At 66.2% G+C, this 56,626-nt stretch carries 55 protein-coding genes (1 of these 55 cut by a window edge); 18 read left to right on the top strand and 37 right to left on the bottom strand.

The features are described 5' to 3' along the window. On the top strand, positions 1–560 hold the 3' portion of the coding sequence (locus AC2D80_RS12615) for an MBL fold metallo-hydrolase (protein WP_484633378.1). It extends 91 nt beyond the left edge of the window; only the last 560 of its 651 coding nucleotides appear in the window; its start codon lies beyond the left edge, outside the window; the stop codon is at positions 558–560. 30 nt (positions 561–590) lie between these two features. Here the strand turns inward: AC2D80_RS12615 and AC2D80_RS12610 are convergent, their stop codons facing one another. Next, entirely contained in the window at positions 591–1,496 is a 906-nt protein-coding gene (locus AC2D80_RS12610) for a M48 family metallopeptidase (RefSeq protein ID WP_484633582.1), read from the bottom strand. A gap of 58 nt (positions 1,497–1,554) precedes the next feature. On the opposite strand from AC2D80_RS12610, the gene AC2D80_RS12605 reads away from it, so the two are divergent. The 3 genes from AC2D80_RS12605 to AC2D80_RS12595 all read left to right on the top strand — a co-directional run bounded on the left by AC2D80_RS12605 (position 1,555) and on the right by AC2D80_RS12595 (position 5,035). Continuing rightward, on the top strand, positions 1,555–2,913 hold the full coding sequence (locus AC2D80_RS12605; RefSeq protein WP_484633377.1) for an AmpG family muropeptide MFS transporter: 1,359 nt from the start codon (positions 1,555–1,557) through the stop codon (positions 2,911–2,913). Between the two features lie 100 nt (positions 2,914–3,013). Continuing rightward, positions 3,014–3,730, top strand: coding sequence for a response regulator transcription factor (locus tag AC2D80_RS12600; protein ID WP_484633376.1), 717 nt, complete (start codon positions 3,014–3,016; stop codon positions 3,728–3,730). 48 nt (positions 3,731–3,778) lie between these two features. Next, positions 3,779–5,035, top strand: a complete 1,257-nt coding sequence (locus AC2D80_RS12595; protein WP_484633375.1) for a HAMP domain-containing sensor histidine kinase — start codon at positions 3,779–3,781, stop codon at positions 5,033–5,035. Between the two features lie 223 nt (positions 5,036–5,258). Here the strand turns inward: AC2D80_RS12595 and AC2D80_RS12590 are convergent, their stop codons facing one another. The 31 genes from AC2D80_RS12590 to AC2D80_RS12440 form a co-directional block, all read right to left on the bottom strand. After that, positions 5,259–7,145, bottom strand: a complete 1,887-nt coding sequence (locus tag AC2D80_RS12590; RefSeq protein WP_484633374.1) for a polysaccharide biosynthesis protein — start codon at positions 7,143–7,145, stop codon at positions 5,259–5,261. Between the two features lie 59 nt (positions 7,146–7,204). Next, entirely contained in the window at positions 7,205–8,434 is a 1,230-nt protein-coding gene (locus AC2D80_RS12585) for a DegT/DnrJ/EryC1/StrS family aminotransferase (protein ID WP_484633373.1), read from the bottom strand. Positions 8,435–8,460: 26 nt separating this feature from the next. Next, positions 8,461–9,078 (bottom strand): acetyltransferase, encoded by a 618-nt coding sequence (locus tag AC2D80_RS12580; RefSeq protein ID WP_484633372.1) that lies wholly within the window; start codon positions 9,076–9,078, stop codon positions 8,461–8,463. Next, the gene (locus tag AC2D80_RS12575) at positions 9,075–9,668 is read right to left on the bottom strand and encodes a sugar transferase (protein WP_484633371.1); all 594 of its coding nucleotides are present in this window, start codon (positions 9,666–9,668) and stop codon (positions 9,075–9,077) included. Before AC2D80_RS12575 ends, AC2D80_RS12580 begins: the two co-directional genes overlap by 4 nt. Then, entirely contained in the window at positions 9,652–10,923 is a 1,272-nt protein-coding gene (locus AC2D80_RS12570) for a glycosyltransferase family 4 protein (protein WP_484633370.1), read from the bottom strand. Before AC2D80_RS12570 ends, AC2D80_RS12575 begins: the two co-directional genes overlap by 17 nt. A gap of 10 nt (positions 10,924–10,933) precedes the next feature. Beyond that, a complete protein-coding gene (locus AC2D80_RS12565) occupies positions 10,934–12,682 on the bottom strand; it encodes a glucosamine 6-phosphate synthetase (protein WP_484633369.1) in 1,749 nt (582 codons plus the stop codon). 186 nt (positions 12,683–12,868) lie between these two features. Continuing rightward, positions 12,869–13,984 (bottom strand): glycosyltransferase family 4 protein, encoded by a 1,116-nt coding sequence (locus AC2D80_RS12560; RefSeq protein ID WP_484633368.1) that lies wholly within the window; start codon positions 13,982–13,984, stop codon positions 12,869–12,871. Then, the gene (locus AC2D80_RS12555; protein ID WP_484633367.1) at positions 13,981–15,111 is read right to left on the bottom strand and encodes a glycosyltransferase; all 1,131 of its coding nucleotides are present in this window, start codon (positions 15,109–15,111) and stop codon (positions 13,981–13,983) included. Before AC2D80_RS12555 ends, AC2D80_RS12560 begins: the two co-directional genes overlap by 4 nt. Next, positions 15,111–16,994: an asparagine synthase (glutamine-hydrolyzing) gene (gene asnB / locus AC2D80_RS12550; protein ID WP_484633366.1), complete on the bottom strand. Its 1,884-nt coding sequence runs from the start codon at positions 16,992–16,994 to the stop codon at positions 15,111–15,113. The genes AC2D80_RS12555 and asnB (AC2D80_RS12550) overlap by 1 nt, the downstream gene beginning before the upstream one ends. Positions 16,995–17,039: 45 nt before the next feature. Beyond that, positions 17,040–18,137 (bottom strand): glycosyltransferase family 1 protein, encoded by a 1,098-nt coding sequence (locus tag AC2D80_RS12545; protein ID WP_484633365.1) that lies wholly within the window; start codon positions 18,135–18,137, stop codon positions 17,040–17,042. A gap of 101 nt (positions 18,138–18,238) precedes the next feature. Next, positions 18,239–19,114, bottom strand: coding sequence for an NAD-dependent epimerase/dehydratase family protein (locus AC2D80_RS12540; protein WP_484633364.1), 876 nt, complete (start codon positions 19,112–19,114; stop codon positions 18,239–18,241). Next, complete coding sequence (locus tag AC2D80_RS12535) at positions 19,101–20,537, bottom strand: flippase (RefSeq protein WP_484633363.1); 1,437 nt, start codon at positions 20,535–20,537, stop codon at positions 19,101–19,103. The genes AC2D80_RS12540 and AC2D80_RS12535 overlap by 14 nt, the downstream gene beginning before the upstream one ends. Then, on the bottom strand, positions 20,537–21,865 hold the full coding sequence (locus AC2D80_RS12530) for a glycosyltransferase family protein (RefSeq protein ID WP_484633362.1): 1,329 nt from the start codon (positions 21,863–21,865) through the stop codon (positions 20,537–20,539). The genes AC2D80_RS12535 and AC2D80_RS12530 overlap by 1 nt, the downstream gene beginning before the upstream one ends. Positions 21,866–21,960: 95 nt before the next feature. Next, positions 21,961–22,509 (bottom strand): acyltransferase, encoded by a 549-nt coding sequence (locus AC2D80_RS12525; protein ID WP_484633361.1) that lies wholly within the window; start codon positions 22,507–22,509, stop codon positions 21,961–21,963. A gap of 22 nt (positions 22,510–22,531) precedes the next feature. Beyond that, entirely contained in the window at positions 22,532–24,418 is a 1,887-nt protein-coding gene (asnB, locus tag AC2D80_RS12520) for an asparagine synthase (glutamine-hydrolyzing) (RefSeq protein ID WP_484633360.1), read from the bottom strand. Positions 24,419–24,421: 3 nt separating this feature from the next. Then, positions 24,422–25,426 (bottom strand): class I SAM-dependent methyltransferase, encoded by a 1,005-nt coding sequence (locus AC2D80_RS12515; protein ID WP_484633359.1) that lies wholly within the window; start codon positions 25,424–25,426, stop codon positions 24,422–24,424. Beyond that, the gene (locus AC2D80_RS12510) at positions 25,423–26,610 is read right to left on the bottom strand and encodes a DegT/DnrJ/EryC1/StrS family aminotransferase (protein ID WP_484633358.1); all 1,188 of its coding nucleotides are present in this window, start codon (positions 26,608–26,610) and stop codon (positions 25,423–25,425) included. Before AC2D80_RS12510 ends, AC2D80_RS12515 begins: the two co-directional genes overlap by 4 nt. Next, the gene (locus tag AC2D80_RS12505) at positions 26,607–27,608 is read right to left on the bottom strand and encodes an NAD-dependent epimerase/dehydratase family protein (protein WP_484633357.1); all 1,002 of its coding nucleotides are present in this window, start codon (positions 27,606–27,608) and stop codon (positions 26,607–26,609) included. The genes AC2D80_RS12510 and AC2D80_RS12505 overlap by 4 nt, the downstream gene beginning before the upstream one ends. A 28-nt stretch (positions 27,609–27,636) precedes the next feature. Further along, entirely contained in the window at positions 27,637–28,731 is a 1,095-nt protein-coding gene (locus AC2D80_RS12500; protein WP_484633356.1) for a DegT/DnrJ/EryC1/StrS family aminotransferase, read from the bottom strand. Positions 28,732–28,735: 4 nt separating this feature from the next. Beyond that, a complete protein-coding gene (locus AC2D80_RS12495; protein WP_484633355.1) occupies positions 28,736–29,323 on the bottom strand; it encodes an acyltransferase in 588 nt (195 codons plus the stop codon). Between the two features lie 9 nt (positions 29,324–29,332). Further along, positions 29,333–30,280: a Gfo/Idh/MocA family oxidoreductase gene (locus AC2D80_RS12490; protein WP_484633354.1), complete on the bottom strand. Its 948-nt coding sequence runs from the start codon at positions 30,278–30,280 to the stop codon at positions 29,333–29,335. 11 nt (positions 30,281–30,291) lie between these two features. Beyond that, positions 30,292–31,590, bottom strand: coding sequence for a nucleotide sugar dehydrogenase (locus AC2D80_RS12485; RefSeq protein ID WP_484633353.1), 1,299 nt, complete (start codon positions 31,588–31,590; stop codon positions 30,292–30,294). A gap of 7 nt (positions 31,591–31,597) precedes the next feature. Continuing rightward, the gene (gene rfbC / locus AC2D80_RS12480; protein ID WP_484633581.1) at positions 31,598–32,137 is read right to left on the bottom strand and encodes a dTDP-4-dehydrorhamnose 3,5-epimerase; all 540 of its coding nucleotides are present in this window, start codon (positions 32,135–32,137) and stop codon (positions 31,598–31,600) included. An 8-nt stretch (positions 32,138–32,145) separates the two neighbouring features. After that, positions 32,146–33,045, bottom strand: coding sequence for a glucose-1-phosphate thymidylyltransferase RfbA (gene rfbA / locus AC2D80_RS12475; RefSeq protein WP_484633352.1), 900 nt, complete (start codon positions 33,043–33,045; stop codon positions 32,146–32,148). A 6-nt stretch (positions 33,046–33,051) separates the two neighbouring features. Next, entirely contained in the window at positions 33,052–33,945 is an 894-nt protein-coding gene (rfbD, locus tag AC2D80_RS12470; RefSeq protein WP_484633351.1) for a dTDP-4-dehydrorhamnose reductase, read from the bottom strand. Then, positions 33,942–35,030 carry a dTDP-glucose 4,6-dehydratase gene (gene rfbB / locus AC2D80_RS12465; RefSeq protein ID WP_484633350.1) on the bottom strand — a complete coding sequence of 363 codons (1,089 nt, stop codon included), beginning with the start codon at positions 35,028–35,030 and terminating at the stop codon, positions 33,942–33,944. Before rfbB ends, rfbD begins: the two co-directional genes overlap by 4 nt. A gap of 73 nt (positions 35,031–35,103) precedes the next feature. Continuing rightward, positions 35,104–35,310, bottom strand: coding sequence for a zinc-finger domain-containing protein (locus AC2D80_RS12460; RefSeq protein ID WP_484633349.1), 207 nt, complete (start codon positions 35,308–35,310; stop codon positions 35,104–35,106). A 10-nt stretch (positions 35,311–35,320) separates the two neighbouring features. Continuing rightward, the gene (locus AC2D80_RS12455; protein ID WP_484633348.1) at positions 35,321–36,259 is read right to left on the bottom strand and encodes a branched-chain amino acid transaminase; all 939 of its coding nucleotides are present in this window, start codon (positions 36,257–36,259) and stop codon (positions 35,321–35,323) included. Between the two features lie 39 nt (positions 36,260–36,298). Further along, positions 36,299–36,718, bottom strand: coding sequence for a glycerate kinase (locus AC2D80_RS12450; RefSeq protein WP_484633347.1), 420 nt, complete (start codon positions 36,716–36,718; stop codon positions 36,299–36,301). A 74-nt stretch (positions 36,719–36,792) separates the two neighbouring features. Further along, on the bottom strand, positions 36,793–38,199 hold the full coding sequence (gene radA, locus AC2D80_RS12445) for a DNA repair protein RadA (protein ID WP_484633346.1): 1,407 nt from the start codon (positions 38,197–38,199) through the stop codon (positions 36,793–36,795). Positions 38,200–38,257: 58 nt separating this feature from the next. Then, positions 38,258–39,307, bottom strand: coding sequence for an NAD(P)H-dependent flavin oxidoreductase (locus AC2D80_RS12440; RefSeq protein WP_484633345.1), 1,050 nt, complete (start codon positions 39,305–39,307; stop codon positions 38,258–38,260). Positions 39,308–39,465: 158 nt separating this feature from the next. Here AC2D80_RS12440 and AC2D80_RS12435 point away from each other — a divergent pair, with 158 nt between their 5' ends. Beyond that, the gene (locus AC2D80_RS12435) at positions 39,466–40,278 is read left to right on the top strand and encodes an aldolase/citrate lyase family protein (protein ID WP_484633580.1); all 813 of its coding nucleotides are present in this window, start codon (positions 39,466–39,468) and stop codon (positions 40,276–40,278) included. Beyond that, positions 40,275–41,279, top strand: coding sequence for a 2-dehydropantoate 2-reductase (locus tag AC2D80_RS12430; RefSeq protein ID WP_484633344.1), 1,005 nt, complete (start codon positions 40,275–40,277; stop codon positions 41,277–41,279). The genes AC2D80_RS12435 and AC2D80_RS12430 overlap by 4 nt, the downstream gene beginning before the upstream one ends. A 21-nt stretch (positions 41,280–41,300) precedes the next feature. Here AC2D80_RS12430 and AC2D80_RS12425 read toward each other — a convergent pair whose 3' ends face one another. From AC2D80_RS12425 to AC2D80_RS12415, 3 genes are read right to left on the bottom strand one after another with little or no spacing between them, the layout of a single operon-like run. Continuing rightward, positions 41,301–41,921, bottom strand: a complete 621-nt coding sequence (locus AC2D80_RS12425) for a MarC family protein (RefSeq protein WP_484633343.1) — start codon at positions 41,919–41,921, stop codon at positions 41,301–41,303. Between the two features lie 40 nt (positions 41,922–41,961). Further along, entirely contained in the window at positions 41,962–42,438 is a 477-nt protein-coding gene (locus AC2D80_RS12420; RefSeq protein ID WP_484633342.1) for a MaoC family dehydratase, read from the bottom strand. Beyond that, positions 42,438–43,196 (bottom strand): SDR family oxidoreductase, encoded by a 759-nt coding sequence (locus tag AC2D80_RS12415; RefSeq protein WP_484633341.1) that lies wholly within the window; start codon positions 43,194–43,196, stop codon positions 42,438–42,440. Before AC2D80_RS12415 ends, AC2D80_RS12420 begins: the two co-directional genes overlap by 1 nt. A 132-nt stretch (positions 43,197–43,328) precedes the next feature. Here AC2D80_RS12415 and AC2D80_RS12410 point away from each other — a divergent pair, with 132 nt between their 5' ends. Genes AC2D80_RS12410 through AC2D80_RS12400 form a run of 3 tightly spaced genes read left to right on the top strand, consistent with a single transcriptional unit; the run spans position 43,329 to position 45,636 of the window. Then, on the top strand, positions 43,329–43,934 hold the full coding sequence (locus AC2D80_RS12410; RefSeq protein ID WP_484633340.1) for a DsbA family protein: 606 nt from the start codon (positions 43,329–43,331) through the stop codon (positions 43,932–43,934). A 45-nt stretch (positions 43,935–43,979) separates the two neighbouring features. Continuing rightward, positions 43,980–44,663: a dienelactone hydrolase family protein gene (locus AC2D80_RS12405; RefSeq protein ID WP_484633339.1), complete on the top strand. Its 684-nt coding sequence runs from the start codon at positions 43,980–43,982 to the stop codon at positions 44,661–44,663. A gap of 13 nt (positions 44,664–44,676) precedes the next feature. Further along, entirely contained in the window at positions 44,677–45,636 is a 960-nt protein-coding gene (locus tag AC2D80_RS12400) for an amidohydrolase family protein (protein ID WP_484633579.1), read from the top strand. Here the strand turns inward: AC2D80_RS12400 and AC2D80_RS12395 are convergent. Both AC2D80_RS12395 and hemB read right to left on the bottom strand, forming a co-directional pair. Next, entirely contained in the window at positions 45,609–46,721 is a 1,113-nt protein-coding gene (locus tag AC2D80_RS12395) for a magnesium transporter CorA family protein (RefSeq protein ID WP_484633338.1), read from the bottom strand. The genes AC2D80_RS12400 and AC2D80_RS12395 overlap by 28 nt on opposite strands. Before the next feature lie 48 nt (positions 46,722–46,769). Next, positions 46,770–47,771, bottom strand: coding sequence for a porphobilinogen synthase (gene hemB, locus AC2D80_RS12390; protein ID WP_484633337.1), 1,002 nt, complete (start codon positions 47,769–47,771; stop codon positions 46,770–46,772). Between the two features lie 163 nt (positions 47,772–47,934). On the opposite strand from hemB, the gene AC2D80_RS12385 reads away from it, so the two are divergent. From AC2D80_RS12385 to fusA, 9 genes are all read left to right on the top strand, one after another. After that, positions 47,935–49,053: a hypothetical protein gene (locus AC2D80_RS12385; RefSeq protein WP_484633336.1), complete on the top strand. Its 1,119-nt coding sequence runs from the start codon at positions 47,935–47,937 to the stop codon at positions 49,051–49,053. Positions 49,054–49,306: 253 nt separating this feature from the next. Further along, a complete protein-coding gene (locus AC2D80_RS12380; protein ID WP_484633335.1) occupies positions 49,307–49,735 on the top strand; it encodes a CopD family protein in 429 nt (142 codons plus the stop codon). A gap of 4 nt (positions 49,736–49,739) precedes the next feature. Then, positions 49,740–50,840, top strand: a complete 1,101-nt coding sequence (locus tag AC2D80_RS12375) for a VanZ family protein (RefSeq protein WP_484633334.1) — start codon at positions 49,740–49,742, stop codon at positions 50,838–50,840. Positions 50,841–50,859: 19 nt separating this feature from the next. Further along, a complete protein-coding gene (locus tag AC2D80_RS12370) occupies positions 50,860–51,213 on the top strand; it encodes a (2Fe-2S) ferredoxin domain-containing protein (RefSeq protein ID WP_484633333.1) in 354 nt (117 codons plus the stop codon). A 1-nt stretch (position 51,214) separates the two neighbouring features. Then, a complete protein-coding gene (locus tag AC2D80_RS12365; protein WP_484633332.1) occupies positions 51,215–51,838 on the top strand; it encodes an alpha/beta hydrolase in 624 nt (207 codons plus the stop codon). A gap of 46 nt (positions 51,839–51,884) precedes the next feature. Further along, the gene (locus AC2D80_RS12360) at positions 51,885–53,084 is read left to right on the top strand and encodes a D-alanyl-D-alanine carboxypeptidase family protein (protein WP_484633578.1); all 1,200 of its coding nucleotides are present in this window, start codon (positions 51,885–51,887) and stop codon (positions 53,082–53,084) included. Between the two features lie 132 nt (positions 53,085–53,216). Then, the gene (rpsL, locus tag AC2D80_RS12355) at positions 53,217–53,594 is read left to right on the top strand and encodes a 30S ribosomal protein S12 (protein WP_009516237.1); all 378 of its coding nucleotides are present in this window, start codon (positions 53,217–53,219) and stop codon (positions 53,592–53,594) included. Positions 53,595–53,749: 155 nt separating this feature from the next. After that, on the top strand, positions 53,750–54,220 hold the full coding sequence (gene rpsG, locus AC2D80_RS12350) for a 30S ribosomal protein S7 (RefSeq protein ID WP_291136530.1): 471 nt from the start codon (positions 53,750–53,752) through the stop codon (positions 54,218–54,220). A 111-nt stretch (positions 54,221–54,331) separates the two neighbouring features. Further along, the gene (gene fusA, locus AC2D80_RS12345) at positions 54,332–56,434 is read left to right on the top strand and encodes an elongation factor G (RefSeq protein ID WP_484633331.1); all 2,103 of its coding nucleotides are present in this window, start codon (positions 54,332–54,334) and stop codon (positions 56,432–56,434) included. The last annotated feature ends 192 nt before the right edge of the window (positions 56,435–56,626 follow it).

The following is a 56,626-nucleotide window of genomic DNA, read 5'->3' as shown; positions in this document are numbered from 1 at the left end:
ACCCGGGCGGCGACATTGACCGTCTGACCGACGAAGCCCGCCGGCTCGGCCTGAAGCTCACCGCCATCTGGCTCACCCACGCGCACATCGACCACGCCGGCGGCACGGCGGCGTTGGCCGAGCGGCTGTCGCTGCCCATCGTCGGGCCGCACCCCGGCGACCGCTTCTGGATCGAGGGCCTGCCGCAGCAAAGCGCGATGTTCGGCTTCCCGCCGGCCGACACCTTCGAGCCGACGCGCTGGCTGGCCGACGGCGACACGGTGCAGGTTGGCCGCTGCACGCTGGCCGTGCGCCACTGCCCGGGCCACACGCCGGGCCACGTGGTCTTTTATTCGCCCGAGGCGCGGCGCGCGTTCGTGGGGGATGTGCTGTTTGTCGGCAGCATCGGCCGCACCGACTTCCCCGGCGGCAACCACGCCGAACTGCTGGCCAGCATCCGCGAGCGCCTCTGGCCGATGGGCGACGACACGGTGTTCATCCCGGGCCACGGCCCGGAGGGCACGTTCGGCGAGGAGCGCCGGTTCAACCCCTACGTGGGCGAGCGCGGCGGCGCCGGCTGAGCGGCGCTGGACTGAGCGGAACGACGGGGCTCAGCCCTTGCGCGCCTGTTCGTACAGGTGCTGCACCTTGGGCAGGTTGGCTTCGAGGTCGCGGATGCGGTTGGGCCCGCTGGGGTGGGTGGACAAGAACCCCGGGCCGGCACCGCCGCCGGCGGCGGTCATCTTCTGCCACAGCGTGACGCTGGCGCGCGGTGCGTAGGCCGAGCGCGCCGCCAGCTCCAGACCCACGAGATCCGCTTCGGTTTCGTCGTCGCGGCTGTATTTCAGGCTCAGCAGTTGCGTGCCGAGGTTGGCCGCCACGTCCCCGAACTGACCCAGACCGAGCAGCTGCGCTGCGATCGACAGGCCGATGCCGGTGGCGTTGGTCTTGGCCACGCGCTCGCGGGCGTGTTCGCGCAGCGCGTGGGCCATTTCGTGGCCCATGATCATGGCCGCCTCATCGTCGCTCAGCTTGAGCTGGTCGAGGATGCCGGTGTAGAAGGCGATCTTGCCGCCGGGCATGCAGAAGGCGTTGAGCTGGTCGCTGCGGATGAGGTTGACCTCCCAGCGCCAGCCGCGCGCGCGGTCGTTCCAGGGCTGGGCGTGCGGGATCAGCCGCCGCGCCATGCCGCGCAGCCGCTGCACCTGCGGATCGCTGTCGGGCAGGAGCACGCGTTTGGCGCTGGCCTCGCCCATCATCTGGCTGTATTGCTGCGCCGCGGCGCGCTCCAGGTCTTCCGCCGGAACGAGGCCGCGGATGGCCGAGGACTTGCCCACGTCCACCTGGGCCACGGCCGGCTCCAGCGCGGCGGCACCCGCGGCCAGGAGGAAGGCGCGGCGCGGCTGCCACGGGCCCGCGCGGGTGCCACGGGAGGCGCCCTCGGCGGGGATGGCGGGCGCCGAGGCGGCGTGGTCGGCGCCGAGGGCGCGGGCTTTGAGGTCGCAGAGCAGGCACATGCGGAAATAATAGACAAAGCCACCGCGCCGCGCGTGGCGTTCCACCGCCGCCGATCCGATGCCCCCGTCTGCCGAACCGATTGACCGCCCCAGCTGGGGCCAGACGCTGCGCGTCTACCTGGAGCCCGCCAGCCTGCGCATGTTTGCGCTGGGCTTTTCGGCCGGCCTGCCCTTGCTGCTGGTGCTGGGCACGCTGAGTTTTCGCCTGCGCGAGGCGGGCCTGGACCGCACCACCATCGGCTACCTGAGCTGGGTCGGTCTGGCTTACGGCTTCAAGTGGTGCTGGGCGCCGCTGGTTGACCGCCTGCCGCTGCCCGGCCTCACCCGCGCGCTGGGGCGGCGTCGCAGCTGGCTGCTGGTGTCGCAGCTGGCGATCGTGGCGGCGCTCGTTGGCATGGCATTGGCCGATCCGCGACACCAGCTGGATCTCGTGGTGTGGTGCGCGCTGGCGGTGGCGTTCGCCTCGGCCACGCAGGACATCGCGCTCGACGCCTTCCGCATCGAATCGGCCGACGCACAGCGCCAGGGCGCGCTGGCCGCGACCTACCAGACCGGCTACCGGCTGGCGATGATCTGGGCGGGCGCCGGCGTGTTGTGGATCGCCGCGCGCGCAGAGGTGGCGGTGGCGCCGGCCGCGCCGGGCATGCCGGTGGTCCCGGGCGCGCTGTACCAGCAGGCGGCGTGGACGACGGCGTATCTGGTGATGGCTGCGAGCATGGCGGTGGGGGTGGTCACCGTGTTGCTGTCGCGCGAGCCGGCGCGCGTGGAACTGCCGCCGGCGCGCAACGCCGCCGAGTGGTTGCGCGGCGCGCTCATCGAGCCCTTCGCCGACTTCCTGCGCCGCCACGGCCGCCACGCGCTGCTGATCCTGGCGCTGATCGGCGTGTACCGCATCAGCGATGTCGTGATGGGCATCATGGCCAACCCGTTCTACGTGGACATGGGTTACACCAAAGACGAGGTCGCCGCGGTGACCAAGGTGTACGGCGTGATCATGACGCTGGTGGGCGCCTTTCTCGGCGGGGCGCTCTCGGTGCGCTGGGGGGTGATGCGGGTGTTGATGCTGGGGGCGGTGCTGTCGGCGGCGAGCAACCTGCTGTTCGCCTGGCTCGCCGGCCACGGCCACGACGTGACCGCGCTGGTCGCGGTGATCTCCGCCGACAACCTGAGTGCCGGCGTCGCGTCCGCGGCCTTCATCGCCTACCTCTCCAGCCTGACCAACGTGAGCTACTCGGCCACGCAATACGCGCTGTTCAGTTCCATGATGCTGCTGGCGCCCAAGTGGCTGGCGGGCTACTCGGGCGCGGTGGTGGACGCGGTGGGTTACGCGCCGTTCTTCACCGGCACGGCGCTGCTCGGCCTGCCGGTGCTGCTGCTGATCGCGCTGGCGGCGCGCCACGCGTCCGGCCCACGGTGACGTTCGCTGGCCGGCCCCGGGCTGGTCGTGTTTACGGAGCTTTACGAAGGCGCGACGCGGCAGACACCGCCGTTCGGGGGGCGTGGCTACACTGCCGCGCATGAGCACCCCCCGCCTGCTGATGATTGAGGACGACGCGCGTCTGGCGCAGATGGTTGTGGCCTACCTGGGCCAGTCCGGTTACGAAGTGGCCCACGCCGGCGACGGCGAGTCCGGCCTGGAGCAGGTGGCGCTGCATCCGCCGGGTCTCGTCATCCTGGACTTGATGCTGCCCGGCATCGATGGGCTGGAGGTCTGCCGGCGCATCCGCGCGCTGCCGGGCGACGCCGGCCGCACGCCGGTGCTCATGCTCACCGCCAAGGGCGATCCGATGGACCGCATCATCGGCCTGGAGCTCGGCGCCGACGATTACCTGCCCAAGCCCTTCGAGCCGCGCGAGTTGCTGGCGCGTGTGCGCGCGGTGATGCGCCGGCGGGGCGAGGCCGGCGCCGCGGTGGCGCGCACCACCCCGGTTTTGCGCTTTGGCTCGCTGGAGATCGACCGCGACGCCCGCAGCGTCACCATCGCGGGCGATCCGCGGGACCTCACCTCCTACCAGTTCGACCTCCTGGCGGCGATGGCCGAGCGCGCCGGGCGTGTGCTCACCCGCGATCAGATCATGGAGGCGGTGCGCGGCCGTGAGCTGGAGGCCTACGACCGCTCGATCGACGTCCACATCGGCCGCATCCGCAGCGCCATCGAGGCCGACAGCAAAGACCCCAAGCGCATCCTCACCGTGCGCGGCGTGGGCTATGTGTTTGCCAAGCAGCAGGACTGAGCCTCCGCCATCCGCCGCCATTTGCCGCGATCGCCACTGAGCCGCCCCATGGCCATGCCCGGACAACGCCTGTACCTGCGCATCTGGCTCGCCGTGGTGGCGGCGGTGGCCTTGCTCACGCTGATCGTGGGCTGGCTCGCCCAGGAGGCCTTTGAACAGGACCGCGCCGAGCGCGAAGCCCGCGTGACCCGCACGCTCGTGATCCGCGACGCCAGCGGCGCCGTGGTCGGCGAAGCGCCGTCGCGGGCCCACCGCTCACCCGACGGCTGGGAGTTTGCGGTGCGCATGCACGACGGGCAGGAACTCACCGTCGCCTTGCCCCGGCCGGGTCGGCCTCCCGGCGCACCGCCCGGGCCACCGCCGGGCCGCATGGCGGGCTGGCTGCTCACGCCGGCCGGCTTCGCCTGGCTGATCGGGCTGGTGGCCATCGCGGTCGCTCTGGGCGCGTACCCGATCGTGCGCCGCCTGACGCAGCGGCTGGAGGCCCTGCAGCGCGGCGTGGAGCGCTGGGGGGCGGGCGACCTGTCGGTGCGGCTGCCCGTGCAGGGGCGCGACGAGGTGGCCTTCCTGGCCAACCGGTTCAACGCCGCCGCCGAGCGCGTGGAAGCGCTGCTGGCCTCGCACAAGGCGCTGCTGGCCAACGCGTCGCACGAGTTGCGCTCGCCGCTGGCGCGCATCCGGCTGGGGGTGGAGCTTCTCGGGCACGAGGGCCCGACACCGGCGCAGCGGGCCGAGATTGCCCGCAACCTCGCGGAGCTCGACCAGCTCATTGACGAGATCCTGCTGGCCAGCCGCCTGGACCGCGCGCCCACCGACGACCCCGGCGCGCTGGGGCCGCTGGAGCCGGTCGACCTCGTCGGGCTGGCGGCCGAGGAGTGCGCCCGCACGGGCGCCGATCTGGTGGTCGACGGCGAGCCCATGGCGCTGGAAGTGACCGGCGAGGGCCGGCTCCTGCGGCGCGTTCTGCGCAACCTGCTGGAAAACGCCCGCCGCCATGGCCGGGGCGGCACCCAGCCCGGCGATGCGGCGGCGGTGGTCTGCACGCTCGCGCGCCGCGCCGACGCGGTGACGGTGATGGTCGACGACCGCGGCCCCGGCGTGCCAGTGGGGCAGCGCGAGCGGGTCTTCGAACCTTTTTACCGGTTGCCCGGCGCCAGCGAGCGCGAAGGGGGCGTCGGCCTGGGGCTGGCGCTGGTGCGCGGCATCGTGACCCGCCATGGCGGCACCGTCCACGTGACCGACCGCCCGGGCGGCGGGGCACGGTTCGAGGTGCGCTTGCCGGCCGGGCCCGCCGTGGGCCGCTGACCGGCGGGCGCCGGCGCCTGAGCGGCGGTTTTCACCCGAATGGGGGATACTCCCCACCCGTATTCTTAGGCACAATGCATGCGTTGCTGTCACAACATCGCATACCAAAGACCACCCTGTTTGGTGGGTTAAACACCTTTGGATGCCGTCCCGTTTCCAACGACGTCCTTCCAAGGACTTGGGAAAGCCACCCGCGCGGTGGCTTCTTTTTTGGTCTCGCGGTTCACAGCGGCGCCGGCGCGGACGCGTCGGCGGTGTGCAGCCAGTCCACCACCTCACCCACCGGCACATAGCCATGGACCGCCTCGGCCAGCAGCGCGCGGATGGCCGGCACATCCTGTGCCGCCATGGCCGCGTCCAGCCGTGCCAGCAGGTCACGCAGTGCGGGGCCATCGAGCCGGGCTTCCTGTGCGCGGCGGATGCGCGGGTGGTTCGTGGTCTGCGGGTTGTCGCCGATCAGCAGTTCCTCGTAGAGCTTCTCGCCAGGCCGCAGGCCGGTGATGCGGATTTCAATGTCGCCCCAGGGTTCCGCCGCGGTCTTCACCCGGTGGCCGGCCAGCTCAATCATGCGCACCGCGAGGTCGTGGATGCGCACCGGCTCGCCCATGTCGAGCAAGAACACGTCGCCCCCTTCGCCCATGGCCCCGGCCTGGATCACCAGTTGAGCGGCCTCCGGAATGGTCATGAAGTAGCGCGTGATGTCGGGGTGGGTCAGCGTCACCGGCCCGCCCGCGGCGATCTGACGGCGAAACAGCGGCACCACCGAGCCGCTGGAGCCCAGCACATTGCCAAAGCGCACCATGGTGAACACCGTGGGCCCACCCTCGGCCGCCATCGACTGCAGCACCAGCTCGGCCAACCGCTTGCTCGCGCCCATGATGTTGGTCGGACGCACGGCCTTGTCGGTGCTGATCAGCACCACGTGGCGCACGCCGGCGGCCTGGGCGGCGCGCGCTGTCGTCCAGGTGCCCCACACGTTGTTGCGCAGTCCCTGGACCGGGTTGTGCTCCACCAGCGGCACGTGTTTGTAGGCCGCGGCGTGGTACAGCGCGTGCGGGCGCCACGTCTGCAGGATCTGGCCCATGCGCGTGGCGTCCTGCACGTCGGCCAGCAACGGGATCAGCTCCGCGCCGTCCCCGCGCGCCAGCAGCTCCTGGTGGATGCGGTAGAGCGCGAATTCGCTGTGGTCGATCAACAGCAGCTGCCGCGGCTGCAGCCCCGCGATCTGTCGGCACAGCTCGCTGCCGATGCTGCCGCCCGCGCCCGTGACGGCCACCACCTGGCCGCTCACCAGCGCCCGCAGCAGCGCCCCGTCGGGCGCCACCGGCTCCCGGCCGAGCAGGTCTTCGATGTCGAGTTCCTTCACATCGCTGATCGACACCCGGCCCGACGCCAGATCGGCCATCGCCGGCAGCGTGCGCACGTGCAGCGGATAAGGCCGCAGCCGCTCAACAATCGCGCGCCGGGCGGCGCGGGTCACCGAGGGCAAGGCCAGCAACACATCGGTGGCGCCCTGCTCGGCCACCAGCTGCGGCAGCGCGTCGGGCGGGTACACCACGCGGCCATCCAGGCTGTGCCCCTGCAAGCGCGGGTCATCGTCCACAAACCCCAGCAGTCGGTGCTCCCGGCTGCGCGCGAGCGCCGCCGCCATTTGCCGACCCGCGTCGCCCGCACCATAAATCACCACCCCGGGCAGGCCGCGCTGCGCCAGCAAGGTGCGGTACAGGCCGCCCAGCCACACCCGCACCAGCACCCGGCTCAGCCCCACCAGCAGGAACAGCAGGATCGGCTGGATCAAGCCCACCGACCGCGGCACGCCCGGCACGCCCACCGCGGTGAACACCGTGGCATACAGCAGCCCGTACAGCGCCATCGCCTGCGCCAGGCTCAGCGTGGCGTTCCAGCCCGCGTAGCGAAAGATTGCGCGGTACAGCCCGAACTTGACGAACAGCGGAATCGCCAGCACCACCGACCCCGCCACCGCCAGCAGGTACGGCCCCTCCAGCCGCAACCAGACCTCCAGCCGCAGGTACAACGCCAGCCACACCGCCAACCCGCACAAGGCCACGTCCACCGCCACCGCCAGCACGCGCTTGGCGGAGCGGGGCATGCGCAGCAGTTTCAGAGCAACCGCGCCGTGGTCTGTCGTGTCCGATGGCATGGGCGGGTTCAGTCGGTGAAGGCCATGCGCGCCACGCGGGTCAGGGTCTCACAGGTCTTGTCGATCTGCTCCGGCGTGAGCGTGGGATGGACCAAGAGCATGAGGCTGTTTTCGCCGAGCGCCCGAGCGCCCGGCAGGCGCTCGGCGGGGCGCCAGGGCGTGCCGTCAAAAGCCTTCTCCAGATACACCTCCGAGCACGATCCCTGGTAGCAGGGCACGCCGGCCTGCACGACCTCATCGATGATCCTGTCCCTCGTCCATCCCGGGCGCAGCCGCTGAGGCACCACCTGCAGGTAGAGTTTGTAGAACGCGTGCCGACAGTCGCGCGGGCAGGCCTCACCGGTTGGGGCTGGGCAACTCGCGCAGCGACCCGGCGGTCCCATGAGCGGGCCTTGTGGACCCAGCCACGGGCCCAGCGCTTGCAGGATCGCCTGCGCGTGTAGCTGGCGGGCTGCGGTCCACGCGGGAAGCTGTCGAAGCTGAATCCGACCGATCACCGCCTGAAACTCCAGCATGCGCCAGTTGGTGCCGAAGGACTCGTGCAGCCAGCGGAAGCCCGGCGGGTGATCGCGCTCGTACACCGCTGCAAAGCTCTTGCCATGGTCTTTGTAGGCCCACATGGCGCGCCACAAAGCGTCGTCGTTCGTGGTCACCATGCCGCCTTCGCCGCCCGTGGTGAGGATCTTGTCCTGGCAAAAGCTCCATGCCCCCACGTGACCGATCGATCCCACCGACCGCCCCCGGTAGCGGGCTCCATGGGCTTGGGCGCAGTCTTCAATCACCTTCAGGTGGTGCCGCTCAGCCAAGGCCATGATCGGGTCCATGTCGCAAGGCCAGCCGGCCAGATGGACGCAGATCACCGCCCGTGTGCGGGGCGTGAGGACAGCCGCGATGGTATCGGCGGTCAGGTTGCCACTGACCGGATCCACATCGGCGAACACGGGTGTGGCGCCGGCGTTGACGACACAAGACACGCTGGCGATGAAGGTGCGCGGTGTCACCACCACCTCATCGCCGGGGCCGATGCCCAGGGCCTTGAGGGCGACGTCCAAGGCGACGGTGCCATTCGCCAGCGCGATCGCGTGCGGGGTGCCGCACCAGGCGGCAAACTCCCGTTCAAATGTGCGGCAGGCGTCGCCAGTCCAGTAGTTCACGCGGTTGGAGCGCAACATGGCGGCCACGGCCTGCGCCTCTTCCTCGGAGAAGCTGGGCCAGGGAGCGAAAGGCGTGTTCAGCATGGGTCGGATTCCAGGGGCCTTGGGGGTCAGCGCGAGCGGGCTGGCACGCCGACCACGGTGGCGTCGTCCGGCACATCGTTCAGCACCACGGCCCCGGCACCCACCACCACGCGGGAGCCGATGCGCACGCCCTGGCGCACCACCGCACCGATGCCGATCCAGCTGCCCGCTCCCACCTGCACGTTGCCGGCCAGGTGGGCTCCCGGGCTGAGATGGACGGCATCGCCCAACCGGCAGTCGTGGTCCACAGTGGCGCCTGTGTTGATGATGACCGCCTCGCCGAGCTGGCTGTCGACATTCACCACCGAGCCGGCCATCAGGACAGACCCCGCGCCGATGGCGGCGTGCGGACTCCGGCTGGCGGACGGATGGCACAGCACCACCGGCTCCATACCCGCGCGCTGCAGGTCTCGATGACGAGTCAGCCGTGCGGCGTTGTCGCCGATCGCCACCACCACCCCATCGTGACCGGACGCGGCCGCGAGCAGCGCTGCGGCGTCACCCACGACGGGCCAGACTCCGTTGCGTTCATGCCCGGGCCATCGGTCGTCAAAGAAGCGGATCTCGGTCCAGCCGAGGCGCTCAGCGATGTCAGCCACCACCTTGCCGTGGCCGCTCGCTCCGAGGATCGCCAGGCGCTTCATGAGCCGTTCCCGGTGAACTTGGGCATGGTGGCTTCCCCCTCGGCGCTGATGCCGTCGCGGCGCAGCACCTTGCCAACGGTACCGACCAGGATGCGCAGGTCGAGTGCAAACGAGCGGTGATCGACGTACCACACGTCCATCGCGAGACGTTGCTCCCAAGACAGGCGGTTGCGACCGTTGATCTGGGCCCACCCGGTGATGCCCGGCCGGACCTCATGACGCCGCGCCTGTTCGGCGGAATAGAGGGGCAGGTACTCCATGAGCAACGGCCGAGGTCCCACCAGGCTCATGTCACCGCGAACCACATTCCACAACTCGGGGAGCTCGTCCAGGCTGGTGGCCCGCAGGAATCGCCCGAGCGGCGTGAGCCGCTGCGCGTCAGGGAGCAGCCCGCCGTCGGCGTCGCGCGCATCGGTCATGGTGCGGAACTTGATCATGCGGAACGGTCGTCCATGCAGCCCGGGGCGAACCTGCCGAAAAAGCACCGGTCCGCCCAGGCTGACCCGGACCAGCAGGGCCAGCAGCAACAGCGGGGCGCTCAGCAGGGTCAACAGCGACACCGCCACCGCGAGGTCAAACAGGCGCTTCATGGGGTTGGTCGGACGGGGTCTTGGAGCCGTGGACGCCATCTGGGAAAAGGATGGCGAGGTAATCGCGGGCCAGCCGATCGTAGCGCCGGTGGGCCATCAGCCACGACCGGCCGCGCAAGCCCATGGCCGCTCTTTCCGCGCTGGGCAGATCGCGCATCGCCAGGATCGCCTCCCGCAGGCCGCTTGTATCGCCCGCCGGGACGTAGCGGCCGCAGTCAGCCTCGTTGATCATCGACGGGTAGCCGGTGTAGGACGCCACGATCGGTTTGCCCGCCAACATGTAGTCGATGACCTTGTTGAGCGATTGCCCGTAGTCCCAGACGCGGGAGGGATGAACCGCGAAGTACAGCACATCGCAGGCCGCCAGCACCGGTTGGACCAACGCCTTGGGTACCTTGGGCGCAAAGGTGAGATTGGGGAGGTCGGCGTTGTCTGCCATGTAGCTGGCACGCAGGTCGCCGTCGCCCACCAGCAGGAAATGGATGTCTGGCACGTCCCGCAGGGCGCGGGCGCAGTCGAGAAAGGTCTGCAGCGCGTTGGTGATACCGATGCTGCCCACATGGGCAACGATGAACTTTCCATCGGGCAAATAGGCCGATCGGAAGTCGTCCGGCAGCGGAGGCGGTGGGGCCAGCAGCGACTCGTCCACGCCCATGGGGATGCAGTGCACCGGCAAACGCTGCCCCGTGACCGCCGCCACGTGGGCCGCCAGGTTGGGCATCGTACCCACGATCGCATCCGCCCGCCGGTAGGCCAGCTTTTCCAGCCAACCCAGGCCAAGCACCAGCGGGTTGCGCGGGCTGAATCCGCCTTCTTCCACGATGGTGAGCGGCCAGATGTCACGGATCTCAACCACCAGCTTCGCTCCGTAGCGCCAGCGCAGCCACCATCCATTGACCACGGTCAAGAGCGACAGGCTGGACACGATCACCACATCCGGCCTCGGGAACGCCGCTTTGGGCATACGCCACAGCCGCCACTCAAAGTCCAACCAGCTCAAGATGCGTTGGCGCGACTTGGCCACCCGGTACTTGAGCGTGCGCACCCAGCACATCGTCAGACCGTTGACGCGATCCACGCGGTGAGGCGTGGTCAGCACGGGGACTTCAGTGAGCAGGTTGGAATCGGAGGTGATGATGACCGCCTCCACCCCCTCGCGCGCCATCGCCTCCATGAGCAGGTACCCGCGTCCGCCGGCGCTGCTCGCTGCAGGAACGCCAACGTACTTCGACACATACCAGACGCAGGGCTTCATGCGGTGCGGGTCAGAACAGGCGCGGTATGCGGTTCACCACACGGATCACGTCGGTGAAATCCATGCCGACCGCGTCGAGGTACCACTTGATGTTCGGATACCTCGGCTGGTTCTCGTCCTCCACCATCGCCAGCGCTTCCTCGCGCGTCAAATCCCCTTCGCGGACCTGGTTGCTGCGGAAGGTGTCATGTTCGGTGAAGCCCGCGACGGTGTAGTACACGTAGTTGTAGAACGCGGCTGTGCCATCGCCAATGCGCCACGTGGTGTTGGTGTCCGGAGCTCGCTCCCAGTCGTACGCCGCCAGCGCATCGTCGATCTCGCGCTCGTCCCAGCGCCAGTAGTCAAAGATGTGAAAGTAGTCCGATTTTTCGGTGAAGCTGCGGTAGTACTCGCCCGACAGGGTGTCCCACAGCGAACTGTTGAAGTAACCCGGGCTCTTGACCATGGCCTTGAGCCGGAGGAACTGGTAGCGCAGCTGCTTCATCGCCCCATGGGCGTACACGCGCTTCTCTTCAAAATCGGGCGGGACGCCCAGGAAACCCGCCTTGAAGTGCGTGACCTCCAGCGGGTTGATCCCCCACAGGTTCAGGCTGATCCCTGTCTGGCGCTTGATCGTCTCGACGTGCTTGAAAAAGTGTTTGTCCCCTGCCGTCAGGATGCTGATCATCCCCAGGTGGGGCGACTTCAGCCACGCGCCCAGGTTCATGGCGATGTTGTGCCGTTTCTTGGCGATGTCGTCGGCGACGATGATGTTCTCCACGCCCAGAGCCGCTGACATCCGGCTGATGTTGCGTCGCCCCAGGTCAGTCACCATGCCCCAGTCGTAGGTGTACGTCACCGGCTTCATCTTCAGCTCTTTCACGATCAAGTGAAGGCCGTAGCAGCTGTCTCGCCCGCCCGAAAACGGCACGATGCATTCATCACCCTGCGCCCGGCGGTAGGGCTCCACCAGCCGCAGCAGTTCTTCCAGGGGCCGCGGCTTGTTGCGGGGCTTGTAGTGGTGGCAGTAATTGCACACACCTTGGGCGTCGAAACTGATGAATGGCATCGTTTCGGGCAGGATGCATCGTGTGCAGCGCCGGCCACGGTAGGGGCGGTACTCCAGCAGCCGTTCTTCCTCGGTCGCATTGCCCAGCGCCGGAATCAGATCGGGGCGCGCCGCCGCTTTGTCCGACACCACCACGGGCTCTGACGCCGCCGGGATGTCAATGAACACCGCATCACGCACCTGCTGAATGTCCGCGCACCCCAGCTCCTTCAACGGGTGCGCCTCGGAGGCGTACAGCCACGCATCACCCTTGCGCCCCAGGTAAAGACTTCCATTGTTCGAGAACAAGCAAAGCTTCCCCAGCGCCGGTACCACCAATGCGCAGGCCACCACCCCTTCGCAGGCCGCCAGAATGCGCGCCGGCACTTGAGCCAGCGGCACCCCGGCCGCCAGCGCGTCAAGGGCCAGGCCGGTGATGGCTTCCGTGTCGATCTGCAGCTGCCGCTTGACCCGAAGCCCTGGCCACAACGCTTCGTGGTTCACCACGATCCCGTTGTGAAACACACAAACACCGTCGCGCACCACCGGCTGGTTGTCCGCCAGGCCGTTGGTGATCAGCCGGCTATGGCCCAAGACCACGTTGCTGCGGGTGCAGTCGACCTCCTGGAGCAGGCGGGTGATGCGGTAGTCAGCGCGATGGACCTGATAGCGATCGCCCTCGAGCAACATCAGGCCACTCGAGTCCTTGCCGCGCTGCTGCGCGTGGCGCACGAGCGCATCAAGGTCGCTTGATGCAATGGGGTGGGCGCCGACGGCGCCGAAGATTCCGCACATGGGGGTGTTAGAGGGCAGGCAATGGGTGCTTTCGCGTTTGGCTGGCCAGTTGAGCCGGCCTCCTCGCTGCCCGGATGGTGGTGTTGGTGAGTGCCTGCGTGAAGGTCGGCATGGTGTCACACATCAGCTGTCTTTCCCCCCCTGTAGTCGTGAATACATTGCCCGCAGTTTCTCCTCTTCGATTGTCCAGTTAAAGCGCTCATAAACAGCTCTCCGACCGTTCTCGCCCATCAGGCGAGCTTTCGAGGGCTGCCCAAGGAGGATGTCTATGGCGCTCGCGATATCTTCTGGTTTAAGTGGGTCTACGCAAATTCCACAATCGGCGCCGGATACGATGCTGCGCCACAAGGGGAAGTCTGACGCGATCACGGGAATACCAGCGGCCATATATTCAAATAGTTTGATCGGCAGGGCCTCGAGGTAGTTGGCTGTTGGATGAAGCGTAACGAGTCCAATGCGCGAACGGGCCAATACGCTCCGTACACCTTCTCGATCTTGCCTGCCCCAATAGGTGACATGACGCCATGCCTCGCTTCGCTTGATCTCATCCTCGACAGCAGTCTCAGTAAATTCGCCCACCAAATGTAAGTGAGCGGGTTGTTTACAGATGGCGATAGCTTTGGTGATCTCCCGAATCCCACGTATCGGCGCAATACCGCCAACATAGCAGATATCTACAGGACCACGCTGACTTGTTAGTGGCGCATCCAATTCGCCTAACAGCGGAAAGTTATTCACATCGACGGTATTCGGTGCAAGGGTCAAAAACTTGTCCCTGATCGTTGGCGTTGCTGCAACAATCCCGTCGATACGGGAGCATACGTGATTTTCGTAACGTGCATAAACCCAGGAGATCAGTCCTCGTAAGGGCTTTGGCAGGTAATGCTTCGAGAGAATCTGTTTGGGAACATCTTCGTGGGCATCAAACAGGACGCTGTAACCGTTGCGCTTGAGTGGCGCGCACAGAGTGAGCAACTCTGGGTCGTGGAGATGATAAACATCGGCCTTTAGTGCAAGGGCGGCTGTCAGCAGGCGCTTGCGAGTCTGCAACATTCTCGACAAACGACTCTTGGATGAGCCTACGTCCACGATCTTGACGGCATCGATTTCTTGTGGGCCCAGCCCGTCCGCGACCAACAACGTGACTTCATGTCCCATCCGGGCGAGACTGCGGCACTCCTTCAGAAAGATGCGCACATCATCCCTGGAGTGAGCCGACGTGACATGAACCACTTTCACTTGAGAAGTCGCTCCACAGTGGCGCATATACGTTTAGCGTCGTGCTCAAAACCCAGTGCTGGCGCAGCACGGTCGGACGCAGCTTTCAGTCGGCGCACGTCTCCAGCATTCAGTTTTTGCAATCGTCCCCCAAGATCGGCTGGATCAAACGAGTCTGCAACGACGCCACAACCATATTGATCGGCCAAGGCCTTCATTTCCGGTGAAGGGCCTATTGCCACGCCCAATCTTGCTTGAACGAATTCAAAGAACTTATTGGGGAGTGCGAATCGGTAGTTGAAGCTTGTGGGAGGGAGTAGGAAGACGCCAATATCGTAGGGTTGCAAGGCATTGCAGATGTCGGGCATCGATACAGGAGGTCGAAACTGTATCCGCGGGTCCCGCGCAGCGCGCTGATTAAGAGAGGCTAAGTACTCAGGTTCCGTCGGGACGAGCATTAGGTCCAGGGTAAAGCGCTCATCCAGTGATTTCATCATGTCGAGCATGCATTCGAGTCGACGAACCCGACTGGCTACTCCGTGATGTATCAACCGAATCTTGTTATCTTGTACGGTGGAAGCCTGTAGTCCTAAATGCATTGGCGCATTGTGAACCACGAAGGGCTTCACACCGTATCGCGATGCATAAGCCTCGGCGATCCCAGCGCAAACCGTCGACATCGCAGCACATCGCGGCAGATACTTCTCACAAAGATAGTCCGTGTAGCGCTGAAATAGCACACGCCATAGCCATTGATCTTCATATTCGCCGGGTGAGTACTCGTGTGCATCGAAGTAGACGGGCGTGTTTGCGCTCGACAGTGAAAGTGCAAGCGGCAGTGTGGGCAGATCGTTGGCGATAATGAGATCGACCTCTAGACTCTGCAGTGAACCTGCCGCATGACGGACTTGAGGCAGCATCCAGTAGAAATCCTCGAATTGTCCAACCAACAATCGAGAGCCCCAAACCAGCTTCTTGAGCAACGGGGTGGGGGGCTTCACAATCGGGACAAATCGACCCTCGAATGTTGGGGAAGATCCGTAGCCGGCGACTGTCACCTCATGGTTCTCTTCCAACAACCGCACCTGACGCATGACGCGCGGATCGCTGGCGACGACTGAGAACGACAAGATAAGAATCTTCTTCATCAAAGGAACTGCTGGTGCCAGCGGATGAAGTTGATCCAACGCCAGACCTGCCACGAAAAGGCTTGTCGGCCAGCAAGAATGGCCTCGAACTCGCGCACGACAGCCGACTGGTCGAGGAACGGTATTCTGATGTCCTCAGCCAGCCAATCGCGTACTGTGTCGGCCATTGCGAACAACCAAGCTTTCTCTGGTGTCTGGAAGCCGATCTTGTCGCGGCGATCGAGAATTTGGTCGGGGACGATGCCGCGCATGGCAGCGCGAAGCACAGACTTCGTTTCTCCCGTGGCGGAGATCAAGTAGTGCTCGGGCATTGACAGCATCAACTCGGTCTGATCGAGCGTCAGGAAGGGGACGCGGCTCTCGATGGAGAAGCGCATTGAATTGCGGTCGCCGTGCCGCAGCAAGCTGGCAAGGCCGCGGCGATTGAGTGAGAAAGCCAGTTCGGCCATGAGGCGGCGACCGCGCACGTCGAGTTCAGGTCGCTGACGTGGGTGCCTCAAGCTTACGCCCCCCTCGGTCAGGGCAGTGGCGCGCAACCACTGTGGCAATGCGGGGCGTCCGTCGAAACGACGCAGCAACTGGTACAGGTCTCCATCGATGGATTCCGCCGCCAGCAACTTCAACCCCTGCAAGCGGCTGCGACCTGGCCATTGAGACCATGACTGCAGGAATCGCCAGGCCGCCAATGGCCCCTGGGTTTCATACAAACTGCGCAGCCGCGGCCCCGGGTAGCCGTTGTAGCCTGCGAGTAGTTCGTCCGCGCCTTGGCCATCCAGCGTGACAGTGATTCCATGCTCGCGCGCCAGTTGGTACACGCGGTACTGCGCGTAAATGCTGGTGCTGCCGAAGGGCTCACCCTGGACTCGGATCATGTCGTCGATGTCACGCGCCAGTTCCTCCTCACTGACGACCACTTTGTGAGCTCGGGCATTCACATGGGCATTGACGAGGTCCACCCAGCGTTCTTCGTTGTCAGGGCTACCGTGTGCTACATAGCTGAAGGTGTGGATGTCCAAGTCGGGATCCACATGCCGCATGGCACACACCACGGCAGACGAGTCCACGCCACCCGAAAGCGCGGCACCCAGTGGAACATCGCTGCGCAGATGGAAGCGAATGCTTTGCAGAAAGTGTTCACGGACGAGTTCGACGGCCTCGGCAAAAGGTATCGCCTTGCCCTCAGTCACAGAAGGAATCCACCAGCGCCTCAGTTCGGGGGCAGGCCTGCCTGCAAGCTTCACCACCAGCAGGTTACCTGGCTGCAACTGTTGCACCTCTTGATAGAAGGTGTCCTGCGTGCTGTCGTAGTCGCCATGCACCAGGTAGTCGTAGGCGCGTTGCCAATTCAGCGTTGGTCTGGAGCCCCTCATTGCGAGCAGGGCGGGCACTTCCGACGCGAATTCGAACGAACTTAGGGAAACGGCGTAAAAGAAAGGTTTGATGCCGAAAGCATCGCGGACGCAAGTCAACGTGCCTGCCGCGCGATCAAGCACCACAAAGGCGAACATGCCTACGAGACGCCTCAGGCAAGACTCCCCCCACGTGGCCCAGGCGGCCAGCAGCACTTCGGTGTCAGAGTCGGTGTGGAACGCCAGCCCCTTGCCGATGAGCTCTCGGCGCAACTCGCGGTAGTTGTAAATCTCACCGTTGAAAACGATGGAATAGCGACCTGCATCGCGGTGCATGGGTTGCAAGCCGCCGGCGGAAAGGTCGATCACAGACAGGCGAGCATGGCCAAGCACGACCTGCCCGGCAGATACCGGAAAACTTTCCAGCTGATGCGCATCAGGGCCACGATGCTTCAATGCATCCAAGCCGCTTTGCATCCGGCGGCGGGCACCTTGGTCAGGTTCGGTCAGAAGCGCACCTAGTATTCCGCACATGTCGGGCGTCGAATCTCTCTGGTAAGTACTGGTTCGGGTCGGCGTTCAGGCACGGTTCCGTGCCTGCAAAGCCCTCAAGTAGTCGCCACGAATTTCGTTCGCGATTCGTATCGGGTCATGCCAGCGCTCCACGTATGCACGGCTGCGGTGTGCCAGCGCCAGGAGCTGTTCCCGCGGCATGGTGATAGCCATGCGCAGATCGTACTTGAGTGTTTCCAGTGTGATCTTCAGAATGGGCAGCTCCGCGCGCATCTCACGCGGTATGAAGTCCAGGTCTTCTTCCCTGATGTAGGCCATGACCGGCTTGCCCAAGGCCATGACCTCAACTGCCAAACCACCGTACCACCCTGCATGTACCTGATCGATCAGGAGATCGATCTGCTCGTACTGCCGTCGAGCGGCCTCGTGCGACAGACCTTCCACGAGCACCAGTTCAAACTCCAGGCCCTCAGCAGCCAGCTCGTTCAGGGTGGCCAGGATGAAGTCGGTTCCTTTGACTTTGCGGTTGCTGGGTGCGTGGCCAATGCGCAGCGGGCGGTTCTGCGTCTGCGTGTACACGGGCACCCAGTCATCGAGGAAGATGTGCGAATAGGGCACGAAACGTGCGCCTGGGCCTAGCACATGCAATAGATCGGGATTGACCGCGTAGACCTGATCGCAGTACTTCGCCATGCGTCGGATCATTCTCTGCTTGAGCGCGTCACCCTCGGGGCTGTAGTAGCCTACTTCCACGTATTGGGCGATCGAATGGCGAAACCGCGTCAGCGAAGCCGCCCCTTGCCGGGCATCATCACCCTGGTAGTGCACAAACATGGGTCGCCTGAGCAGACGATACACATTCAGCTCCAGCAGGCAAAGCGCGTGCAGATAGGTTGACGTAACCAAGCGCCAGAGCCTGGCCTTCAAGGTCTTATCAGCGCTACTGAACATCGGAATGGGATATGCCCACCCGGAGCCGTAGTTGAAGTGAATTACATCGCTTCTGCGCGCTACCTGTGCGATTGCCCGCCAGCGCTTCCACTCGCGTTTGAACAAGCCATCGCCCGGATTCCAGATCGTGCGGGTGGATGCGTAAGCAAAATAGTTCTGAAGAAAAATCCACGACTCGCTGTCCAGGCCCAGTGCGCGCAAGCTTTGGCTCAAGCCCTGAGGATTACCACCCACGGAAGTGGGTAGGTGTACAACGCGCAATGGCTGTCCAGTCTGGTTGGGGTTCGAGGCAACCTTCGCCGAATGCTCCGACTTCACAGCAAGTCTCTCAAACCTTCGTCCAGACGAACCCTGGGGTGATGCAAGGCGGCCCGCATGGCCGAAATGTCCCCCACCATGTCGGTCGGCACGCCGGGGCTTTCGGCGTAAACGCCGCGCGCACCAGTGAGGCTTTCAATCTTCTCGCACAGGCCACGCAGCGAGATGATTTCATCGCCTGCGATGTTGTACGTCGCACTGTCATTTCGGGCCAGGCTGGCAAGCACCGCAGCGGCGGCGTCAGATGCGTGAATGGGATTGATCGTCAGGCCATGTGGCCCGGTCAGGTTGATTGGCCTGCCCTCCCGCACACTATCGACCAGGCGCGGGATGAGCATGGAGCGGTTCTGCCCCTTGCCGTAGATGAAAAAGAAGCGCAGAACGGACACCTGCAGATGGCTGGCATAGCCCTGTGTCAACACCTCGCCGCACAGCTTGCTGCCGAGGTAGTAGCCGAGTTGCCCGCCTGGGGTGAGTGGGGAATTCTCGTGAAAGACACCACTGCCCCCACCGTACACGCCCCCCGATGACGCGTAGACAAACCGGCGAACGCCAGTGCGCCACGCGTAGTCCAGCAGTTTGGCGGTTGAAGCTACGTTGACGGCGAACACATCCAGAGACTTTTGCGGTACTTCGCGGAAGTGAGCGGACTGCGCCAAGTGAACGATGCTGTCGATGCCCTGCGTCGGAAGCAATCCCGCGTCCCAGTCGGTACTCAAATTGACAAGGTGGTATTGCACGTCCGGCAAAGGCGCTGTCGGTAGCCGACGCACCAGAGCATGTACCTTGCGCGTTCGGGTAGCTAATTCCAGAAGGTGGCGTCCCAGAAGCCCATTGGCACCGGTGACAAGAATCGGTCTATCGTGTGACATGAAGAACTCTCCGCCAGGGAAGCACGGCGCTACACATCAATGCACATAGCGCCATCAGGGACGCACGTGATACGACGCTTAGTGCCCATGGCGCCTGAAGCCATATGCCGGCCAAGCAAGTACCTACTGCCAGCAGCACGAAGGCAAGTACAAGAAGTTTGCCCCACGGCATTGGCAGAGGATGCAGTTGCTGCGTGTAGTAGGCGTAGCTCCCTGTCAAGAATAGATAGGACAAACTTGTCGCTATGGCTGCACCCAGCGCACCCATCGACGGAATCATCAATAGGTTGAGTACTAGATTGAGCCCAGCGGCGAGCCAAGACAGTTTGGCGAACAGCTGAGGCCTGTTCGCAAGAGAAATCCCCAGCGCGGTTACTTGCATAGAGGCTTGTAGCACCAAGCCAAGCGCGAGAGTTGACAGCGGCAAGGCGGCACCTTGGTATACGTTTGGCATCAAAAGTGCCATCAATTCCTTTGAGAAAAGCGCGATGGCACTACCAATGATCAGCATTCCGCTGCTCAATGCGAGCAACACATCCACGTAGAGCTGGCGGTAGGTTTGTGGATGGTCAGCCCGGAACTTGATCGCCACAGGGCTCCATGCCTGGCCGAAGGCCATGGTCAAGAACAACATGACCGTGGCGAAGCGAAACGCCACTGAGTAAATCCCTACCTCTTCAACGGTGGACATCGCGGCCAGCAACCAACGGTCAATGGAGCCGAAGAGCCAGAACGCGAGTCCGGCATAGATGAACGGATGGCCAAAGCGCACCAAAAGCCCGGCCAGTTTCGGGTCGAAGCGCCATTCAATATCTCGACGGACACAGTACAACGCCAGCGGCACCGCCAGCATGGCAGTCAAAGCCTGCGCTGCCACCAGACCATTGATGCCGAGGGCCAGCCAAGTCACCGCGAGAACGCCGGCAATCGCCGTCAGAACGCGAGATACCAGCGCAACACCCAGAAAGCGCCAGGGCGCCATCTGCAGGCGGATAACGTCAAGCAGGTATTGCACAAGCTGGTTGGCCACCATCAGCACGATGGCCGCCACCATACCGATCAGGCCTAGGGGGGACAGCCACTCACTGAGGCGGTCGCCGTAACCAGCCAACATAAAAAGGGCCAAGATTGCAGCAACCAAGAGAAACGTTGCCTGCGCGGCCAGCCCAGATGACACCAGGGTCGGTCGTTGTTCGGGCGCGATCTGTGAATCCCAGTAGAAACGGTGCAGGGCGTTGTTCAGCCCGCAATTGGTGACGATCCCGAGCAGGGCCGTCCCAGTCAGGATCAGCTCCAAAGCCCCAAACTCGGTCGGCGAGATGGCAGTCGCAATCAGCGGAAACGACAGAAATACAACCACCTTGGAGGCGAAGTCCGCGCCCCCGTAGATGGCCGAGTCCCTGGCCAGGCTGCGAAAGACCATCAGTCAACGATCCGGTTGCGAACCAGCGGGTGCACCACTTTCGGCGCACCCAGATTGCGCTCGCCGGTCAATGGGTGGTACAGGTTGATCAGGGAGTCCCGTTGGCCGTAGGCGTAGGCAATAACAGCCTCGAATAGAAACACCCCGGCTTTCAGGTCGTGGTATTTCTCCGCATACTGGCGCGAGGCCTCGCCCAGCTGGCGGCGTAGTTCTGGGCGCGTGACCAACTTACGAAGTACGTCGATCAGGTTCTCCGGTGACGCCGATACGATGGGACATTCGTCGAAGTAGGACCAACGGCGCCACGGGCCCACGTAGTCTTCGTCCTCAAGGTTGCAGACCACCGGCAGTCCGCTCGAGAGACCTTCCAGCCCATTCAGGCCGTGGCCTGTGCAAATCAACTGTTCAACGAGGATGTCCGCCTCCTCGGTGAGGATTCTGCGCACCTCGGAGTTCTGCATGCGCTCCACCAGGCGTAACTCGACCTGGAGGCCCTCTTCTTGAAGGCGCTTCACGGCGTCAATGACGAACTCGGTCCCTTTGAAGCCTCGATGGTTCGGTGCGTGGCACACCAGCACCCTGCCGTTGTGACCGTCGCCATCGCCAAGCGGCGTCAGGCGATGCCAGATCTGCGTATCTAAGAATATCTGCGATGGGACGAGCACATCCCAGCGTCCGTAGCCATCCGGGCCCATTACCCCGGGAATGAATACATCTGCATGCTTGATCCAATAAGAAACCTGCGCCTGGATTGCATCTTGCTTTCGAGCTGCATCTGGATACGAGCTGAGTAGACCATGTAGCAGAGCCACGGAGCGTACTTCGCGGTAAACGTAGCCGTCTGCTCCATAGGGCATAACAACGATCTTTTTGCCTGCGAGGTGAAGCAGTGGGGCTTGAAGACGCCAAAGGGGCGTGCCCCCCAGAAACAGCCCCTGACATGTGATGAACACAATGTCGAAGTGCCTTAGCACGTATAAGAAACCCAGATAGGGCCACAGCCGCGATGGCCAGCGCGAGTACTGTTCAGAAAGCACCCGGTCCCAATCATCCCTCCGGTTGATAACGCTGTAGTAGTCCGTGACAAACGCTTCAGCAGAATAGCCCGCCCCTCGCATAGCCTTCGCCCAATAACTGTTACTGATTATGGGAACGCTACCGAAGAAGAGACGGGGCTTGGATGACGCTGCTGCATTGTTTCCTCTCACAAGTAGCGTGTACACCGCAGCCATAACGAACAGTGGTGCCAAGAGAAAAACTACTGCTCTCTTCACCAGAGAGATCAGCTTCGTCCACACGACAAGAAGAGGTTCTGTAGGAGTCTGCATGCTATATCGACTGTGCGAGATCAACGTCTGTTGATCCCTATGAGTCGGCTGCAACGGGCTTTCGTTGTGGGATGACTTTCTAAGCGCTACGCCACTCAGGCGCCTTGAGCGGGGTTCACTACAGGGCCGATACACCGTGCTGGCGTACCCCACGCTTTCATGCCGTCAGGAATGTCTTGGTTTACGAAGCTATTTGCTCCTATCACACAACCAGAACCAATCTTGACTCCCTTGCTGATGATGGTGTTCGGACCGATGTAGCAGCGATCACCTATGGATACAGCCTGGCGCTCAATGGCCGCCTCGCCGCCAGTTGTCGCCCAAGCAACAGTATCGTGTGTGTAGATCTGCACGCCCGCGCTGATTGAGCAATGAGCTCCGATGGACAACCCTCCCGACCCGTCTAACACGGTGAAGGGGCCTATCCACGTGTGGGCACCGACGCTGACGTTGCCGAGAACCAAAGCGCTGTCGTACACACTCGCCCCTTCACCGAAGCCCAAGTGCTTAGCCTTGGCCCAGCGGTCGCTCAGATAATCTCCGGTTGGAAGAGCACGCTGCCATTTCAGTAGCACAGCGTCCCGCTCAGCGGCAAGCTCTGCTCTCAAGTCATCTAACAGTGCACGGGATGGAGCTTGTGACATGTCGTCTTCCGCAGGAAGTTGCTTATGGCCCAACCTCGGAGTCAGAGAGCCATTGGTTGATCGAAAGAAGCGACCAGATCAGCAGCCGTCGGTTCTGTTGGCCTGACAGATGTTCCTGGACAAGCGTATGCACGCTTTTAACATCCAGTAACTCATAGAGGGGCGCTCTATGGTCGAGTAGTTCTCGTTTCACAAACTCGATGCTGTCGCCCTTGAACCAGCTGGCATCCGGCGATGAGAACCCTTGTTTTTGCGCTTGTGTGATTTCGATCGGGATATAACGCGACATCATGTCGCGCAGGATTTGTTTTCCGTCGTTTGTCTTCTGGAAATAACGTCCAGACTTGTCTCCGGGCTCGTTCTCATTGAGTCGAACCACATCCGCCAAGTTGTTGAGCTTGAGGTTGACAGGGCATTGCATAGCAAACTCCACAAGATCGTTGTCCATGAAGGGGACACGCGCCTCAAGGCCGTGAGCCATGCTCAGCTTGTCCTCAACCACAAAGAGTCCATGCAGAAAGGTTTTGGCCTCGAAGTAAAGTGAATGGTTGATATAGTCCTCAGGCCTGTCGAGTTCGTTATCGTGAGTCAGGAACACATCGCGAAAGATGTCTCGTGTCCAGACGTGCTTGACGTCACTCCAAATGGGAGCGAATACCTTTGCGAGCACGGTGTTTGGTAGCATCCGCTGCCAAAAGCCGTAGTACTGGTCGATATAGTGCTCGAAGTCTTGGTTGAGGACCGCTCGGTAGTAGCGCCACGGATATCCCCCAAACAGCTCGTCACCGCCGCCGCCCGAGAGAACAACTTTCACGAACTTGCTGGCAAGTTTGGCCGCGTAAAAGTTCGGGTAGCTTTGACCGACGCGTGGTTCTTCGAGGTGGTACGCCAGACTTGGAAGACACCGCTCCATATCGCCAGCCTTGAGGACCATTTCGTAGTGCTCGGTCTTGAAGCGCGCAGACATAGCTTCCGCCTTGTTGCGCTCATCAAATGCCAGTTCAATGCCAGATGCCGAGCTGAGGTCGAAACCGCACGTGAACGACTTTAGGTTGGGAAAGGATTGCGCTGCAACAGCGGTTATCGAGCCGCTATCCATGCCTCCCGAGAGGTAGGCGCCCAGCTCTACGTCGCTCACCAGCTGGCGGTTGACGGCTTGGCGAAAAAGCCGATCAAGCTCTTCGACGTAATCTTGCTTGCGCCCCGGCACCTCTGGCTCGCGAAAGCGGTAGTCCCAGTATCGGTGCCGCTGAAGAACAGCGCTTGGACTCGTCAGGTCAACTGTCGCGAAATGGCCGGCCGGCAGCAGATGAATATCCTGCAATAACGTACGGTCAGTGAAGATATTCTGAAAAGTGAAGTATTCGAGTAGGGCTGGTTTGTCGACCTGGCGCCGGAAGTTTGGATGTGCCAGTATCGCCTTCTGTTCGGACGCGAACAGAAGGCGATTTCCTTGCTGCGCTACGTAAAGAGGTTTGACGCCATAACGGTCGCGTGCAAGTAGGAGTCGCTTCTCCTTTCGGTCCCACAAGGCCAAAGCAAACATTCCGTTGAGGCGTGTAAGCACCCCTGAACCCCAGTGTGCCAGCGCATGTAACAGCACCTCCGTATCAGACTGCGAGCGAAACCAAAACCCTGCTGCTTGCAGTTCGGCGCGAAGTTCGCGGAAGTTATACACCTCCCCGTTAAAGGTTATGACGTAGCGGTGGTCGGTGCTCATCATCGGTTGATGCCCGCCCGGCGATAGGTCAATGATGGCTAGACGCCGATGTCCAAATCCAACGGGACCCTCTATCCAGTGTCCTTCGCCGTCGGGGCCGCGATGCGCTATGGCATCCGTCATGCGCTGCAAGACAGCTGGCGAGACTGCGTCGCCATTCAACTCGATCAGACCAGCAATCCCACACATGCTTCAGGTCTTTCGAGCGATGACTGTGATACCGGCATCCTCGATCACTTCCCGCTCGATCAGCAGGCCGCTCTCCTCACACCATGCCCTCACCTGTTCCGGCGACTGGCGCGCGGCGTTCACCGGAGCGTACCAGTCGAAGTTGATGTGGTTCATCTCATCAAAGCTGAGGTCGGGGTGGTAGAACGCTTTGGCGACATGCCAGTAGAACAAGCGCTGGACATTGACCCGGCCTGCTGGAATGCCGAGCAGGTCAATTTCCTGAGGGATGTCGATCTCGGTATTGAGCTTGCCCAACGCTACGCCAAGTTGGGTGAGGGGCTCCATCGCACGCCATGCGTCTTGCGGTGCCATCGATTGCAGCTTGTCCCGGATGTAGTCATCCGTGAATTCGCGAACCGGCCCTTTCTTCTTGTAGACATAAAAGAGAAAGCGCCCGCCCGGTTTGAGAAGGCGAGCCAACGCCTTTAGTGCCTTTTCAGTGGAGTCCGTGTGGTGAAGGACTCCCTCGGAAAGGATAAGGTCTACGCTGGACGGTTCAAGAGGCAGATTGGTGATGTCACCCTGCATGAACCCGCCCGCGAAACCCCGGCTGGCGAATCGTTGGGCAGCCACATCGACTGCTTCAGACACGTCCACGCCGAGGTAGCGGATGCGGTGCAGGATCGGACTCAGCAACTCAAGGCCCGACATACCAGCGCCGCAACCCGCATCGATGAGCAGTGGACGCTCACCATGTTCGTTTAGCCAGGAAGCCTCGGCCAAGTTCCCATAGCGCTCCACGAGCCATTGCCTCATTCGAGCCAACGATTGCGGGGAATCGAAGGTATCCACCTTCTTCCATTTGAACCCGAACGATTCCTGCGTCTGCGCCTGACTGGCGGTGATAAGGTCGCCGCTTCGGAGAATGCCATCGCGCACCACGAACGGTTGCCCACCCAACTGGTATCCCTTGCCCTCCGAAAGCTCGTTCAAGCAAAGCAACTTCAAGAGCCACTCGGGCGTCATAGGAATTCCTCGTTTCGCACTTTCTCGATGACATATGCCTGTTCGCCCTCGCTCATGCCATGAAACAACGGCAGCGAAATGCTGCAATCGTTGGCTATGCGGGCGTTGGGAAAGTCTTGTGGATTCAGGCCGTACTTCTCTCGGTAGAAGGACAACATGTGTACGGCGTGCGTGGCCGGTCGGGTGGAGATGCCGGCACGTTGCAGCCGATCCATCCACTCATTGCGCTGCGTGTTGACTCGCTCGACGGAACCAGCGTTCAAAGGTTCAGGATGGAACAGGCAGGGGTAGCTCTGGTACCCGTGACCAAAGCCCTCCAGCCGGGCGGGGGCGGTAAGCCAAGACAGTTGGGCGAAAGCGTCGTCGTAGATCGCGGCAAGCCGTCGGCGCTCGGCCACGATGGCCTCGGCCCGGTCCATCTGCGCAGATCCCAAAGCGGCCTGCAGGTCGGTCATGCGCTGGTTGTAGCCAGCGTCGGGGTGGTCGGCCAACAGGTATGGGCGGGCACCCATGTGGCGCTGCAGATCGGTCATGGCCGCGCCATGGTCGCGCAACCGGCGTAATTTCTCGGCCAGCGCATCGCTCTGCGTGGTGATCATGCCGCCTTCACCGGTGGTGATGGCCTTGCGGGGGTGGAAGCTGAAGCAGCCGGTGTCGCCGAAGGTGCCGACGTGCTGCCCTTGGTAGGTGCTGCCGAATCCGCATGCGGCGTCTTCGACAACCCACAGGTCATATTCCTTGGCCAGGGACATCAAGGGCGCCATGTCGACCGCAAGCCCGAACAGATGCACCGGCAGGATTGCCTTGGTTCTGGGCGTGATGCAGCGGCGCAGCGATTCAAGGTTGAGGTTGAAGGTCTCTAGATCAATGTCGCAGAACACGACTCGGCCTCCCAGGTGCTCGACCACGTTGGCCGTGGCCACCCAGGTGAAGGCCGGCACGATGGCCTCATCGCCCGGGCCGAAGCCCAGCGCGGCCAGAGACAGGTGCAGTGCGGTGGTGCAGGAGGTGACGGCGATGGAGTGCTTGGCCCCGGTGAAGGCCGACCACTTCTCCTCGAATTCCCGAACCTTAGGGCCCTGCACCAGCCAGCCTGAGCGCAGGGGTCCGAGCACGCTCAGCATCTCCTGCTCCAGCAGGGTGGTGCGCGCGATCGGGACGTTCATCTTTGCGTCCACATTCATGCCGGCAGCCCTACCGCGGTTCGACGTGCCGCCACCTCGGCCTTATGAGACGCGCGCCATTCGATGAGGCGGCGCAACCCTTCATCAAGATCGATCTGCGCGGTAAAGCCGATCTCTTCAGTGGCCTTCTTGGGGGAGCCGATGCGATTGCGAACCAGTGTGGCCTGGCTGCGCGGCGCGTAGCGAATGGGTTGCTTGCAGCCGGTGAGCTCGATCAACCTTTCGGCCAGCTCCTTCAGCGACGTGCGTCGGCCAGTGCCCACGTTGTAGAAGCTGTCCACCGTGTCGGCCTTCATGGCGCACACGTTGGCCAGTCCGCAGTCTTCCACCGCGACGAAGTCGAAGGCCTCTGAGCCATCGCCCATGATGGTGGGGCTCTCACCTTTGTCGATGGCGTCTAGCATCTTCATGATCACGGCGATGTAAGCGCCGTGATAGTCCTGCCGCGGGCCGTATACGTTCATGTAGCGCAAGCCCACGAAGTTCAGGCCATACCGATGGTGGTAGGCGCGCATCATGGCCTCGCCGGCGATTTTGGTGGCGCCGTAGAAGTTCTGGTTGTTGAACGGATGACTTTCGGTCATCGGCTCCTCCACCGCATCTCCGTAAACCGAGGCCGAGGATGACCACACCAGTCGCTTGACCCCCTTGGCCACGCAGGCTTCCATTACGTTGAAGGTCCCTCGCACGTTCACATCGAACGCGGTGCGCGGGTACTCATGGCATTGCAGCAACCAGAGGGCTGCCAGGTGAAACACCCCATCGGCACCCTCGAAAGCCGACTGCAGGATGTCGGTCTGCATCACATCGCCGCCGACGTCGTAGATGCGAACGCGTGGGTCCTTTAACGCCTCGTTCAGGTTCTCTCGGGTGCCGCGCACGAAGTTGTCATAAATCAGGACTTCGCCGATATCTTCCTTGAGCAGTCGGTCAACGGTATGCGAACCAATGAGGCCTGCGCCTCCCACCACCACGAATCTCTTGCCTCTGACGTCCATGTGAACTCCTCGTTGAATGTGATTTGGCTCAGGCCGCGCACAGAGCGGACTGCAGTGCGTTGACCACGCGTGTTTGGGTGGCCTCGTCAAGCCCGGGATGCATGGGCAGACTCATCACGCGTTGAGCGATCAAATCGCCAATTGGCAGGCGGACCGATGGATCGGCCACGGCCGGCTGCTTGTTGAGTGGAATGGGATAGTGCACCGCCGTGGGAACACCAGCTTGCTTGAGAGCCGCAATCACGGCATCGCGGTTGTCTACCTGGATGGTGAATTGCGCCCAGGCACTGAGGTTGTGGGGCTCGATGTGTGGCGTTCTGTGGATACCGCCGGCGTGCAGGAGCCGTTCGTACCGCGCAGCCACTGCTTGGCGTAACGCCACTTCTTCGTCCAGTACGCGCAGCTTGGGCAAAAGAATCGCTGCCTGAATCGTGTCAAGCCGGCTGTTCACGCCCACGCGCACATGGTGGTAGCGCCGGTCCTGGCCGTGGCGAGCGATCTGCCGCATGACCTTGGCCAGTTCATCGTCGCTGGTGAAGATGGCGCCGCCGTCGCCATAGCAGCCCAAGGGCTTGCTGGGGAAGAAGCTGGTGCAGGCGATCTGGCTTAGGCTACAGCTTTTGCGGCCTTTGTAGGTCGCACCAAAGCTTTGCGCGGCGTCTTCGATCACGGGGATGCCATGGCGGGCGGCGATGGCGTTGATCGCGTCGAAATCGGCGCACTGGCCATACAGGCTGACCGGCACGATTGCTTTGGTGGCGGGCGTGATCGCTGACTCGATCAAGCGGGGATCGAGGTTGTACGTGCGCTCATCAATATCGACATACACCGGCTTCGCGCGGAGCAGGGCCACGGTTTCGGCGGTCGCGATGTAGGTGAAGCCCGGCGTGATGACTTCGTCGCCTGGGCCAATGCCCAGCGCCATCATGGCGATCTGCAGCGCGTCGGTTCCGTTGGCCACGGTGATGCAATGGCGAGCGCCGACGTAAGCGGCTAGCTTGTCTTCCAGTTCGGCCACTTCTGGCCCCAGGATGTATTGCCCGTGGTCAAGCACGCGCTGGATACCGGCGTCGATGTCGGCTTTCAGCCGTTGGTACTGGCTTTTGAGATCGATGAATTCCATGCCTTCAAGCCTCCAGTCGGGTGAGGGTCGTCCCAGACAGTCGATAGCGAGCGCCGGTGTGTGCGCACGTGGCTTCGCCGCTGCCCTGAACCGGCAGGTTCAGCCGCTCGCCGAACTCGCTCATCCAACCGGTTTGGCGACCAGGTACGCCGGTGACGATGGCAAAGGCCGGGACGTCGCGGTTGACCACTGCGCCCGCACCCACGAACGCGAACTCGCCAATCGTGACGCCGCACACCACCGTGCAGTTCGCGCCCAGCGTGGCGCCCCGCTTCACGAGCGTGTTGCGGTACTCGTCCTTGCGCTCAATCAGGGCGCGCGGGTTGTAGACGTTCGTGAAGACCATGCTGGGTCCGCAGAAGACGCCGTCTTCCAGCGTCACGTTGTCGTAGACGCTGACATTGTTCTGAATCTTGCACCGGTCGCCGATGACCACGCGATTCCCGACAAACACGTTCTGCCCGAGCGACACGCCCGCGCCAATGCGCGCCCCGGCGCACACGTGCACGAAGTGCCAGACTCGCGATCCCGGCCCGATGGTGGCGCCTTCGTCCACGATGGCGCTGGGGTGGATGGTGACATCGGCGAGCATCTCAGGGCCTCAGGCCAGCGCCGGCACAAAGGGATGCACCTCGCCGTGGCTGCCCCGCTGCACGGCGGCGGTGCGGATGCCATGGACGGTCTCGATGCAATGCCGCGCGTCGGCCAGGCCATAGCCGCGCCCGGCCAGAATCTCCCGGTAGCTCGTGGTGTGCAGGTCGGTAAACCCTTCGGAAAACTCCAGCTGTTCGCCGCTGATGTCAATGTTGCGAAACGTGGTCTTCTTGCCCTTGACCTCGTCTGGCAAGTCGTTCGCGTCGATCGACAGGAACCACCGCACCCGCGCCCTCTGGTACTCCAGGTAGCCGGCCGCTTTGAGTTCCCCGCTGTGGTGGACCACGCTGCGCTTGAGGTCGCCAAAGATGAAGTGCAGCATGTCGTAGAAGTGCACCCCGATGTTCGTGGCCACGCCGAACGACTTGCGCGGATCGCCTTTCCAGCTCTCAAGGTACCACTTGCCGCGCGAGGTGATGTAGGTGAGTTCGACATCAAACACACGGTCCACCGGCGCTGCGGCCACCTTGTCACGCAGTTGCCGGATGGCGTCGTGGTGGCGCAGCTGAAGAATGTTGTAGACGCGGTGCCCGGTCTCGGCCTCGATCCGGGCCAGTTCGTCCACCAGTTCGGGCGTGGGGACCAGCGGCTTCTCGCAGATGACGTCGCAGCCCAACCGCAACCCCGCGGCGATGTGCGCGTGGTGCAGGTGGTTGGGCGAGCACACCGCGGCGTAATGCAGGGCAGTGTCCGGGTGGCGCCGCAGCTGGTGGCCGCGCTCGAGGAAGCGCTCGAACTCGGTGAAGAACTCGCTCTGGGGCGAAATGCTGTCGATGATGCCGACCGAGTCGTTGATGTCGTAGGCCACGGCGAGGTGATGGCCGGTGTCCTTGATCGCCCGCATGTGGCGGGGAGCGATGTAACCGGCGGCGCCGATCAGGGCGAAGTTTTTCATGAATGTCGTGTTCACAGGCGGAAAACAGTGAAACCCTGAGCGGCGGCTGCGTGGCGGTCGTAGAGGCTCTTGAGGTCGCCGAGCACGGGCGTCACCCCCGGCCGGCAGAGGCCGCGCAGGGCTGCTGGATCCAGGGCGCGAAACTGCTCGTGACCGACGGCCACGATCAGGCTGTCCACCGGTGCGTCAGGCCGCAACTCGCCCAGCGTGATGCCGTACTCGTCCTTCACTTCCTGCGGGTCCGCCCAGGGATCGGCGACCACCACGTTGACGTTCCAGCCCTGAAGCTCTCGGACCAGGTCCGCCACTTTGCTGTTGCGGATGTCGGGGCAGTTCTCCTTGAAGGTGATGCCCATCACGCCGACGGTGCTGCGGGGCACGTCGATGCCGTTTTTGAGCATGCGCTTGATCACGTTGCGCGCCGCGTACCGGGCCATGTTGTCGTTGATCCGGCGACCCGCAAGAATGACCTGGGGGTTGTAACCGACCTCCTCGGCCTTGTGGGTCAGGTAGTAAGGGTCAACGCCGATGCAGTGACCGCCCACCATGCCCGGGCGGAATGGCAGGAAGTTCCATTTGCTGCCGGCGGCCTCCAGTACCTCCAGTGTGTCGATGCCCAGACGCTCAAAGATCACCGACAACTCGTTGACGAGGGCGATGTTCAGGTCGCGCTGGGTGTTCTCGATCACCTTTGCGGCTTCAGCCACCTTCAGGCTGGTGGCGGGGAAGGTGCCTGCTTCGATGATGCTGCGGTACAGCGTATCCACGGCCTGGGCCACCGCCGGCGTGGAGCCGCTGGTGATCTTCCGGATCTTGGTGAGCGTGTTGACCTTGTCGCCTGGGTTGATGCGCTCCGGGCTGTAGCCGCAGAAGAAATCGCGGTTGAACACCAGCCCCGATTCGCGCTCCAGCACGGGCACGCACACCTCTTCGGTGCACCCCGGGTAGACCGTGGATTCGTAAATCACCACATCGCCCGCTTTGAGGGCGCGTCCCACGGTTTCGCTGGCCTTGACCAGCGGTGTCATGTCGGGCCGATTGGCCCGGTCCACCGGCGTGGGCACCGTGACGATGAAGATCTGAGCCTTCCGAAGGTCCGCTGCGTCGGCGCTGTATCGGAGGTGGGTGGCCTGCGCCAACTGCTCGGACGTGCATTCCAGCGTGTGGTCACGGCCCGCTTGGAGCTCGGTGATACGCCCTTGGTGAATGTCGAAACCGATCACCGGGCGTTGCCGTCCGAACTCCACCGCCAGCGGCAGCCCGACATAGCCCAAGCCAATGACGGCGATGGTGGCTTGATCAAGATTCATGCTTTGCTTATTCCATTTCCGAAAGTGACGTCGCCGCCAGATCCTTCCCCGAAAGTACCGGCGGCCCCGACAGCGGCCAACGGACACCGATGGCCGGATCATCCCAGCGAATACTGCGCTCCGCCTGCGGCGCGTAGTACGCCGTCGTCTTGTACAGAAAATCCGCGCTCTCGCTCGTGACCAGGAATCCGTGCGCCAGCCCGGGCGGAATCCAGAGTTGGCGGTGGTTGTCTTCGCTGAGTTCGACCCCGACCCACTGTCCGAAGGAGGGCGAGTCGCGGCGGATGTCGACGGCCACGTCGAACACGCTGCCGCGCACCACGCGCACCAGTTTGCCCTGCTCGTGGGGGGGCAGCTGGTAGTGCAGCCCGCGCAGCACGCCTTGGGCCGAGCGGCTGTGGTTGTCCTGCACAAAGGAGACGTTCAGCCCGGTGGCTTCGTTGAAGGCCTGCTGGTTGAAGCTTTCGAAGAAGAAGCCTCGGGCGTCGCCGAACACCTTGGGTTCGAGGATGAGCACGCCGGGGATGGCGGTCGGGGTGACCTTCAGGTTGCCGCTCATGCCGCCCCTCCTCCAAACACACGGTCGTTGAGCAAGCGCAGCAGGTACTGCCCATAGCCGTTCTTTTTCAGCGGCTCGGCCAGGCGCTGGAGGGCGGCGCTGTCGATCCAGCCGTGGCGCCAGGCAATTTCTTCGGGGCAGGCGATCTTCAGGCCTTGGCGGTGCTCGAGGGTGGCGATGAACTGGCCGGCGTCGAGCAGGCTGTCGTGGGTGCCGGTGTCCAGCCATGCGTAGCCGCGCTGCATGATCTGCACGTTGAGGCGACCCCGTTCGAGGTATGCCTGATTGACCGAGGTGATCTCCAGTTCGCCGCGGGCGCTGGGTTTGACCGCGCGGGCGATGTCCACCACCTCGGCGTCGTAGAAGTAGAGGCCGGTGACGGCGTAGTTGCTCTTGGGCTGGGCCGGTTTCTCTTCGATGCTGGTGGCTTTGCCCTGGGCGTCGAAGGCGACCACGCCGTAGCGCTCGGGGTCGGTCACGTGGTAGGCGAACACGGTGGCGCCGTTGGTCTGCGCGTCGGCGTCGCGCAGCAGGGTGGCGAAGTCGTGGCCGTAGTAGATGTTGTCGCCCAGCACCAGCGCGCTCGGGCCGTTGCCCACGAAGTCGGCACCGATGAGGAAGGCCTGGGCCAGACCGTCGGGGCTGGGCTGGACCGCGTACTGCAGGTTCATGCCCCAGGCGCTGCCGTCGCCAAGAAGCTGCTGGAAGCGGGGGGTGTCCTGCGGGGTGCTGATGATGAGCACGTCGCGGATGCCCGCGAGCATGAGCGTGCTCAGCGGGTAATAGATCATGGGCTTGTCATACACCGGCAGCAGCTGTTTGCTGATGGCCAGCGTGGCCGGGTGGAGCCGGGTGCCGGAGCCGCCGGCGAGGATGATGCCTTTGCGTTGCGTCATGGCGTCTCAGGGGGTGAGGGTGGTGATCAGCATGCGTTCCACGCCGGCCTGCCAGGCGGGCAGCCGCAGGCCAAAGGCGCGTTCGAGCCGCGACGTGTTCAGGCGCGAGTTGAGCGGCCGGCGGGCGGGCGTGGGGTAGTCGGCGGTCGGGATGGGCTCGAGCGCGGTCAGTCGCCAGCCGAGGTCGGGCCGCAGGCGGCGCGCGGTGTCGATGGCAAAGCGCGCGTAGGCATGCCAGCTGGTTTCCCCCGCGGCGGCGGCGTGGTACAGCCCGGCCTGGCTGGGGTCGTGGCGCACCGCGCGGATGGCGTGGGCGGTGATGTCGGCCAGGAGATCGGCCCCGGTGGGCGCGCCGATCTGATCGGCCACCACGCGCAGCGTCTCGCGCTCCTGGGCCAGCCGCAGCATGGTCTTCGCAAAGTTCTGGCCGCGCGCGCCGTACACCCAGCTGGTGCGCAGGATGAGGTGCGTTGCGCCGCTCGCCTGAATGGCGGCTTCACCGGCCAGCTTGCTGCGGCCGTACACGCTCAGCGGTCCGGTGGCGGCGGTTTCGTCGCGCGGGTGGTCGCCGCTGCCATCGAACACGTAGTCGGTGGAGTAGTGCACGAGCAATGCGCCGCGCGCGGCGGCCGCGCGGGCGAGCTCGCCGGGCGCCGTGGCGTTGACCGCGTGGGCGAGCTCGGGCTCGCTCTCGGCGCGGTCGACCGCGGTGTGGGCGGCGGCGTTGACGATCACGTCCGGCGCCACCTCAGCCACCAGCGCGCCCAGCCCCGTGGGGCGGGACAGGTCGGCGGCGCTGGAGTGCTGGCGGTCCAGCGCGATCAGCTCGCCCAGCGGCGCGAGGCTGCGCTGCAGTTCCCAGCCGACCTGGCCGCTGGCCCCGAGCAGCAGGATCTTCATGCGCGCTGGTCGGCCCGGGGCGCGGCGCCGTCGTGGTACTGCCGGCTCACCCACTCGCGGTAGGCGCCACTCTGGACCTCGGCCACCCAGTCGGCGTTGTCCAGGTACCAGCGAACGGTCTTGCGGATGCCGGTTTCGAAGGTCTCCGCCGGGCGCCAGCCCAGCTCGCGCTCGAGCTTGCGGGCGTCGATCGCGTAGCGCCGGTCGTGGCCAGGGCGGTCTTTGACGTGGGTGATCTGCGTCCGATAGGACTGGCCGTCGGCGCGCGGCTGCAATTCGTCGAGGAGTGCGCAGATGGTGTGCACGATCTCGATGTTCGGCTTCTCGTTCCAGCCGCCGACGTTGTAGGTCTCGCCCAATCGGCCTGCCTCGAGGACGCGACGGATGGCGCTGCAGTGGTCGCGCACATACAGCCAGTCGCGGATCTGCAGGCCGTCGCCGTACACCGGCAGCGGCTTGCCGGCCAGGGCGTTGACGATCATCAGCGGGATGAGTTTCTCCGGGAAGTGCAGCGGTCCGTAGTTGTTGCTGCAGTTCGTGGTGAGCACCGGCAGGCCGTGGGTGTGGTGCCACGCGCGCACGAGGTGGTCGCTCGCGGCTTTGCTGGCGCTGTAGGGGCTGTTGGGTTCGTAGGGGTGCTGCTCGGTGAAGGCCGGCGCATCGGGCGCCAGGCTGCCGTACACCTCGTCGGTGCTCACATGGAGGAAGCGGAAGGCCGCTCGCTCGGGTTCGGGCAGGGCGCTCCAGTGCGCGCGCACCGCCTCGAGCAGCCGGAAGGTGCCGACGATGTTGGTCTGGATGAAATCGTCCGCGCCGTGGATGGAACGGTCGACGTGGCTCTCCGCAGCGAAGTGGAGCACCGCGCGCGGCCGGTGCGTGGCCAGCAGACCCGCCACCAGCGCGCTGTCGCCGATGTCACCCTGCACGAACACGTGGCGCGCGTCGCCGTCCAGCGACGCGAGGTTGCGCCGGTTGCCGGCGTAGGTGAGCTTGTCGAGGTTGACGACCGGCTCGTCCCGCTGCGCGAGCCAGTCAAGGACGAAGTTGCTGCCGATGAAGCCGGCGCCGCCGGTGACGAGGATCACGTTTGCTTTCTCCCTCCGTGTGGCCCCGTCGCTGCGTGGCCGGTTGTCGTGAGGCCCGGGGCAGCGGGCAGGCTCAGTGGCCGTGCGCCACCGGTTCGCCCGCGGCGAGGCGGTACACGGTGCCGCAGTACGGGCAGCGCGCCTCGCCGGTCTTGGCCACGTCGAGGTAGACCCGCGGGTGGCTGTTCCAGAGCTTCATGTCGGCCAGCGGGCTGGGGCAGAACACGCCGCCGTGGGCGTTGAGATCGCGGGCCTTGAGTTCGACAACGGACTTGCTCATGCCGGATTCCTCAGACGCGGGTCAGCCAGTGGGCGTACTTGGGGTTGCGGCCGTTGACGATGTCGAAGAAGGCGGTTTGCACCTTCTCGGTGATCGGGCCGCGGCTGCCGGCCCCGATCTCGATGCGGTCGAGCTCGCGGATCGGCGTGACTTCGGCGGCGGTGCCGGTGAAGAAGGCCTCGTCGGCGATGTAGACCTCGTCGCGCGTGATGCGCTTCTGCACGATCTCCAGCCCCAGGTCCTTGGCGATGTGGAAGACGGTGTTGCGCGTGATGCCGTTGAGCGCGCCGGCCGACAGATCGGGCGTGTAGATCACGCCGTTCTTGATGACGAAGAGGTTCTCGCCCGCGCCTTCGGAGACGAAGCCGGCGGAGTCCAGCAGCAAGGCCTCGTCGTAGCCTTCGTCGGTGGCTTCCATGTTGGCCAGGATGCTGTTGGTGTAGTTGCTCACCGCCTTGGCCTGCGTCATGGTGATGTTGACGTGGTGGCGGGTGTAGCTGCTGGTCTTGACGCGGATGCCGCGCTTGAGGCCTTCGTCGCCCAGGTAGGCGCCCCAGGCCCAGGCCGCGACCATCAGGTGGATGGTGTTGCCCTTGGGGCTCACGCCGAGCTTTTTGTCGCCGATCCAGGTCAGCGGGCGCAGGTAGCAGCTCTCCAGACCGTTGACGCGCACCACCTCGCGCTGCGCCTCGTTGACCTGCTCGGGCGTGAAGGGAATCTTCATGCGCAGGATCTTGGCGCTGTTGAACAGCCGCTCGGTGTGCTCCTGCAGGCGAAAGATCGCGGTGCCATTGACCGTGTTGTAGGCACGCACTCCCTCGAACGCGCCGCAACCGTAGTGCAGCGTGTGGCTCAGCACGTGGATCTTGGCGTCGCGCCAATCCACCAGCTGGCCGTCCATCCAGATCTTGCCGTCGCGATCGGACATCGAGGGGACGATGGGGCTCATGGGGTTCCTTTGCTCTGCGTGCCGGGGAAAACCGGCATTCTACGGCGCCACCGGCGGGTCTTCGGCGCTCTCGCCGGGGCGTTGCAGCCGCCAGTCGCGCAGCCGCCCGGCCACGAATCGAGCCTCCACAAAGGAGCCGCCGGCGTCGCGCCAGCGCCAGACTTCGGGCTCTTCCCCCTCGGGCGTCAGGCGTTCACCGAGCGCGCGGGTGAGCGCCACCACATCGAGCATCGCCTGCCCGGCCTTCAGGCGGGCGTTGAGCATCACCGCGCTGTCCACGTGCCCGATCGGCCGGTCGGCCGCGCGGCGGATCACCGTCATCAGCCGGGTCACGTGCAGCAGCAGCCACATCACCAGCCCGCCCGACACCGCCGCCACGCCACCCCAGCCGTAGGCGCGGTGCGCCCACACCAGCAGCGCGGCGGCCAGCACCGCCATGAACACCCGTCGCATCACCATGCCTGTGGTCTCCCGAAATTGACTGTTTCTGAGTCTGTGTCTGACGCTGTGGGAAGGGTCGATGGCCGCGCCGCTCAGTCCAGGCCGCGCACCCGCTGCAGCGCTTCCTCGATGCGGTCCACGCCGATCACCTCCAGGCCCTCGAGCGCCTTCGCATCGCTTTTGCGCGGCAGGTTGGCGCGCGGCACGATCGCGGTGGAGAACCCCAGCTTGGCCGCCTCGCGCAGGCGGTCCTGGCCGCGCGGCGCCGGCCGCACCTCGCCGGCCAGGCCCACCTCGCCAAAGGCCACCAGCCCCTTGGGCAGGGGCTTGCCGCGCAGGCTGCTGGTGATGGCCAGCATCACCGCCAGGTCCGCCGCGGGCTCGCCGATCCGCACGCCGCCCACCGCGTTGACGAACACGTCCTGGTCGAGGCAGGCCACGCCGGCGTGGCGGTGCAGCACGGCCAGCAGCATCGCCAGCCGGTCCCGCTCCAGCCCCACCGACAGGCGCCGCGGGCTGGGCCCGCCGTCGTCCACCAGCGCCTGGATCTCCACCAGCAGCGGCCGCGAGCCTTCCAGCGTGACCATCACGCAGCTGCCGGGCACCGGCTCGGCGTGCTGGCTGAGAAAGATGGCGCTCGGGTTGCTCACACCCTTGAGGCCTTTGTCGGTCATGGCGAACACGCCGATCTCGTTGACCGCGCCGAAGCGGTTCTTGATGGCGCGGATCAGGCGGAAGCTGCTGTGCGTGTCCCCTTCGAAATACAGCACCGTATCGACCATGTGTTCCAGCACCCGCGGACCGGCCAGCGCGCCTTCCTTGGTCACGTGGCCGACCAGCACGATGGCCGTGCCGCTGGCCTTGGCCGCGCGCGTGAGGTGGGCCGCGCACTCGCGCACCTGCGCCACCGAGCCGGGCGCGCTGCTGAGCTGTTCCGAATAGACGGTCTGGATCGAGTCGATCACCGCCACCGCCGGCCGCACGCTGTCCAGCGTCGCCAGGATCTTCTCCAGCTGGATCTCCGCCAGCACCGGCACCTGCGAACCTTCCAGGCCGAGCCGGCGCGCGCGCAACGCCACCTGGGCGCCGCTTTCCTCGCCGGTGACGTAGAGCGTGCCGCGGCGCGCGCCGGGCGCGGGCGCCGCGCTCTGGCGCTGCAGGCTGTCGAGCGCCTGCAGCAGCAGCGTGGACTTCCCGATGCCGGGGTCGCCGCCGATCAGGACCACGCCGCCTTCGACGATGCCCCCGCCCAGCACGCGGTCGAGCTCGTCGTGGCCGGTCGGGGTCCTCGCCACGTCGCGCGCCTCGATGTCGGCCAGCGGCGTGACCTCGCTGCTGCGGGCGAGCGCCGCGAAGCGGTTCTTGCCACCCGCCGACGGCGCCTCCGCCACGCCTTCGACCAGCGTGTTCCAGGCCTCGCAATGCGGGCACTTGCCCAGCCAGCGCGGCGTGGTGCCGCCGCAGGCGTTGCAGGTGTAGAGGGTTTTGTCTTTGGCCATGGCGGGGGTGGGTGGGCGGCGCGCCCGGCATGGGCCGGGCGGGGCGGCGTGACGCGGCTCAGGCGGCCGCGAAGCCGCGCGCCAGCGCCCGCACGATCTCGGCCGCCGGGGCGCGTCGCACGCCGGCCGTATTCTGCCCGGCCCACAGGGGCGAGCAGTCGCCCCGGCCTTGCGCCTCGAAGTGGGCGCGCAGCGGCGCGATGGCCGCCGTGGCCAGCGGGAAGTCGGGCGCGGCCGGGTTCATCGGGCCGAGCGTGTGCATCAGGCGGTTCACGATGCCGCGCGCCGGCCGGCCAGAGAACAGCGTGGTCAGCGCGGTGTGGGCCGCGCCCGGGCCGCGCAGGGCGGCGCGGTGCACCGCGCTGGTGGTTGCCTCGTCGCAGTCGAGGAAGGCGGTGCCGACCTGCACACCCGCCGCTCCCAGGGCCATCGCGGCGCGCACCCCGCGCTCATCGGCGATGCCGCCGGCCGCGATCACCGGCACCTCCAGCGCGTCCACCAGCGCCGGCACCAGCGCCAGCGTGCCGGTCTGCCGGCTGAGGTCGTCGCTGAGGAAATGGCCGCGGTGGCCGCCGGCCTCCAGGCCCTGGGCGATCACCGCGTCGGCCCCGCGCGCCTGCAGCCAGCGCCCTTCCTCGACCGTGGTGGCCGAGGACAGGACCACCGCGCCCCAGGCCTTCACCCGCGCCAGCAACGCCGGCTCGGGCAGCCCGAAGTGGAAGCTCACGACCGGGGGGCGGAAGGGTTCGATGACCGCCAGCCCGGCCGCGTCGAAGGGCACCCGCCCGGCGCCTGCTGGCACCGCGGCCAGATCCACGCCGGCCTCGGCCGCCAGCGGCGCCAGCGCCGCCCGCCAGGCTGTCTCGCGGGCCGGGTCGGGCGTGGGCGGCGTGTGGCAGAAGAAATTCACCGCCCAGGGGCGCGTGGTCCCCGCGCGCAGCTCGCCCAGGGCCCGGGCCAGCGCATCGGGCCCGAGCATCGCCGCCGGCAGCGAGCCCAGAGCGCCCGCGTGGCTGCAAGCGATCGCCAGCCGGGCGTCCTGCGCCCCGGCCATGGGCGCCTGAATCAGTGGCCATTCGGTGCCCAGCAGGGCGCACAAGGAGTTCATCGGGCGTACATTTCCATCGGGTGGCGCGGGCCATTTTGGCCGGCAGGGGTGACCGGCGTCCACGCGCCGGAGGACCGCACGATACCCCCACCACGCCCGCACCGCACCGACACCCGACCTCCACGAGACCCATCCCGACCCGCGCCATGCCCTCCCCGTTGCCCACCCCCACCAACCGTTTCAAGCAGGCCCTGCGCGACGGCCCGCCGCAGATCGGCCTGTGGGCTGCGCTCGCCAGCCCCTACAGCACCGAGCTGGTGGCCGGCGCAGGGTTTGACTGGCTCCTGATCGACGGCGAACACGCGCCCAACGACCTGCGCAGCACGCTGGCGCAGCTGCAGGCCGTGGCCAGCGCGCAGCAGGCGTTTGGCGACGCGCGTTCGCAGCCGGTGGTGCGGGTACCGGTGGCCACCGGGGAGGTCGGTACCGCGCTGATCAAGCAGGTGCTGGACCTGGGCGTGCAGACGCTGATGGCGCCGATGATCGACACGCCCGCCCAGGCGGCGGCCGTCGTGGCCGCCACGCGCTACGCGCCGGACGGCGTGCGCGGCATGGGCAGCGCGCTGGCGCGCGCGTCCCGCTGGCAGGCCCATGAACGCTATGTGCACGAGGCGAACGCGCAGATGTGCGTGCTGGTGCAGGTGGAAAGCGTGACCGCCCTGCACCAGTTGCCGGCGATCGCCGCGACGCCGGGGGTGGACGGTGTGTTCATCGGTCCGGCCGACCTGAGCGCGTCCATGGGCCATCCGGGCGATGCCGCCCACCCGGCGGTGCAGGCCGCCATCACCGAGGCCATGGCCACCATCCGCGCCGCCGGCAAGGCGCCCGGCATCCTGGCCACCACCGAACCCGCGGCCCGCCGCTGGCTGGACGCGGGCGCACGCTTCGTGGCCGTGGGCGCCGATACCATGTTGCTGGCCAGCGCCGCGCGGGCCTTGCGCGACCGGTTTGCCGAGGGGGGTGGCGCGTGAACCCGGCCGACCTGGCCCGGGTGGCCATCGTGGGCGCCGGAGCGATCGGCGGCTGGCTGGGTGCGCGGCTGGCGGGCGCGGGCGCGGAGGTCAGTCTGCTGGCCCGCGGCGACACGCTCGCCGCCCTGCGGCGCGACGGCCTGCGCCTGCGCAGCGGCGACACCGAGGAGCGGGCGGCGGTGCAGGCGGCCGAGCGCGCCAGCGAGCTGGGGGTGCACGACCTGGTGATCGTGGCGGTGAAGGCGCCGGCCCTGCCGGGGCTGGCGCCGGGGCTGGCGCCGCTGATCGGTCGCCACACGCTGGTGCTGACCGCGATGAACGGCGTGCCGTGGTGGTTCTTCGATGGCTTCGGCGGCGCCCACGCCGGCCACCGGCTCGCCAGCGTCGACCCGCTGGGCTCGATCGCGCGCGCCATCCCGGCGCGCCACGTGATCGGCGGCGTGGTGCACGCCGCCTGCTCCGTGGAAGCGCCCGGCGTGGTGCGGCATCACCTCGGCCAGGGGCTGATCGTCGGCGAACCGGCGGGCCACAACAGCGAGCGGGTGCAGGCGCTGGCGGCGCTGCTCTGCCTGGCCGGGCTGGAGGCCACCGTCTCGCCCTGCATCCAGAAAGACGTCTGGTTCAAGCTCTGGGGCAACATGACCATCAACCCGGTGAGTGCCCTCACCGGCGCCACCACCGACCGCATCCTGGACGACCCGTTGTTGCGCCAGTTTGTCAGCCAGGTGATGCTGGAGGCCCGCGCCATCGGCGAGCGCCTGGGCCTGCCGATCGCGCAGCAGCCCGACGACCGTCACGCCGTCACCCGCAAGCTGGGCGCTTTCCGCACCTCGATGCTGCAGGACGTGCAGGCCGGCAAGCCGGTGGAGCTCGATGCGCTGGTGGGCGCGGTGCGCGAGCTCGGCCAGCTCACGGGCGTGGCCACGCCGCTGACGGATGCGCTCTACGGACTGGCCCGCGTGCAGGCGCAGGCGCTGGGCCTGTACCCGCCGGGCGCCTGAGCCGGGGCCCCGAGCGCCGGCTCAGCCGGCCAGCGCCGGGAACAGCTTCATCAGGCCGTCGGCCATCACCTCCACCGCCAGCGCGGCCAGGATCAGGCCCATCAGCCGGGTCATCACGTTGATGCCGGTCTGGCCCAGCACGCGGGCGATCGGCTCGGCCAGCGTGAAGCACACCGCGGTGGCCAGCGCGATGACCACGCCGTAGCCCACCAGCATCGCGTGCTGCAGGAAGTTGCGGGCCTGGTCCGCGTAGATCACCACGGTGGACATCGTGGCCGGGCCGGTGAGCAGCGGGATGGTCAGCGGCACCACCGCGATGCTCGCGCGCGCCGACGCGTCGCTCACCTCCTGCGTGTTCGTCTTGGCCTCGGCCGGCTGGGCGTTGAGCATGGCCAGCGCCGAGGTCAGCAGCAGCATGCCGCCGCCCACCTGGAAGCTGGCCAGGGAGATGCCAAAGAAGGCAAGGATCTGCAGGCCGATCAGCGCGCAGGTGGCGATCACCGCGAACGCGCTGAAGGCCGCGATCAGCACGGTGCGCTGCCGCTGCCGGCGCGAAAAGCCCTGCGTGTAGTGAATGAAGAACGGGACGATCGCCAGCGGATTGACGATGGCCAGCAGGGTGATGAGGGGTTTGAAGTCCATGGCGGCGAGGAGCGTGGCGCCGCATTGTGCGCCGAGCCGGTCAGTTCCCGCGCAGCCGGAACATGCCGTAGCCCTCCATCCGCAACACCGGCTCGCCGTGCTGGTTGAACATTTCCCACACGGTGCGCACCAGCCCCACGTCCGGGCGCTTGGCCATGACGCGCTTTTCCGTGATCGTGTGCTGCAGGCGCAGGGTGTCGCCGGGGAACACCGGCTTGAGCCACTTCAGGCTGTCCAGCCCGGGCGAGCCGAGGCTGGAGGTGTCTTTCAGGAAATTCGTCACCATCAGCCGCATGGCCATGGCGCAGGTGTGCCAGCCGCTGGCGCACAGCGCGCCGAACACCGATTCCTTGGCCGCCTCGGGATCGAGGTGAAAGGGCTGCGGGTCGAACTGCCGCGCGAAGTCGACGATCTCCTGCGCGGTCGGCGTGATCGTGCCGAGGTCGCGGGTTTCGCCCACGGCGAGGTCTTCCCAGTACAGGCGCGGGGTGGCGGCCGGGTGGGTGGGTGTGGTCATCAGCGTCCTCCCGAGACGTCGAGCAAGGCCATGGTGGTGTAGCTGGCGGCGTCGGACAGCAGCCAGACAATGGCCTGCGCCACTTCTTCGGGCGTGCCGCCGCGCTGCATGGGCACGAGGTGCTGCAGGTCCTGCACGCGGTTGGGCAGGCCGCCGCTGGCGTGGATCTCGGTGTGGATGAGCCCGGGCCGCACCGCGTTGACCCGTACCCCCTCGGCCGCCACCTCGCGCGCCAGCCCGACGGTGAACACGTCGACCGCGCCCTTGGCCGCGGCGTAGTCCACGTACTGCCCCGCCGAGCCCAGCCGCGTGGCGGCGCTCGACACGTTCACGATGGCCCCGCCGCGCCCGCCGTGGCGCGTGCTCATGCGGCGCACCGCCTCGCGCGCGCACAGCATCGTGCCCAGCACGTTGATGTCGAACATGCGGCGCAGCCGCGCCGCGCTCATCTCGTCCACCCGCGCGCTCACGTCCACCACGCCGGCGTTGTTCACCAGGCCCGTCACCGGCCCGAACTTCGCGTCCACCTGGGCAAACAGGCGCACCACCTGCGCCTCGTCCGCCACATCGCCGGCCACGGCCATCGCCCGCCCGCCGCCGGCGCGGATGGCGCGCACCACCTCGTCCGCCGCCAGCGAATGGGCCGCGTAGTTCACCGCCACCGCCCAGCCCTGGGCCGCCGCCAGCCGCGCGGTGGCCGCGCCGATCCCGCGCGAGCCGCCGGTCACCAGCAGCACCTTGTCCGTGTCTTGCGCCATCGCGCGGTCTCCTGTGTTGTCCTGTGCTGGCCCGGGGCCCAACAACCCGAGGGGCTGCGGGTCCCGCCCGATTGGCGTACAAACCGGGTCCACCCGCATCATTCCACCAAGGCCCGGCCTTGTCCGCCCCCCATGCGTCACCCGGTTGACTACTACCTCGCCCCGCAAAGCCCCTGGACCTACCTCGGCCACGAGCGCTTTGTGCGCATCGCCCGCGCCGCTGGCGCGACCGTGCAGCTGCGCCCGATCGACCTGGCCCGGGTGTTTCCCGTCTCGGGCGGTTTGCCGCTGGGCCAGCGCGCGCCGCAGCGGCAGGCCTACCGCCTGGTCGAGCTGCGCCGCTTCAGCGAGGCGCTCGGCCTGCCGCTGAACCTGCACCCGCGCCATTTCCCGGTGGCGGGTGACCCCGCCGCCCGGCTGATCGTCACCGTCGACCGCGCCGACGGCACCGACGCGGCCCTGCGGCTGGCCGGCGCCGTGCTGGCCGCCGTGTGGGTGCAGGAACGCGACATCGCCGATCCCGCCACGCTGGCCACGCTGCTGGCCGAACAAGGCCTGCCGGCCGAGCGCCTCGTGGTGTCCCAGCAGCCCGCCGCGCAGGCCGCGGTGGACGCCCACACCCAGGCCGCGATCGACGCCGGCGTGTTCGGCGCGCCCAGCTACGTGATCGATGGCGAAATTTTTTGGGGCCAGGACCGGCTGGACTTGGTCGAGCGCCGGCTGCGCGCCCCGGCCTGACCCGCTGCCCCGTCCCTTTTTCACCCGCCCTCACCGGAGACACCCATGAGCGACACCCTGACCCTCACCGCCGCCGACGGCCACACCTTCCCCGCCTACGTCGCCCGCCCCGCCGGCGCGCCCAAGGGCGGCATCGTCGTGCTGCAGGAGATTTTTGGCGTCAACAGCCACATCCGTTCGGTGGCCGACCGGTTCGCCGCCGCCGGCTATCTCGCCGTGGCTCCCAGCACCTTCTCCCGCGTGCAGACCGGCGTGGAGCTGGGCTACACGGAGGACGACATGAAGGCCGGCTTCGGCCTGAAGATGGCCGTGGACGCGCTGCCCGCCCCCGGCGTGATGGCGGATATCCAGGCCGCCATCGACCACGCCGCCCAGGCCGGTCGCGTGGGCATCGTCGGCTATTGCTGGGGCGGCCTGCTCACCTGGCGCGCCGCCTGCACGCTGCGGGGCCTGAGCGCGGCGGTGCCGTACTACGGCGGCGGCATGACCGCACCGGACGACGCGGCCCGCCGCCCGCAGGTGCCGGTGCTGGCGCATTTCGGCGATCAGGACCACTGGATTCCGCTCGACACGGTGGAGGCGTTCAAGGCCGCGCAGCCCGGTGTGGCGGTGCACGTCTACGCCGCCCACCACGGCTTCAACTGCGACCAGCGCGGCTCCTACGACGCCGCCGCGGCCGACCTGGCCCGCGAGCGCACGCTGGCCTTCTTCGCCCAGCACGTGGGCTGACGCCGTGGCGGTCGTGCACCCGCGGCGTTGGGCGGTGACGGCCTGGGTCGCGGCGCTCGGCCTGGGGGCCGGCGCGGCGCAGGCCGAGTACCGCGGCCCGCTGTTCGACGCCCACCTGCACTACAACGACGAAGCCTGCGTCCACACCGCCGGCGCGGCGCCTTGTGCGGTCCCGCTGGCCGAGGCGGTGCGCAAGCTCGAGGCCAGTGGCGTGCGCGCCGTGCTCGCCAACTCGCGCCCCAACGACGGCACCCGCGCGTTGGCCGAAGCGCGCGCGCTCACCGGGGCCGCCGGCGTCACGGTGGTCCCGTTCGTGCGTCTGTACCGCCAACGCGCCGACCGCCAGGGCTGGTTCCGCGACGAGAGCATCGTCGCGATGGTCGAGCGCGAACTCGCCGCCGGCACCGCCGCCGGGCCATACCGCGGCCTGGGCGAGTTCCACCTCGACGACAGCGCCCACGCCGACGGCCCGGTGGCCCAGCGGCTGATGGCGCTCGCCGCCGCCCGCGGTCTGGCCGTGCTGGCCCACACCGACGAGGTTGCGATCGAGCGGCTCATGGCCCACGCACTGGCCAGTGGCGCGCCGCCCCGGCCCGGTTTTGCGCTGATCTGGGCCCACACCGGCATCGGTGGCCCGCCGGTGGAGACCGTGGCCGCCCTCTTGCAGCGCCACCCCGCCTTGATGGGTGAGCTGTCCTACCGGCCCGGGCTGATCTGCGACGGACCCGGCGGCGCGGCGCGTGCCTGCCCGGCGTGGCGGGCGCTGCTGCTGCGTTTTCCCGACCGCTTTCTCGTCGGTTCGGACACCTGGGTCAACGCGCGCTGGGCGTTGTACGGCGAGGTCATGACGCAGGCCCGGCAGTGGCTCGGTGACCTGCCCGCGCCAGTGGCGCGGCAGATCGCCTGGGACAACGGGGCGCGGCTGTTCGGGCTGGGCGAGCCGCCTCAGCGCGCCGGTGTGGAGCGCAAGTAGCGCTTGCGCCAGAAGAACAGGCTCAGGCCCACCGCGACCAGCACCATCGAGCCCATCGCCCACCAGAAGCCGGCGCGCTCGTGGATCAGCGGGATGAACTCGAAGTTCATGCCGAAGATGCCCGCGATCAGGTTCAGCGGCAGGAACACCGCGGTCAGTGCGGTGAGCGTGCGCATGATGTCGTTGGTGCGGTTGCTCTGCGCGGAGAAGTGCATCTGCACCGCGGTTTCGGCGTTCTGCTCCAGGCGCCGCACGTGGTGCACCACCCGCTCGATGTGTTCGAGCACGTCGCGGCTGCGCACGCGCAGCAACTCCAGCCCGCGCTGCCCGCCGAGCGCGTCGATCGGCGTCCAGCCCTCCAGCGCCTCGATCCAGTTCTGGATGGCGGTGCGCTGGTCTTCGCAGATCTCGTCGAGCTGGTGCAGCGAGATGCGCGCGTCCAGCAGCGACGACCAGTTGTTGAAGCGGGTCTTGGGGTGCAGCAACTCGGCCTGCCAGTGGTCGAGCTGGCGGGTGAGTTCGCGGCGCAGGTCGAGGTAACCGTCGACCATCTGGTTGACGATGCGCAGCATCAGATCGGCCGGGCTGATCGGCAACCCACCGCCGCCGGCGCGCGGCGCGCTGCCTGCGGTGGCCAGCAGCCGGGTGGCGTACTGGTCCAGCACGCCGCAGCCCGCCGGATGCACCGTCAGCAGCACGCGATCAAACACCGCAAAGCCCACCGGGCTGGTGTCGATGCGCCGCAGCACCGGCGGACCGCTGCGCTTGACCGGCTCGGACAGCACTGCGCCCGGCTGGCTCATGTCGGTCTCGGCGTGACCGGCGGCGAGGCGTCGGAACACGAGGATGTCGTACTGGGAGGTGTAGTCATGGTGCGACGGCAGCTGGTTGTTCAGCAGGTCGCTCACGTGCAGGTCGAACAGCGTGGCGCCGCACAGCAGCTGCAGCGCCGCCAGCACGTTGCCCGACTCCAGCTCAAACTCGCGCCGCCCGCAGGCGATCCAGAGAAAGCCCTTGTCGGGCGCCACCATCGGCAGCCCCGCCGATTCCACCACCGCGCCGGGCTGGATCGCAAACACCCGCATCGCCAGCCCTCCGTGTCGTGTCGTTTTGCTCGCCCCGGGTCGTGCCGTTCAGGCGCGCAGGAGGCGCGCCGCCTCGCGGGCGAAGTAGGTCAGGATGCCATCCGCCCCCGCGCGCTTGAACGCCAGCAGGCTTTCCATCATCACCGCGTCGTGGTCCAGCCAGCCGTTCTGCGCGGCGGCCTTGAGCATGGCGTATTCGCCGCTGACCTGGTAGGCGAAGGTTGGCACGTGGAACTCGTCTTTGACCCGGCGCACGATGTCCAGGTACGGCATGCCCGGCTTGACCATCACCATGTCGGCGCCCTCGGCCAGGTCCAGCGCCACCTCGCGCAGCGCCTCGTCGGTGTTGCCGGGGTCCATCTGGTACACCTTTTTATCGGCCTTGCCGAGGTTGGCTGCCGAGCCCACCGCGTCGCGGAAGGGTCCGTAGAACGCGCTGGCGTACTTGGCGCTGTAAGCCATGATCCGGGTGTGCACATGACCGGCGCCTTCCAGCGCCTGGCGGATCGCGCCGATGCGGCCGTCCATCATGTCGCTGGGCGCCACGATGTCCACGCCCGCAGCGGCCTGCACCAGCGCCTGCTGCGTCAGCACGGCCACCGTGGGGTCGTTGAGGATGTAGTTCGACTCATCCAGCAGGCCGTCCTGGCCGTGGCTGGTGTAAGGGTCCAGCGCCACGTCGGTCATCACGCCGAGCTGCGGGAACGCCTTCTTCAGCGCCGCCACCACGCGCGGCACCAGCCCGTCGGGGTTGGTGGCCTCGCGGCCGTCCGGGGTCTTGAGGGCCGGGTCGATCACCGGGAACAAGGCCATCACCGGGATGCCCAGCGCCACGCACTCTTCAGCCACCGGCAGCAGCAAATCCAGGCTCAGGCGCTCCACGCCCGGCATCGAGCCCACGGCCTCGCGCCGGTTTGCGCCGTCCAGCACGAACACCGGATAAATCAGGTCCGAGGGGTGCAGCCGGTGTTCGCGCACCAGCTCACGGGTGAAGGCATCGCGGCGCAGGCGCCGCGGACGGTTGGCGGGGTAGGGGGCGGGGGTGTGCATGCAGCCTATTGTGGCAGTGGCCCGCGCCGAAAAGGCCGGCTGACGTGCCGTAGCTCACGGCCGGGCCCGGCGGCTGATGGAACGAACGCGTGGAAGGGAACCCGAAGGTGTTATTTTTCGTAACAAAGTCAGCCGCCCCGGCTGGCCACCGTCTGAACACACCATGAACACCGTGAAAAAGCCCGCGCCGACGGGTTTGAACCTCGGCACCAAACCGGGCCCGGAGCCGTGGTCCATGGACGCGCACTGGCCTGAGCTGGTGGGCAGCCTGGCCAGCCAGATCACCGAGGGGCTGGCCGGCCTGCAACAGCAGCTCGACCAGCTTCACGCCCGCGAGCGGCTCGCCCGGCCCGACCACATGGCCCTCAGCGCGGGTGTGCAGCGCCTGCGCCAGGCCGGCATGGTGGCCCAGCAAATCCAGCGCTTCCACAGCGGCCGCATCCGCCAGTCCCACGAGAAGATTCATCTGGCCGAACTGATCGAAGACCTGCTGCAGGAGCGGCGCCGCGAGTTCGCCACGCTCGGCGTGGGCCTTCGGCGCAAGCTGCGGCCGGCCGACGTGCTGATGGACCCGACGGTGACCTACGCCTTCGTCAACGCCGCCATCGATTGGGCCTTGCCGTTCGGGCGGCGGGTGGACGTCCGGCTGGACATCAACAACTGGCCGCCCCACGCCCGCTTGCAGGTGCGCGCCACCCACGACGGCACCCCGGCCTCCAGCCAGGCCGACCTCGACGGCCTGGGCTGGCTGCTCATCCGTCAGATCGCCGAGACCAGCGGCGGCATCGAACTCACGCGCCAGACCCACGCCGATGGCGTGGGGGTGACCGCGCTGTTCACCCGCACCGTGCAGTCGGTCGATGGCATGTCGGCCATCGACCTCGCGGACGACGCGTCGTCGATGTTCCGATCGCTGCAAGGTGTGTATGCGCTCACCGTCTCCCCCAGCCTGCAGATCCGCGCCGACGTGCGCGACGCGCTGCGGGAGATCGGCATCAGCTCGGACAGCGTGGTCGACCTCGCGCAGGCCCGCGAGGCGCTGCGCCACCGCTGGCCGAGCCTCATCGTCGTGGACGCCGACCTCCGCGGCAGCGACTTCGACGCCTTCCGGCGCGATGTCGGCGCGGAGCAGGCCGAGTGCGCGTTCGTGGAGATTTCGCCCGACGACAGCGCGTTTGACATGTCCGGGTTTGACGAAACATCGATGGCCCGGGTGGGCCGCGGCAACATCCGCGGCGCGCTGGGCACGGCCGTGATGTTCGAGCTGGCCAAGGCGATGTAAGTCGTTTGACTGCCACACTTCGTGAAGATCGTCACTGTCAATCCTGACAGGTTGACTTGGGAAATGAAGCCGCCTGAGCTACACTGGCGCCGGCCGGTCTCGCGACCGGCTCCCGCTTTTCCTCCCTGAGCGGGTGCCTTAGTGTGTGACAGCAAAAAGGCTTCCCAACCCGGCCCACGTGGCCGGGTTTTTTTTGGCCGTGGTGCCCCGCCCGACGGGCGGCGGGGCCGGAGCCCGGGTCTACACTGCGCCCATGCTCTGGGTCAAAGCCTTCCACATCGTGTTCGTGGCCAGCTGGTTTGCCGGCCTGTTTTATTTGCCGCGCATCTTCGTCAACCTGGCGATGGTGCCGCCGGAGAGCGTGGCCGAGCGGCAGCGGCTGTTGGTGATGTCGCGCAAGCTGCTGCGCTTCACCACGCTGCTGAGCGTGCCGGCGCTGGCGTTGGGGCTGTGGCTCTGGCTGGGTTACGGCATCGGCCGGGGCCCGGGCAACGGCTGGATGCACGCGAAGCTGCTGGTGGTGGCGCTGGTGATCGGCTACCACCACAGCTGCGCGCGGGTGCTGCGCCGCTTCGAGGCCGGGGAAAACCGCCGCGGTCATGTCTGGTACCGCTGGTTCAACGAGGCGCCGGTGCTGATGCTGGTGGCCGCGGTCGTGCTGGTGGTGGTCAAGCCCTTCTGACCGGGTGGCGCGCGCGACCTCGTCCGCCTGGCCGCTGAGCCTGCTGTTCGCCGGGCTGATCGTCTACGCCAGCCTGTACCCGTTTGAAGGCTGGCGCAGCCAGGGCGTCGATCCGCTGGCGTTTCTCTGGGCGCCGCTGCCGGAGTACTGGACGGGTTTTGACGTGGGCGCGAACCTGCTGGGTTACGCGCCGCTGGGCCTGCTGCTGTCGCTGGCGGCCCGCCGGTCGGGCCGCGCGCCGTGGGCGTGGCCGCTGGGCGTGGTGGTGCCGGCGCTGCTGTCGCTGGCGGTGGAAATCACGCAGAACTACCTGCTGCTGCGGATCGCGTCGAATGTGGATGTGGCGCTCAACGCCGCCGGCGGCGTGCTGGGTGCGGCACTCGCGGCCTTGCTGGACCGGCTGGGCTGGGTGGCGCACTGGTCCCGGTGGCGGGACCGCTGGTTCCTGCCTTCGGCCCACGGCGGGCTGGTGCTGCTGGCGCTGTGGCCGGCGGCGCTGCTGTACCCGGCCTCGGTGCCCTTTGGTCTGGGTCAGGTCTGGGACCGGACGCTGCAGGCCACCGCCGAGGTGCTGGCCGACACGCCATTCCTGGCGTGGCTGCCGCCGGCCGGCGATGCGCCAGCCCCCTTGAGTCCGCTCGCCGAGGGCTTGTGCGTCGGGCTGTGTCTGCTGGCTCCGTTGCTGCTGGCGTATGCGGACCTGCGCAACGTGCCCCGCCGCCTGTTGTTTCTGCCGCTGTTTCTCGCGGGCGCCGCCGGCGTGGCCGGCCTGTCGTCAGCGCTCACTTACGGGCCGAGTCACGCGTGGGCGTGGTTGAGTCCGCCGGCGTGGCTGGGCCTGGGCATGGCGGCCTTGGCGGGTCTGGCGCTCGTGGGCCTGCCGCGGCGTCTGTGTGCGGCGCTGATGCTGCTGTGCCTGGCCTTCGCGCTGGGGCTGCTGAACCGCGCCCCGGCCAGCCCGTACTTTGCCCAGTCGCTCGAGGTGTGGGAGCAGGGCCGCTTCATCCGCTTTCACGGCCTGTCCCAATGGCTGGGCTGGTTGTGGCCCTACGCGGCGCTGGCCGTCGGTCTGCGGGCGGTGGCCCGGCCGTCGGCGGCGGGCTGACTCCCTACAATCCCGGCCCATGTCACAAGCTCCCGACGCACAGCGCCCGTCTTACTACGAGCGCCACATCTTTTTCTGCCTCAACCAGCGCGAAAACGGCGACGCCTGCTGCGCCGACCACCGCGCGCAGGCGGCGTTTGATCACTGCAAGTCGCGGGTCAAGTCGCTCGGTCTGGCCGGCCCGGGGCAGGTGCGGGTCAACAAGGCGGGTTGCCTCGACCGCTGCGCCGGCGGCCCGATTGCCGTCGTGTACCCCGAGGCGGTCTGGTACACCTATGTGGACCAGGCGGACATTGACGAAATCGTGACTTCGCACCTGCGCGACGGCGTCGTCGTTGAGCGGCTGCGCACCCCCGCCGACGTCGGGCGCTGAGGTGAACGCCGCCACCGAACGCGGGCAGCAGCCCGGCCCGGCCGGCACGATCGAGCTGGCCATCGACCGCCCCGACGCCACGCCCCGCGGCACCGCCGTCATCGCCCATCCCCACCCGCTGTTTGGCGGCACGCTGACCAACAAGGTCGTCCAGACGCTGGCGCGCGCCGCCGTGCTGGCGGGCTACACCGCGGTCCGCTTCAACTTCCGCGGCGTGGGCGACAGCACCGGCGCGTACGACGAGGGTCGCGGCGAACTCGACGACCTGCTGGCCGTGGTGCAGGCACAGGCCCCGACCGGCCCGCTGTGTCTGGCCGGCTTTTCCTTCGGCGCATTCGTCACCACCCACGCCCTGTCGCGCCTGCAGGCTTCGCGCGACATCACCCACGCGGTGCTGGTCGGCACCGCCGCCAGCCGGTTTCCGGTGGACACGATTGCAGCGGAACTCCAGCCGCGCACGCTGGTCGTTCACGGCGAAGCCGACGACACCGTGCCGCTGGACGCCGTGATGGACTGGGCCCGACCGCAGTCACTGCCGGTGCTGGTGGTGCCCGGCGGTGGCCACTTCTTTCATGGCCAGCTTCCGCTGCTGCGCGAGCTGGTGTGGCGCCACCTGCGGGCCTGAGCCCCGCCGGCGGCGCCTCGACCCATTCATTCCCATGCCAAGGACTATCTCCGTGCTTTCCTCCCTGCTGCGCCCCCTGCTGCGTGTCGCCGGTGCGGCCCTGATCACCCTCGCCCTGGCCGGCCCTGCCGCCGCCCAGATGCCCCAGCCGCCCGAAGTCGCCGCCCGCGCCTACCTGCTGCTGGACGTCACCACCGGCCAAGTGCTCGCCGCCAAAGACCCCGACCAGCCGGTGGAGCCGGCGTCGCTGACCAAGCTCATGACCGCGTACCTGGTCTTCGACGCCCTGAAGGCCGGCAAGATCAGCCTCACGCAGACCTTTGGCGTGAGCGAGCGCGCCTGGAAAATGCCCGGCTCGCGCATGTTCATCGACCCCAAGATGCAGGTGCCGGTCGAAGACCTGCTCAAGGGCATGATCGTGCAGTCGGGCAACGACGCCACCGTGGCGCTGGCCGAAGGCGTGGCCGGTTCGGTCGAGCGGTTCGTGCAGCTCATGAACGACCAGGCCCGCGCGCTGGGCATGAACAACACCACCTACCGCAACCCCGAAGGCCTGACCGAGGCCGGCCACACCACCACCGCGCGCGATCTCGCGGTGCTGTCCCAGCGCCTGATCAACGATTTCCCGCAGTACGTCAGCTACTACAGCATCCAGCGCTACCGCTACCCCGGCACGCCGGCGGCCAACGACACCAACCGCAACCTGCTTCTGTTCCGCGACCCCACCGTCGACGGTCTGAAGACCGGCCACACCGCCGCCGCCGGCTATTGCCTCATCGCCACCGCGCGCCGTCCGGTGCCCGGCCTGGGCGACGGACCGGCCGGCCAGCGCCGGCTGGTCAGTGTGTTGCTGGGCGCCAGCAGTGAAAACGCCCGCGCCGCCGAGAGCCAGAAGCTCCTGAACTGGGGCTACACCGCGTTTGACACGGTGCGGCTGCTCGCCGCCAACCAGCCCGCCGCCTCGCCGCGCGTCTGGAAAGGCAAATCGCCCACCGTGGCCCTGGGTCGCACCGAAGGCGTTGTCGTGTCGGTGCCGGCCGGGCAGGGCGCCAGCCTCAAGTCGGAGGTGGTGCGCCCCGATCCCCTCGTGGCGCCGTTGCAACGCGGCCAGGCGCTGGGCACCCTGAAGGTCACCACCGCCAACGGCGCGCCGGTGGCCGAGGTGCCGCTGACCGTGCTCGAGGGTGTCGAAGAGGCGGGTGTCATCGGCCGCGCCTGGGACGCCCTGCGCCTCTGGATCCAGTGATCGGCTGCACCGGCTGGCGCAGCCGGCGCCCCGGTGCTACACTCGCGGGCTTTTCGGAAATTTCCGAAGGGGGTCGCGTTCCCGTGCGCGACATCGCTTTTCTCAACGTTTAGGGACGTTTCAAGGGTTTTTATGCCAACCATCAACCAGCTCGTGCGCCACGGCCGGGAGGTCGAAAAGACCAAATCCAAGAGCCCGGCCATGGAAAACTCGCCGCAGCGTCGCGGCGTGTGCACCCGCGTGTACACCACGACGCCGAAGAAGCCGAACTCGGCCCTTCGTAAAGTCGCCAAGGTCCGTCTGACCAACGGCTTCGAAGTCATTTCCTACATCGGCGGTGAAGGCCACAACCTCCAGGAACACAGCGTCGTGCTGGTTCGCGGCGGTCGTGTCAAGGACCTGCCCGGTGTGCGCTACCACATCGTGCGTGGCTCGCTGGACCTGCAGGGCGTGAAAGACCGCAAGCAGGCGCGTTCCAAGTACGGCGCCAAGCGCCCGAAGAAGGCCTGACCGGCTTTCTTTATTTCGGTGCCGCCCGGTTTTGACGAGCCGGAACGGCGTAGTGGCCTTGAACAAAGGCCGAGTAAGTGCAGGCTCCCCATGGGTCTGCGGGGTGGCCGGATCAGACAGGACGTCCGGACATCAACTGAAGCAAGAGGTGAATCATGCCCCGTCGTCGCGAAGTCCCTAAACGTGAAATCCTGCCGGACCCGAAGTTCGGCAATGTCGAAGTCGCCAAGTTCATGAACGTGATCATGCAAGGCGGCAAGAAGGCCGTGGCCGAGCGCATCATTTATGGCGCGTTCGAGCAGATCGAGAAGAAGTCCGGCAAGGACCCGCTGGAAATCTTCTCGGTGGCCATCAACAACGTCAAGCCCATGGTGGAAGTGAAGAGCCGCCGCGTGGGTGGCGCCAACTACCAGGTCCCGGTGGAAGTGCGTCCGGTGCGCCGTCTGGCCCTGTCGATGCGGTGGATCAAGGAAGCCGCCAAGAAGCGCAGCGAGAAGTCCATGGCCATGCGCCTGGCCAACGAGCTGATCGAGGCCACCGAAGGCCGTGGCGGTGCGATGAAGCGCCGCGACGAAGTGCACCGCATGGCCGAGGCCAACAAGGCCTTCAGCCACTTCCGCTTCTGATTCACGCGGGCTTCATGCCCGCCCGCCAGACTGCCGGGTCAGGCTGTCGGAGCGAGCCCGCGGCCCCCATGAGGGGCGCGGGCTCTGCCACATCATCATTGGAGAATTTTCATGGCACGCAACACGCCCCTCGAGCGCTACCGCAACATCGGCATTTCCGCGCACATCGACGCCGGCAAGACCACCACGACCGAGCGCATCCTGTTCTACACCGGCGTGAACCACAAGATCGGTGAAGTGCACGACGGCGCCGCCACCATGGACTGGATGGAGCAGGAGCAGGAACGCGGCATCACGATCACGTCCGCCGCCACGACCTGCTTCTGGAAGGGCATGGACCTGTCCTACCCCGAGCACCGTTTCAACATCATCGACACCCCCGGCCACGTGGACTTCACGATCGAGGTGGAGCGTTCCATGCGCGTGCTGGACGGCGCCTGCATGGTGTACTGCGCCGTGGGTGGCGTGCAGCCCCAGTCGGAGACCGTCTGGCGCCAGGCCAACAAGTACAAGGTGCCCCGCCTGGCGTTCGTCAACAAGATGGACCGCACCGGCGCCAACTTCTTCAAGGTCGTGGACCAGATGAAGGTGCGCCTGAAGGCCAACCCCGTGCCGATCGTGATTCCGATCGGCGCTGAAGACAACTTCAAGGGCGTGGTCGATCTGATCAAGATGAAGGCCATCATCTGGGACGAAGCGTCCCAGGGCATGAAGTTCGAGTACCACGACATCCCGGCCGAGCTCCTCGCCGATGCGAAGAAGTGGCGCGAGAGCATGGTGGAGGCCGCGGCCGAAGCCAGCGAAGAGCTGATGAACAAGTACCTGGAAGAGGGCGACCTGTCCGAGGCCGAGATCAAGCTCGGCCTGCGCACGCGCACCATCTCCACCGAGATCCAGCCGATGCTGTGTGGCACCGCCTTTAAGAACAAGGGTGTGCAGCGCATGCTCGACGCGGTGATCGACTTCCTGCCCTCGCCGGTGGACATCCCGCCCGTGGCCGGTACCAATGAAAAGGAAGAGCCCGCCACCCGCCAGGCCGACGACGGCGAAAAGCTGTCGGCGCTGGCCTTCAAGCTGATGACCGACCCGTACGTCGGCCAGCTGACCTTCGTGCGCGTGTACTCCGGCGTGCTGAAGAAGGGCGACACGGTCTACAACCCGGTCAAGGGCAAGAAAGAGCGCATCGGTCGTATCGTGCAGATGCACGCCAACAACCGCCAGGAAGTGGAAGAGATCCGCGCCGGTGACATCGCCGCTTGCGTGGGCCTGAAGGAAGTGACCACGGGCGAGACCCTGTGCGATCCGGAAGCCGTGATCACCCTGGAGCGCATGGTCTTCCCTGAGCCCGTGATCGCGCAGGCCGTGGAACCCAAGACCAAGGCCGACCAGGAAAAGATGGGCATTGCGCTGCAGCGCCTGGCCTCCGAAGATCCGTCGTTCCGCGTCAAGACCGACGAAGAGTCCGGCCAGACCATCATCTCCGGCATGGGCGAACTGCACCTGGAGATCATCGTCGACCGCATGAAGCGCGAGTTCGGCGTGGAAGCCAACGTCGGCAAGCCGCAGGTCGCGTACCGCGAGACGATTCGCAAGGAAGTGGCGGAAGCCGAGGGCAAGTTTGTCCGCCAGTCGGGCGGTAAGGGCCAGTACGGCCACGTCGTGTTCAAGATCGAGCCGAACGAAGCCGGCAAAGGCTTCGAGTTCGTCGACGCGATCAAGGGCGGTGTGGTGCCGCGCGAATACATTCCCGCCGTTGAGAAGGGCGTGATTGAAGCGCTGAACGCGGGCGTGCTTGCCGGCTTCCCGGTGGTCGACGTCAAGGTGACGCTGCACTTCGGTTCGTACCACGACGTGGACTCGTCCGAACAAGCGTTCAAGATGGCAGCCATCTTCGGCTTCAAGGAAGGCTGCAAGAAAGCCAACCCGGTCATCCTCGAGCCGATGATGGCCGTGGAAGTCGAGACGCCTGAAGACTACGCCGGTAACGTGATGGGCGACCTGTCGTCCCGCCGCGGCATGGTGCAGGGCATGGAAGACATGCCCGGCGGTGGCAAGGCGATCAAGGCCGAGGTGCCGCTGTCGGAGATGTTTGGCTACTCCACCACGCTGCGTTCCATGTCGCAGGGTCGTGCCACCTACACGATGGAGTTCAAGCACTACTCGGAAGCGCCGCGCAACGTGTCGGAAGCGATCGTCGCCGCCCGCGCCAAGTAATCCCGACCGATCGCCGCCTTGACGGGCGGCGATCGTCCTCTTTCCGCGGTCTGCGACGCCGCGCCGCCCTGTTCCCGTGCGGGGCGACCCAGCAGCGGCGTGCAGACCTAAAACCCAGACACGGGCATTGTTCTTTTTTTAAGGAAGCGACATGGCAAAAGAGAAATTCGAGCGGACCAAGCCGCACGTCAA

It is taken from the genome of Hydrogenophaga sp. T66, assembly GCF_057219855.1.
This window is presented reverse-complemented; position numbering and strand designations above follow the sequence as displayed.

Excerpts from the sequence above, each read along its gene's own strand:
- AC2D80_RS12610 (WP_484633582.1), bottom strand. The coding sequence starts at position 1,496 with ATGTGCCTGCTCTGCGACCTCAAAGCCCGCGCCCTCGGCGCCGACCAC.
- AC2D80_RS12605 (WP_484633377.1), top strand. The coding sequence starts at position 1,555 with ATGCCCCCGTCTGCCGAACCGATTGACCGCCCCAGCTGGGGCCAGACG.
- AC2D80_RS12600 (WP_484633376.1), top strand. The coding sequence starts at position 3,014 with ATGAGCACCCCCCGCCTGCTGATGATTGAGGACGACGCGCGTCTGGCG.
- AC2D80_RS12595 (WP_484633375.1), top strand. The coding sequence starts at position 3,779 with ATGGCCATGCCCGGACAACGCCTGTACCTGCGCATCTGGCTCGCCGTG.
- AC2D80_RS12590 (WP_484633374.1), bottom strand. The coding sequence starts at position 7,145 with ATGCCCCGCTCCGCCAAGCGCGTGCTGGCGGTGGCGGTGGACGTGGCC.
- AC2D80_RS12585 (WP_484633373.1), bottom strand. The coding sequence starts at position 8,434 with ATGCTGAACACGCCTTTCGCTCCCTGGCCCAGCTTCTCCGAGGAAGAG.
- AC2D80_RS12580 (WP_484633372.1), bottom strand. The coding sequence starts at position 9,078 with ATGAAGCGCCTGGCGATCCTCGGAGCGAGCGGCCACGGCAAGGTGGTG.
- AC2D80_RS12575 (WP_484633371.1), bottom strand. The coding sequence starts at position 9,668 with ATGAAGCGCCTGTTTGACCTCGCGGTGGCGGTGTCGCTGTTGACCCTG.
- AC2D80_RS12570 (WP_484633370.1), bottom strand. The coding sequence starts at position 10,923 with ATGAAGCCCTGCGTCTGGTATGTGTCGAAGTACGTTGGCGTTCCTGCA.
- AC2D80_RS12555 (WP_484633367.1), bottom strand. The coding sequence starts at position 15,111 with ATGAAGAAGATTCTTATCTTGTCGTTCTCAGTCGTCGCCAGCGATCCG.
- asnB (WP_484633366.1), bottom strand. The coding sequence starts at position 16,994 with ATGTGCGGAATACTAGGTGCGCTTCTGACCGAACCTGACCAAGGTGCC.
- AC2D80_RS12540 (WP_484633364.1), bottom strand. The coding sequence starts at position 19,114 with ATGTCACACGATAGACCGATTCTTGTCACCGGTGCCAATGGGCTTCTG.
- AC2D80_RS12535 (WP_484633363.1), bottom strand. The coding sequence starts at position 20,537 with ATGGTCTTTCGCAGCCTGGCCAGGGACTCGGCCATCTACGGGGGCGCG.
- AC2D80_RS12530 (WP_484633362.1), bottom strand. The coding sequence starts at position 21,865 with ATGCAGACTCCTACAGAACCTCTTCTTGTCGTGTGGACGAAGCTGATC.
- AC2D80_RS12525 (WP_484633361.1), bottom strand. The coding sequence starts at position 22,509 with ATGTCACAAGCTCCATCCCGTGCACTGTTAGATGACTTGAGAGCAGAG.
- asnB (WP_484633360.1), bottom strand. The coding sequence starts at position 24,418 with ATGTGTGGGATTGCTGGTCTGATCGAGTTGAATGGCGACGCAGTCTCG.
- AC2D80_RS12515 (WP_484633359.1), bottom strand. The coding sequence starts at position 25,426 with ATGACGCCCGAGTGGCTCTTGAAGTTGCTTTGCTTGAACGAGCTTTCG.
- AC2D80_RS12510 (WP_484633358.1), bottom strand. The coding sequence starts at position 26,610 with ATGAATGTGGACGCAAAGATGAACGTCCCGATCGCGCGCACCACCCTG.
- AC2D80_RS12505 (WP_484633357.1), bottom strand. The coding sequence starts at position 27,608 with ATGGACGTCAGAGGCAAGAGATTCGTGGTGGTGGGAGGCGCAGGCCTC.
- AC2D80_RS12500 (WP_484633356.1), bottom strand. The coding sequence starts at position 28,731 with ATGGAATTCATCGATCTCAAAAGCCAGTACCAACGGCTGAAAGCCGAC.
- AC2D80_RS12495 (WP_484633355.1), bottom strand. The coding sequence starts at position 29,323 with ATGCTCGCCGATGTCACCATCCACCCCAGCGCCATCGTGGACGAAGGC.
- AC2D80_RS12490 (WP_484633354.1), bottom strand. The coding sequence starts at position 30,280 with ATGAAAAACTTCGCCCTGATCGGCGCCGCCGGTTACATCGCTCCCCGC.
- AC2D80_RS12485 (WP_484633353.1), bottom strand. The coding sequence starts at position 31,590 with ATGAATCTTGATCAAGCCACCATCGCCGTCATTGGCTTGGGCTATGTC.
- rfbA (WP_484633352.1), bottom strand. The coding sequence starts at position 33,045 with ATGACGCAACGCAAAGGCATCATCCTCGCCGGCGGCTCCGGCACCCGG.
- rfbD (WP_484633351.1), bottom strand. The coding sequence starts at position 33,945 with ATGAAGATCCTGCTGCTCGGGGCCAGCGGCCAGGTCGGCTGGGAACTG.
- AC2D80_RS12460 (WP_484633349.1), bottom strand. The coding sequence starts at position 35,310 with ATGAGCAAGTCCGTTGTCGAACTCAAGGCCCGCGATCTCAACGCCCAC.
- AC2D80_RS12455 (WP_484633348.1), bottom strand. The coding sequence starts at position 36,259 with ATGAGCCCCATCGTCCCCTCGATGTCCGATCGCGACGGCAAGATCTGG.
- AC2D80_RS12450 (WP_484633347.1), bottom strand. The coding sequence starts at position 36,718 with ATGGTGATGCGACGGGTGTTCATGGCGGTGCTGGCCGCCGCGCTGCTG.
- radA (WP_484633346.1), bottom strand. The coding sequence starts at position 38,199 with ATGGCCAAAGACAAAACCCTCTACACCTGCAACGCCTGCGGCGGCACC.
- AC2D80_RS12440 (WP_484633345.1), bottom strand. The coding sequence starts at position 39,307 with ATGAACTCCTTGTGCGCCCTGCTGGGCACCGAATGGCCACTGATTCAG.
- AC2D80_RS12425 (WP_484633343.1), bottom strand. The coding sequence starts at position 41,921 with ATGGACTTCAAACCCCTCATCACCCTGCTGGCCATCGTCAATCCGCTG.
- AC2D80_RS12420 (WP_484633342.1), bottom strand. The coding sequence starts at position 42,438 with ATGACCACACCCACCCACCCGGCCGCCACCCCGCGCCTGTACTGGGAA.
- AC2D80_RS12415 (WP_484633341.1), bottom strand. The coding sequence starts at position 43,196 with ATGGCGCAAGACACGGACAAGGTGCTGCTGGTGACCGGCGGCTCGCGC.
- AC2D80_RS12410 (WP_484633340.1), top strand. The coding sequence starts at position 43,329 with ATGCGTCACCCGGTTGACTACTACCTCGCCCCGCAAAGCCCCTGGACC.
- AC2D80_RS12405 (WP_484633339.1), top strand. The coding sequence starts at position 43,980 with ATGAGCGACACCCTGACCCTCACCGCCGCCGACGGCCACACCTTCCCC.
- AC2D80_RS12395 (WP_484633338.1), bottom strand. The coding sequence starts at position 46,721 with ATGCGGGTGTTTGCGATCCAGCCCGGCGCGGTGGTGGAATCGGCGGGG.
- hemB (WP_484633337.1), bottom strand. The coding sequence starts at position 47,771 with ATGCACACCCCCGCCCCCTACCCCGCCAACCGTCCGCGGCGCCTGCGC.
- AC2D80_RS12385 (WP_484633336.1), top strand. The coding sequence starts at position 47,935 with ATGAACACCGTGAAAAAGCCCGCGCCGACGGGTTTGAACCTCGGCACC.
- AC2D80_RS12380 (WP_484633335.1), top strand. The coding sequence starts at position 49,307 with ATGCTCTGGGTCAAAGCCTTCCACATCGTGTTCGTGGCCAGCTGGTTT.
- AC2D80_RS12370 (WP_484633333.1), top strand. The coding sequence starts at position 50,860 with ATGTCACAAGCTCCCGACGCACAGCGCCCGTCTTACTACGAGCGCCAC.
- rpsL (WP_009516237.1), top strand. The coding sequence starts at position 53,217 with ATGCCAACCATCAACCAGCTCGTGCGCCACGGCCGGGAGGTCGAAAAG.
- rpsG (WP_291136530.1), top strand. The coding sequence starts at position 53,750 with ATGCCCCGTCGTCGCGAAGTCCCTAAACGTGAAATCCTGCCGGACCCG.
- fusA (WP_484633331.1), top strand. The coding sequence starts at position 54,332 with ATGGCACGCAACACGCCCCTCGAGCGCTACCGCAACATCGGCATTTCC.